Here is a 57,671-nt window from a genome sequence, read left to right on the forward strand (position 1 = left end):
AAGAAGAAGTCCACCTTCAAAAAAGGAAGCCTTACCGTGATAGCGGCACTGCTTGCCGGCATGCTGGCCGCCTGCGGCGGGGATCCGGAGGGCGGCGCGGCGCAGGATGGAGGGAAGGGCAGTCCGGTGACGCTTAAGATCGAGCTGTTCGACCGCGGGAATACACCTCCGGGGGCTCCCCCTCTGACGGAGAGCTTCTTCGTGAAGTACATGCAGGAGAAGTTCGGTGACCCGAATAACATCAAGCTGGAATTCGTGACGGTGCCGCGGACCGAGGAAGTGCCGAAGCTGAACGTCCTGATGGCGGCGAACGAGGCGCCGGATCTCATCTTCACCTACAGCGAGCCTGCGGTCCAGAACTGGGTGAAGCAGGGGGGATTGACGGAGCTCGGGGACCTGCTGAACGAGCACGGCCCCAATGTGAAGAAATACCTGGGAGACGAGCTGCTGAACTACGGCAGATTCAGCGGCAAGCAGTACACGATTCCGGCCAAGCGCATCATCCTGGCTTCCCAGACCCCGATCATCCGGAAGGACTGGCTGGACAAGCTGGGGCTGCAGCCGCCGGCAACGACGGACGAGCTGTATGCGGTGCTGAAGGCGTTCAAGGAGAAAGACCCGGGGGGAACCGGGGGCAAGGTCATCCCTTACGGAATCAAGTACAACAACAACCTGGATCCGCTCGTACGCACGTTCTGGACGAAGATGACGGAGGAGGAGTATTACTCGCTGCCCGACCTGATGAAGCCGGGCAATAAAGAAGCCTACCGCTTCCTGAACAAGCTGTATAACGAAGGGCTGATCAGCCCGGACTTCGCGCTGGACAAGGACGGCAAGAAGTTCCAGGCCGACCTGGTCAACGGCAAAGTCGGCTTCACCGTCACGAATACCAACGAACCGGTGTATATGGCGTATTACTCTACGCTGCAGAAGAACGTGCCAGGCGCTACCCTGCTGCCTGTCGATCCGTTCACCAACTATGAGGGCAAGCATGTCAAAGCCACCTACCACAAGCTCTCCGCCCACATTATGATTCCGAAGTCGAGCAAGCGCGCGGTGGAAGCGGTCAAGTTCCTGAACTGGATGGCCGACTACAAGGTCATCTTCGATCTCCAGAACGGAACCGAGGGCGTGACCTACAAGCTTGGCGAGGACGGGATTCCGGTCATCCTGGACACGGAAGAGGCCAAGCGGGTCATGTACAACTATCTCGATTACAGCATGCTCATCAACGGCAAGGATATGGGCGACCCCGACAAAACGCTGAAAGCCAATGCGGCCGACCCGAGGTACAAGGATTTCACCATGGACAGCATCAGGATCGGCGAGACGGACGGGCAGCTGCCGCCGCGCTTTGACCGGCCGATCGAAGCCCAGATCAAGTACAATCAGACGCTGGCCGATAAAGGGGTCGAGATCCTGGTCAAAACCGTGACGGCGAAGCCGGCCGACTTCGACAAGCTGTATGACGACATGGTGGCGGAGTACATGAAGATCGGCGGCAGGGAGGTCATGGAAGAGCAGAAGAAGGCCTACCAGGAAATGAAAGCTAAAAAATAGCGGGGATCACGACAAAGGGAGCTGCGGCGGCAGCTCCCTTTCGGTGTGGTGTGGGGACATTCCCTTTTTTGAAAACAGGATAACCCGCGGTTTAGCTCAGTGACCTTACGATGTCCATTCCAGCAGCATGACCCCATACGCCGGCATTTGCACGGCTCCGCTGATCCGCTTACCAGTGAGCAGGTCCTGCCGAGGCTCGTGCAGCACAAGGTCAGCCGGCTGATCCCCGTAGTTCAGCAGGAATACATAGCGGCCGCGGGCTCCCTCGCGGATGCCGATTTCGACCTGCCGGGGCGCTTCCAGCCAATCTCCGACGGGGGACCGGAGCTTCAGATGACCGATCAGCGCACCGACTACCGCTTCATTGAAGGCCGCCCCATAATACCAGGCTTCTCCACGGCCGACCCTGCGCCTTGTCAGGGCCGGTTCTCCCGCATAGTAGCTGGACGCATACTCCGCCATCACTTCCACATCCGCGTCCTCCACCTGCAGAATGTCATTGAACGCTTCCGCCGCAGCAGCAGCGAACTTCTCATCCTTCCAGCGCAGCGCAGGGGCCGGCACCGTTCCTTTGATCCGCGTGAAATCCGACACGGTGATTCCGCACAAGCCCGCGACCGGTCCCGGGAACGGCTGCATCCGGCAGTGGCCGTCCGGCGTCTTGTATCCCGTCCTCGCACCGAAGATGACGATCCCGCCCGCTTCGGCGTACTCCGTCAGCAGCCTGGCCGTCTCGTCGGTCATGATCGCGGCATGCGGATATACCAGCACCTTGTAGAGCTGCAGCTGTTCCAGGTTCACCGCGTCACGGAGGTACACAATGTCCGCCGGGATATGATGGTATTGCAGCTGCTTGTACCAGGCATTCGTGCTCTTCTCCGTCAGGGGACCATGCCAGACATCGAACTCTCCGTCCCATTCGTTATCATAGTCCCGGAGTATGGCCGCGTGGGCGGTATATTGGCTACCGGCCAGGCTTGCGCCGATGGCGGCAAATTCACGTCCTACCTCGGCCGCTTCCCGGACCCGGCGCTTCGGCCGGTTATGGTAATCGTTCAGGCCGTGCCAGTAGATTTCGGTGCCGAAGGCAGCCGTCCGCCAGCGGAAATAGACAACCAAATCGGCCCCGTGCAGCACCGATTGGTACGTCCACAGCCGCATCTGTCCGGGCTGCGGGGAAGGCATGTCCATCCGGTTGACCCAGCCGCCGGGACCCGCCTGCTGCTCCATGATGCAGAAGTTCGGCGATATATCGCGGACTGCGCTGAGATTCTGGCTCCACTTCCGGTCCAGCAGCGGCTCATCTTCATCGGTGGGGATGATCGTCGAGAACTGCGGGTAGGAATCGTACGAGAAAAAGTCGAGCAGCGAATCGGTCAGGGCGTGGTTATCCAGATGACCGAACCTGCCGTTGGTCGTTACCCAATGATGAGGCACCACCTCGCGGAGAATGTCCGCCTGAACCTTAGCGAACGCAATTGTGTTCTGCGAAATGAACCGCTTCTCGTCGAGCACCAGATGAGGGTTCGGTGAATCGGAGGTCGTGGGCTGCGGCAGGTGAATCTGCTCCCAGTCCGTATAGGTCTGGCTCCAGAAGACAGTTCCCCAGGCTCTATTAAGCGCTTCCAGGGTGCCGTATTTTTCTTTGACCCAAGCCCGAAACGCCGCATGATCGGCCTCCGAGTAAAACACGCTGATCTCACAGTTCAGCTCATTGTCGATCTGCCAGCCGACGACAGCGGGGTGATCTTTATAATGCAGAGCCATCTCGCGTGTGATTCGGGCACAGAGCTCTCTGTATTTGGAGCTGCTGTAGTTATAGTGGCGGCGCATCCCGTGACGGTAGGCTATCCCTTCCTTGGATACGTTCAGCACTTCGGGGTACTTGTGCGTTAACCAGGCCGGCGGCGTGGCGGTCGGCGTGCCCATGATGATCTTCAAGCCGTATTGATGCGCCAGATCAAGCACCCGGTCAAAGAGTCCGAATTCGAAGACGCCTTCCTCCGGTTCGAAGATCGTCCATGCAAACTCCGCTACCCGGACGTAAGAGATGTTCATGGCCTTCATGCGCTGAAAGTCGTCTTCCCAGAGCGTCTCGGGCCATTGTTCAGGATAGTAGCAGACGCCCAGCTGCAGGGCGTCCAATGGAATGGATTTTTCCACGTGCATTCCCTCCGTTTTGTCTCGAATGATACCCCTATTGTAGTTGGACATCGCTTCACCGTATATAACGAGTTCTTGCCTTCATATCAAATTTTTGCGGTTGGAGTGAGATTTTGAATGATCCTTTCTTTATAATATAGAGTAAGCATATCAATATTTTCTCTTTGGAGGGTCTGTGCAGTGCAGGAACAGGAACATCTCTTCTTTCCCCAGCCAGCGTTTCCCCATTATCCTTGCTACCCCGACTATATCGGCGGCTTCAGCGGCATTCCAAGCCATGTCGTTCAGCGTCCGGCCCGGACAACGGACCTCCGGCTGGATCAGCTCTACAATCTTCACTTCGTTCTCGGCGGCAGGGGGTACGTGGACTGGCGTGACCAGCGGTACGAGCTGGGCATCGGTGACGGTTTTCTCTATGGACCGGGTCTTCCGCAGCGATACGGAGCGGACCGGGACAGCCCCTGGGATATCCGGTGGGTCCACTTTGCCACGAACGGCTTGGAGTCCATGCTCGGGACCCGGGGGATGGGCGAGGTATGGATATTTCATATGAAAGAGATCTCGAAGCTCCATCGCTGCATGGAGGAGCTGCTTGCCTTGGGCAGGGCGTTCGACCTCGAACAGGAGGCCCGGGCTTCCGTTCTTCTGTATGAACTGCTGGTGCATCTGATGAAGGAGGCTGCGCCGATTGCCCTTCCAAGAGTAACGGCCGTCTCTTCCATCCACAGGGCGGCCGATTACATCCGGGCGAACTGCACCGAAGCGCTCACGCTGGCTGATATGGCCGAGTATGCGGGCTACAGTGTCCCGTACTTCAGCAGGAAGTTTCATGGGATTATCGGCAAAACGCCCACTGCCTATCTGCTCGAGTCCCGGGTCCTGCTCGCCAAGCAGATGCTGGTGTCCACCCCTTGGACCGTCAAAGAGATCGCCTCGGCTGCCGGCTTTGCCCAGAGCAGCTACTTCATTCACTGCTTCAAAAGGCTGGTTCATATGACGCCGGAGCAGTTCCGGAGTCACTTTAAGCCTTGAGGAGCCGGACTATCCAACCTTCCCGGAGCAGGCTGTGCCAAAAATATGTCCATATCCCCCAAAGCGGCGTCATGGTCCCCCGGAGGGCGGCAGGATAAGATAAGAGCAGATCAAGGGGTACCGCCAAGCTCCCCCCAGATGCACCGGGAAGGAAGCAAGGCCTTCTTCGGTGCACAGCCACTGCGGCAGGGGAGCGGCGAACCGCCTGTTCATCAGAGACAACGATCCGGGAGGTCTGCACGATGTCCAAATCACGTCCGTTCACCACACGCCGCTTCATTCCCGCTGCGAGCCTGATGCTCGCCGCTTCGCTGGCCCTGTCCGCCTGCGCCAAGACGGATCCTGCGCCGGCTGCCGGTACAGGGGCGGCCCCGGCCCAAGGGGGCACCGCCGCTTCGGCCAAGGTCAAGCTGAACTACTGGACTCCGTTCAGCGGAGGCGACGGCGACTTCATGAACGAGATGGTCAAGAAGTTCAACGAGGAGAGCAAGGACACGCAGGTGGAGATCCTGAACTCCAAGTCGGAGGATTACTACACGAAGCTGCAGACGGCGGTCGCTTCCGACCAGGCGCCGGACGTCGCGGTCATGCACTCGGCCCGGCTGCCGCAGTTCGTGCCGGCGGGCACCTTAAGCCCGCTCGACGAGCACGCATCAAGCGCGGGCGTGAACTGGGGCGATTTTAACAAGAACATCCTCGACTCCACCGTCTATGACGGCAGGCATTATTCGATCCCGCTCGATACCCACGCCCTGGTCATGTACTACAATACGAAGTTCCTCGATCAGGCCGGCGTGCTGAAGGACGGCAGGCCCGTGTTCGAGAAATCGCCGGAAGGCTTCACGGCCTTCCTGCAGAAGATCAAGGACAGCGTGCCGAAGGATGTGGCGCCGCTGGCCCAGCCGAATGTGCGGATCGACGCCTACTGGATGTTCTGGGGCTTCTACAACCAGCTCAAGGACGGCGGCAAATTCTACGGGGAGGACGGGAAGAAGGGCGCGCTTAACAATCCGGCCGCACTCCAAGCCCTCGAGTATGTGAACTCCCTCTACACAAAGGAGCTCATCCCGCCGAACATCAACGACGCGTTCAAGCTGTTCCTCGAAGGCAAAGCGGCGGTTCTCGTGACGGGCGTGTGGGGAACGGGCGCGTTCGAGAATGCGAAGGGACTGGAGTTCGGCGTCGTGCCGATGCCGCAGATCTACGACCAGCCGGCGACCTGGGGGGATTCCCATACGCTCGTGCTGCCGAAGCACAGCAAGGAAGACCCGGCGAAGCAGAAGGCCGCGGTCGCCTTCTCGAACTGGCTGGCGCAGCATGGGGCGATGTGGGCCAAGGCGGGACATGTGCCGGCCGTCACCAAAGTGACGCAGAGCGACGAGTTCAAGGCGCTGAAGTACCGCGCCGAATACGTGGAGTCGGCGAACTATGTGAAGTACTGGCCGCGTAACGGCAAGCAGGGCCAGATTAACGATGAGATCATCAAGGAATTCGAGAAGATGATGTTCAAGAAGCAGGATCCGGCGGCCACGCTGAAGAATGCGGACGCCATTATCGACAAGCTGAACAAGTAGCAGACGGCCGGATGGATGGGTGGAGCCGGGCTTTCCGATTGGACGGGGGAGCTCCGCTCCCATTCCTCCTGCCCGTCACAGAGAGAAGAAGGAAGGAGACGGAGACGGAATGACCTACTCGCAGAAAAGCGCCTGGACCGGATTTTGGATGGTTGTGCCTTATCTGTTGTTTTTCGCGGCATTTTCACTGATTCCCATCCTCTACGGTCTGCGCATCAGCTTCTATCAATGGGCGCTGATCGGCGAGCGGAAGTTCGTCGGCCTGCAGAATTACCTGGACCTGTTCTCGGATGCGGAGTTTCTGACGAATACGTGGCACACGGTGATCTTCGTCCTCGTGTCGGTGCCGCTGCTGACGGCGGCCGGCCTGCTGCTCGCGCTGCTGGCGAACGGACTCGTCCGGGGACGTACACTGTTTCGGGCGGCGGTGTTCCTGCCCATGCTGCTGTCGGTGTCGGTGATCTCCAGCATCTGGGTGATTTTCCTGCAGCCTTATACGGGGCTGATGAGCCAGGTGCTTGGCGCACTCGGAGCCTCCCGGGAGGTGTACTGGCTCTCGGACCCGCTGCTCGCCTGGGTATCGATCGTGATGTCCACGCTGTGGTGGACGGCCGGGTTCGTCTTCATTCTCTACCTGGCGGGCCTGCAGGATATTCCGCAGACACATTATGAGGCGGCGCGAATCGAGGGCGCGGGCCGGTGGGACAGCTTCCGGCTGATTACATGGCCCTCCCTCTCGAGAGTGACGGTGCTGGTCGTGGTGCTGCAGACGATCTCGTCGTTCAAGATCTTTGGACAGTCGAAGCTCATTACGGGAGGCGGGCCTGCCGGTTCGACGAAGACGATCGTGTTCTCGATCTACGAAAAAGGCTTCCAGCATTTCGAGCTCGGCTACGCCTCGGCGATCTCGTTCATTCTGCTGCTTATCATTCTGCTGATCTCGCTGCTGCAGTTCCGGCTGCTGCGGGAGAACTAAGGGGGGACCCCTATGATGGACCGGATCTGGCAGGTGGGTATCCGCCTCCTGTCCGTTGTGACTGCCGTGGTGTTCCTTACCCCGGTAGTCTGGATGCTGGCCCTCTCGGTCAAGCCGGAGGGGGGAAGCCTCCTCGAGCTGTCCGGGGGCCTGCGCCTCGGCTGGACGCTTGCCAATTACCGCAAGGTGCTGGGGGAAGCGCCGATCTTCGGCTGGATGGGCAATTCGCTCATCGTCGCGGTGTGCACCACCGTGCTGATTCTGCTGCTGAGCTCGATGGCGGCCTATGCCTTCTCCAGGCTCCCGTTCCGGGGCAGCCGAATGCTCTTCGTGCTCTTCCTGTCGGGGATGATGATCCCCTCCGAAGCGACGCTCATCCCGCTCTACCTGATCATGAAGGAGTACGGCCTGCTCGGCAGCCTGACCTCGCTGATCCTGCCGGCGGTCGCCGCCCCGCTCGGGATCTTCGTGATGAAGCAGTTCTTCGACGGCCTGCCGAAGGAGCTGGAGGAGGCGGCGCGGATCGACGGTGCAGGGCCGCTGAGGATCTGGCTGTCGCTCTTCCTTCCGCTGTCCCGGCCGGCGATGGGGGCGCTCGGAATCTTCACCTTCATCGGCTCGTGGAACGACTTTGTCTGGCCGCTGATCTCCATCTCGGACAAAGCTTACATGACGATTACGCTGGGGCTTCCGGCGTTCCAGAGCTCCTATGTGCAGCAGTACGCCCTCCCGATGACAGCTAACGCGCTGGCGACGCTGCCGGTACTGCTTGTCTTCATTTTCTTCCAGAAGCAGATCATCCAGGGCATTGCATTCACGGGGGGAAAAGAGGGCTAGGGCCTCCGTACAAACAAAAGCAACCTGCTGCGGACAGTAGGTTGCTTTTGTTTGAGGTATGGGCCATATTCAGGCCGCCTGGCCGGCCATTCAGTAGAACAGGAACAAGCCTCCCAAAGCGGCAATCCAGATCACAGGGGCCAGATTGACTGCAACCGCCGTACGCTGCCGCCGCTTCCGAAGCATCCACGCTGCGATCGAGCAGCCGAGGACAGCGACGGGATAAGCGCTGATGCTGAGGAAGAACAGGGTATTCCACAGAGCGATGCCTTGGTCGAACACCATGAAGGACATCCCCCAGACCGGAAACCACGCCATCAGAGATACCGCATAAAGACACTGGCTGACTAGAAGATAAGTTCTCATTACACGCCTCCCGTACCCATTATACAAGTAAAGGGTGCAGGGCGGCATGGATATTTTAGCGGAGCACCTTGACCAGGGCGGCGAGCTCTTCATCCCCGTACCCGGCATCCGCCCCTTTTTGGAACAATCCCAGGGCAAAGCTCGGGAACTCGGCGTTGATACCGGCTTCCTGGGCCTGCTTCATGAACAAACGGGCCGTCGACAGGCAGGTGTTGAGGGTGCTTTGGGGCTGATCGTAGGTGGAGGACTGGATTACTTCGCCTTCGTGCCGGACCATCTCTCCGATGGCCGGTGAGATCCCGGCGATCATGGCACCGAACTGGTCTACGCGAAGACCGTCGGACTCCAGGATGCGCGCCGCATGAAAAAAGCCGATCATGGAGCCGAACAAGTACGAAAGGAAGGCGAGGTCTGTGGAGGAAGCGTGGCTTACGTTCTCCCCGAGATAAGGGACGTGGCCGGCCAGAGCCTTGAGCATCGGTTCGCTTCGCCGGTATGCGGTCTCGGAGCCTGACGTAAAGATAGTGGTATCGGCTCTTCCCATCTGCGGCGGTGTTGCGGCAATAGCTCCGTCGAGATAATCGGCACCGTGAGCCTGGGCCCATGCTGCATTGTCCCGCGCCTGGCCGGGACTGCCGGTGCTGAGCTGGACGAAGACGCGGCCGTTCAGCGCGGAGACGGATTCAGGTTCGCCAAGAATGCGGTAGGAGCTGTCATAATCGGCGACGCAGACGATCACGACGGGACTTGCCTTCACGGCGTCGGCCGCACTGGCAGCGAGCACCGCTCCTCTCTGAACCAAGGGCTCCGCCTTGGCTGCCGTTCGGTTCCAGACCGTAACCGCGAAGCCCTTCTCCAGCAGAATCCCCGCAATAACGGCCCCCATAGGCCCCAGTCCGATCACAGTAACTTCACTCATGTTTCCCAATCCCTCCTTGAGCTGTGGTCAGCCACCCGGTCATTTCGCTCTGGCTGCTGCTTTCTGGTACGGATGTGCCACCATTCGGAAACTAAACAGTTTTGTTTCGTTTCATGCTGAAATCATAAAGCATGGGTCCGCCGGACGTCAAGAAGAATTTTCCATTCAATCAAAATTCCATTAATCCAAATTCCCTGCGGAATCGCGAGAGGGCAGGGCTGAATGCCTAGGGGCGAGCGGGGAAGAATTACGGATTTTCTCCGCTTTGATCGGGAGGGAGGCTGTTCAGCACACATAGCTGCTGAATGCCAAGCTGAAGCGACGGGCCTTCCCCGCATGGGTCGCGAGGAAGACGCTCTGCGCTCAAGCCTGGCACTCCGTCTTCCCGATATGCAGGTCGATCAGGTACCGTGCGACGGTAGTCAGCTCAGCCGCCGGACCGGAGAGACCATATACGGGAACGGAAGCCAGCGCTCCGTTGATGACCAGCATGAGCTGGTCCGTGAGCCGCTCATCCTGTACACCGGCCTTCTGGCTCAGACGGGAGATCCGCAGCCGCAGCGCCCGGTTATATTCCACCGCGAGCAGGTGGACCGGATGATCCTCTTCCGAGAATTCGGCGAGGGCGTTCAAAAAGGCGCAGCCCCGGTGATAGCCGGGTTCAAGCAGCTCGATGGTGGCGTCGATCAAGGCCAGAAGCTGCTCTTTGGGGCATCCTTCATGCTTCGCCACGGCCTCGTCAAAATGCACCCAGTTGATGTGGTCCTGGGCTTCCAGATAGGCGATGATCAAATCGTCCTTGGTCGGAAAATGGCGGTACAGCGTTGCCTTGCTGACTTCCGAGCGCTCGACGATCGTATCGACACCGACGGAACGGATGCCTTCGCGGTAGAACAGTTCCGATGCGACATTCAATATATGCTGACGAACGGATAGACGTGGAGCCATGAGCGTCACCTGACCTGTCTTGGAGGGTTGTGTTATATCTTTTAGGAACGGCAATCGGCTTATTTCCCCAGTGTAGCATGCAGGTTTCCATGCGGCAATGGCACGGCTGCAGACAGTACACTCTCTTCCGCCACAAGCTGAAAATATGTCCTGAAGAACCGGGGAAATGTCCTTTTTTTACAAGGGGGAATGGTCTAGGATGACCATGTAAGCAGTTACATTGTGGAAGGGGGCAGTCGGCAGACCTGAAGGTTCCGCAGGATTCGTAAGGTATAGACGAAAGGAGAAATGAACGATGAAGCGTATCAATGTGTGGCTGGCTGCCCTTCTGCTGCTGGCCCTTCTGCCGGTACAGGGCGCGTTCGCAGCGGGAACCTATATTATGGACGGTGCGGATCCCAGCATCATCAGGGAAGGAAGCATGTATTATTCCGTTCAATCCGACAACAACGGGATTCACCTCCGGAAGGCAGGCTCGCTTACGGGACTCGGCGACTTTGCGACCCAGACTACGGTGTGGTGGAAGCCGGCGGATCTGCAGCAGATTTGGGCTCCGGAGCTTGTGAAGATTAACAGCGAATACTGGATCTTCTTCGCGGCTTCGCCGGGACAGGCGTCCGAGTCCTTCGAGGTGCTGAATGCGCGCCACCGGACGTATGCGCTCAAGAGCTCCAATCCCGGCGGCCCCTACACCTTCATGGGCAAGGTGCCGCTGCCGGACGACCGGTGGTCGATCGACGCCACGGTGGTATCCTACGACTTTAAGCATTACATCGTCTGGTCCGGATGGGCGGGAACGACGGACGGCGAGCAGAACCTGTACATCGCCCAGGTGGATCTCAACAACCCCATGCGGATGCTTACCGGGCGGCATATCGTATCCCAGCCCCGAGAACCTTGGGAGCGCAAGGATGTAAATCCGTCCACCTACGTGAACGAGGGGCCCCAGCCGATCGTCAGGGACGGACGCCTGCTTATCGCATTCTCGGCCAATGGCAGCTGGGGAAGCAACTACTGCCTCGGGTATGTCAGGCTCAAGGCCGGCGGCGATCCGCTGAATGTCACGCATTATGCCAAGTCGGATTCCTGCAAGTTTCAGACAAGCAGCACGATCGTCGGTCCGGGGCATCACAGCTGGATTCTCGAGGGGCTCTACGGGAGCGGGCTGATGGCGTATCACGGCGTTCCCGCAAGCCAGGCGAACACCGGCGGGGACTGGTGGGCGAAGCGGGACATTCTGTACAAGAGCATCTCCTGGACCACAGGGAACATGTGGCACTCCTGGGAGAACCGCAATGATTCCGGACCGATCCCTGTTCTTGGGGAGCCGTAAAGCGATCAGCAGTGTGTGAGAGCGGTTGGGTAGGCCCTACAGCGGGCGGGACAGGGATCGCCCGGGTAGACGGCGGGAAGATAGCTGGATAGATAGCTGGAAAGCGGAGCCTCGTTTCAGGCTCCGTTTTTTGGATTCTGCTGGAGCGCAACCGGTCTATGAACATAGCGGAAGTACGATGCGCTATTTCCACTTTTCGATGCTTCGCACCGGAAATAAAGGAACTCAGGAGTCACTTTCATAATTCAAAACCCATGCCGTAACTGGCTTTCAGGGCAGAAAAAAAAAGGAGTACCTACCCAAGTTATTGAATGTATGGTTACCACACCACACTCAAACGAAGGAGGTACTCTTTTGTATACTATTCGTCAAGAAGAGCTGTTTTCCCTGCAAGAGCTTATGGAAATGGCACCAGAAAATAAATACAGCATCGTTTTCAAAACGCTTGACCTCTTACCTGCACTGCGCGTGCTCAACAAGAGAACGCACAGAGGCCGGCCAGAAGAGCTGAACTATGCGGCCATGGTATACGCTATGCTCATTGGGACCATTGAACGTATTCCGACCACAAAAGATTTGCTGAAGCGCTTGCGGACAAATGAAGAGTTCCGCAGGACTTGCCGTTTTCGCGGATCCGACGCTATTCCTAGTGAAGCTTCATTTTCACGGTTGTATACAAAACTCGCCGACTCCGGTGTGCTGTGGGAGCTGCAGCGCCAAGTCATTTCCCTCGCCGCTGCGGCGGGATTCGTCTCTCCCAGTTTTATTAGCTTTGACTCCACCCATGTAGAGGCAGAGGAACGCCAACCGCGTAAAGAACAGGAAGTGGAATCGAAGGCCGAGTCTAACGAACAACCTGTCCTTGAAATGGAACACTCCCCATCCACCAGCGCTAAGCGTCTGGAAGACCCGCGGAAGAAATATAAAAGGGGTGCGCCTACGAAGGCAGAGGCGGAGCGCCGCCGTTTGGAAAGAGAAGCATGGGAAGCTTCTTTGCCCCTGTTCGAACGTAAACTCGAGGATATGCTCCCTTACACATTTGAGCAGCTCAAACCGCTGATTCCTATACATCCAAGTACGAGCAGTAAAAAAGGCTCCAATGGAAAACTCATGTGGTGGCATGGATACAAACTGCATATTCTCGCAGACAGTAAAGGGCATTACATTTTGAGCGCCCTCTTCAGTTCCGCTCACGTAAATGACGGACGGCTGGCGATTCCGCTGCTAAAGAAGTTTCAAACCGATTTTCCTGACTGGAAGGTCAAACACGCCTTGGCTGATGCTGGATATGATGTTATGGCCGTCTACAAACAAGTAAGGAGCTTGGGAGCCTGGCCTCTAATTGACTATAACGAGCGAGCGAAAAAGCCGCCGGAAGGATTGAATGAGAATTTTCACCCGGTGTGTCAGGAAGGGCACTCTTACGTATATGACAGCTTCGATGCCAAGAACAAAAGCTTAAAATTCACTAGGCCCCAAGAGTGCAAAGCATGCCCGCTAGAAAAAAGCGGCAGGTGTCAAAGGGTCTATAAAATCAAGGTAGAGAAGGATCTCAGACGATTTACCGTACCAGCCAGGGGCAGTAAATCTTACAAAAAAATATACAAGAAACGGACAACGGTTGAGCGAATCTTTGCCTATCTGAAGGGTTACTACGGACTGGGGGCGTCTAGGAAGCGCGGTAAAAGAGCTGAGGTTGACGCCGCCCTGAGTGTTCTTAGCTACACGCTTTGTCAATATGCTGTTGATTGCATGCGCCAAAAACAACAAAAACAGGCAGCCTAAAATTTAGCCACCTGTTTTAAAAATAGCGTTTTAGAAATTCTGCCTTTTCGAAGACAGAGTGAAACAATTATGAAATATCCTCCTCAGATGCGCTATTGCAGGAATGGGCGAGGTATCCAGGCCCGTTTTCCCCTTATAAGGCATCTGAGTTCCGCTATTTTTGTGGAAATGCCCGGACATACCTCAATAAGAAACCTCAGTTCCGCTAATTTAAAACGGACCTTCCAACGCCTTGCAGAAACGATCGGTCACCGGCGGCTGAACCGCGTACCTTCCGGCTCGAACCGCAGGTCGCGGAGCGCGGTCCCCGATGGCAAATAGCAGTTCAACTTCACCGCCGCTGTTGAAGCTGTAACCATCCGTCCGGCAGGTGAACTCCCGCACTGCTGTCCCTGTAGGGACCGCGGTAAGGTAGGGACTCTGCCGGATCAGGTCGAAGAACAGCCGGCCCGCCGACTCCCAGCGGTCCCGGTAGAGCAGCTGAACAACATCCTATATATTTTATTATAGTACATCGTCCTAAAAAGGAGTGAGAGAAGAAGCGGGGAATAGGATAAGCAGCCTAACTGATGAAAGGAGGATCTGCCGACCTATGACTTCAGAGAGGATAGACCATTCAGAAGGCGAGATTGCAGAAGCTCTGGGGCAGCGCTTCGGATGGACCGTGAGAGAGATGCGGCCGATCGACCAAGGCTGGCTTAACCACAAGTGGAAGATGAACACGGATCAAGGTCCCCTGTTCGTCAAATGCTATCACCCGGACCGCTACAAACTGCATTCGCGTCCCGAGCGAAGAGCTGCCATCGAGCGTACGCTTCAGCTGCAGGATGAGCTGAGCCGGTCGGGCGCCGCCTGCCCGCAGGTCTATCGCAGCGGCGGACCGTATCTCCAGGAAACCCCCTCAGGGCTGCACTATACGGTGCAGGAATGGACAGACGGATATACGGCCCAGGCGGGAGAGTTAAATGCGGCGCAAATGTTCGGGCTCGGGGAAGAGGCGGGGCGAATGCACCGGTGGCTGCAGTCCGTACCGCCGCTCGACAAGCCGGCCTGGAAGCCGGACAAGGCCGGCTATTTGGCGCAGTGGCAGAGGAATGGGAGCAGGCGAATCAAGCCGGCGATGAGATTGTATTGGAGTGGCTCAGCCGGTCCCGGACCGTGGTCGAATCGCTGGATTTCAGCCTCTTCGATTCGAGCCGCGAGGGATGGCTCCACTGGGATTTGTGGGTGGACAACATCGTGCTGCAGGAGCAGGGCGTGGCCGGTATCGTTGATTTTGACCGGATGACGATGGCCTACCCGGAGATCGATGCCGCCCGGGCGGTGTTATCCGGTTCCCTGAGGGACGGGAAGCTGCAGACCGGCACGGCACGGGCTTTCCTCGAGGGCTACCACGGGCAGCTGCAAGTTCAGGAAGGCATGCTTGCCCGGGCCATGTATATGCTGTATCTGATCGAATCGATCTGGTGGCTCCGTACGGAGGTTCGGCTGCAAAGCGAGCTGCGCGGCGTGCTGGGGCGGTTTGTCGAGGAGATGCACTGGATCGAGGCGAATTGGAACGCGCTTCCGGAGCTTTTGGGTGCGGTGTGGGAGTGAGGTCATACTGGAGAAGACCGGAGCACAACAAGAGAGGAGCAGTCTGCTGCGGCAGAGACTGCTCCTCCTTTTGCGTAGGACATGGATGGGTATGAATAGGACACGAAGGGCGCCGAACGTTGGCCGCATGCCGGGCAGGAGACGGCTCACACAGCTGCCGGCAGACATGCAGGCGTGGCGCATGCTCTTGATCCCCGCAGGGTTCCCTCTGCCCGCGTACGCGGTGTGCCTAATATCCGCTCTGCTGGAATTTCACGGTCAACGTCCGGCCTTCCGTGCCCGCGGGATTCACTGTGATGCGGATGCACGGGTACGTCTGCGTGACGGTCACGCCGGGATCGGCCGAGATGACGCCGGTGGCAGATTCGTCGAGCTTGAGCTCGATGGGGGCGGTGCCGGCGCGCGTCGGATCGGCGACGGAGACGTTCAGGCCCTCCGGCGTTTCCTTCACAAGGACGGCTGCCACCGTAGAGCTGGAGATGCCGGCGGCAGCCGCCTGCCCGGCGCTCCAGAAGAAGGCTCCGGTCATCCCATGCTTGCGTTCCCGCACAGCCTGAACCGTGGCGGTGTTCGCCAGGACACGGATGTCAGGACGCGCGGCGTAGGCGGAGGTCTGTGCAGCCGTCTTGTTCGGCAGCGTCACGTATTGGTACGATGCCTGCTGCGGGCTCACCCCGTGATCGAACCAGAGCGCCGCGAAATTGCGGGTGAGCGGCGTATCGGGCGTCGGCTTCGTGTTGACGTTGAGGTCACCCCACCGGCCGGTTCTGGCTTGACGCGAAGCGTTCAGCACGGCGTTGTTTCCCGGGAAATAGTAGCCGATGTCCGAGCCGGGCACGTTACCTGCCAGATGGGCCCACGAGACGCCGGTCATGTTCTCCCGGGAGCCGAGCGCAGGCACGCGGGGCGTCCCGTTCACTGTCAGCGCGTTGTCGCCGGCCGCGTTCAGCTTCCGGTTGTCGACGATCGTCTCCACGGTATAGGGCTCGTCAGGGCTCAGTCGGATGTCGGTGCCGAGAGAGACGACTTCATCGTCGAACAGGAACCAGGCCTTCTTGCCGGTGAGCGAGGTGCCCGATGCGCCGGGCGCCGTGAGGCCCATGCCGACCACGCCATACTGACCGTCGGACACGCCGCCGACCCGGCGGTCGGTGTTCACGTAGACGGATTCGGTGACGTTCAAGGTCCGGGGCTTCGTATCAACCGTGGTGCCGGGCAGCTTGTAGTAGTCGACCGTCGCCCAGAACCCGTCGCCGTACTGTTCCCTGTCGGCTGTATAGGTGTAGGTCATGCCCGAGCCGGTGTACCAGCCCCGGCGGAGCTCGAAGTTGTTCTCGAAGTTCGCCACGTTGTTCGAGAACATGCTGATCCCGAAGCCGAAGCCGGGACGCACATGGACGGCGCGGGCCATGCGGGGGAACGTTTTGTTGAACGAAATGTCCCCGCGGGGGACGATAGCCGGATCGTTCACGATGGCTCCTGCGCGGCCGATCATCTCGATCGAAGCGTCCGTATAGAAGCTGGCGTCCCCGCTGACGAGCTCCTTGACGAGGCTTTGGAGCTTCGCTTTCTCGGCGTCCGGCGCGATCAGGGACAGCCGGATGAGGCTGGAGGTCACTTTGTGCCCCGCGGTGCTGTCCTGAAAGTTATAGCGGGCGACCTCCCGCCCCCGCACCATGTCCATCATGACCCCGGTGCGGTAGAGCAGGGGCTCGAAGGAATCCGATACCCACTTCCATACATGGGCGCTCCGCGGATCGGTGACTTCCCAGGGGGTTCCCTGCAGCAGGTACATGACGTCGGAGAGGTCCTTGAGCAGCGAGTTGCCGTACCCGCCGTTATACGCGAACTTGCCGTGCTGGATGAAGGAGCCGTCGGGATAGAAGCCGTCCCCGGTAGTCTCATATGCAAACACGTTGAGATCGCCGCGGCGACCGTCCGTCAGGTCGCTGAGCCCGTCGCGGGCCTGCACCATCTTCTCGGGGGTCTCTCCATTGATGCCGCGCAGCGCGTGCACGATGGAACGCCATACCCGGTTGGCGGCCATGTACTTGTACTCCTCGATCGGGCTGTAGGAGATCGGGGAGTTGTAGTCGATCGCGGCCGTCCAGGCGGCGATCTGCTCCGGGGTCAGCTCGTCGTACAGCATGACCATGATCTCGCCAAGCCGCAGCGGGGCGCCGATCTCCCCGTACCACCACTGGGAGGAGCCGGGGCCGGGCTTGGAGGCGTTGAACCGGTTGGCGTTCAGCCAGTCGAGCGCTTCGAAGATGTCCGTACGCAGGGCGCTGTCGCCCTGGAGCGAGCTGCCATGGGTCGTATAAGCCAAGGTGAGCGCCTTGATCCGGTCATAGCTCTGGAAGATATACGCGCGGTTCGGCAGCTCGGCGGCCGAGACGGGCCACAAGCATTTACAGGCGTCGCGGTCGGCTCCCCGCTTCAGTGTCGCCTGGAAGCCGACGGCCGTACTTTCGATCGCTTGGATCTTCGCCGCAACTTCGGGGACTGACGGGTCGATCGACGGCCCGCCGGTGAGCACATCCTTCCACTTGGCCCGCAGGGCGTCGTAAGGAGCCGCCGCTTCGGCGGCAGGGACTGCAGGCAGGGGCAGTGCGGTTGTCAACAGGGTCAGGGCAAGGCAGAGCGAGAAAAAAAGCCGGATCCGGGAGTGCACAGCAATCATCCTTTCATCATGGGAATGAAACAGAAAGGGACTGGACAATGGACAAGTAAGCGCTTACGAAAAGGAGGGAGAGGGACGGGCAGCACATTACGGGCGGGGGAAACAGGGACAAGGAACGGGAAGCACCATGCCAACGGTAATTTTATGATACCGCTTTCTTCTGCATTCTATTTTCGTGGCGAATTTGTGAATCCCTGCAACTTTAGAAAAACTTTGTAAAGAGAGGAGCATCGGAATGATCGCAGCCAAGAATCCTAACAAGACTTCCGAGTTAAACACACTCTCGCAGAGGGGGATAGGGTTGATGTACACTCTCATGTAAGGCAAGTCAAGATGACTCGGGTGCCAGGCGGAATATTTCAGATCAACCCGATCCGAAGAAGGAGGCGGCATGATGATTACTTGTTCAACCGAGGTAGAGATTGAGGCGCCGATCGAACTATGCTTCGATAGGGCACGATGCATCGAGCTTCATACCCAGACCGTATGGAAGCATACGAGAGAACGGGCCGTAGAAGGAAGAACCGCCGGGATGATCGGGGCAGGGGAAACGGTCACCTTTCAGGCGAGGCACTTTCTTGTCACCCAGAGGCTGACGTCCCGAATCGTGGAATATGACAGACCAAGAAGATTTGTCGATGAGATGCTTAGCGGCGCCTTCAAAAGCATGAGGCATGAGCATACATTCGCGCAGCTTGGCCCGCATACCACTTTGATGAGGGACACGCTGGTATTCTCAGCCCCCTTCGGCGCGCTCGGCTGGATCGTAGAGAGAGTGATTCTGAGAAGATACATGCTTTCCTTCCTGAAGTATCGAAACCGGCAGCTCAAATCCAGGATCGAAGAAGAGTGGGGGAATGCCTGAGCGGTTTCCCCGGCCCTCATTTTCATTTTCAACAATTCATATCAAATGAAAAGCAATATCGGTTAAGTCGAACCAATTTGAGCATGATATATTTTGAGTGAAAAACATCACTGCCTGCTGTGAATGCTTGCTGTTGAAAGGAGGCCCCTCTTGGTCATTCATACGCCCACCAATCTGGCTCTACAAAAATTAGGCATATACGTAAGGGCGAACGCAGACGATTGGCAGTACAACTGGCCTGTTCATACCCATGAAGGGCTTGAGGTTTATTACTTCATACGCGGGGATGCGAACTATATTATCGGTGATAATATTTTTGATCTGTCGCCGGGAGATATGCTTCTCTTTCGCGGAAGCACGATACATAGGGTCAACCCGACCAAGGATGTTCCCTATATCCGCAGCTATGTCAATTTTACAGAATCTTTTTTGCAAGGGCAGATGCCGGCAGAGATCTTGCAGAAGCTCATGTCTCTGTTCGAAGCCCCGAATGGAATGTTAATTCGCTGGTCCTTGGAAGAGCGGAAAGAGATCGAGACTTACTTTCAGTCCCTTCACCGGGAGAACGAGCGGGAGTCGTTCGGATACGAACTGATTTTGAAAACGCTCTTAACTCAATTGTTGATCGCCGTTTATCGAAAGGCCAAACGATTGCATGAAATTGCGCCTGTGGTACAGCCAACGCACACGCAGGAGAATGTCCGCCGTATTCTGCAATATGTCAATCAGCATTTTACGGAAAACTTCTCGCTTCAGACCTTGTCCGGTGCCCTGCACCTCAACAAATATTATATTTGCCATTGTTTCAAAGAGGTTACCGGCTGCACGGTCAACAACTACATCATCAGCAAAAGGATTGAGGAAGCGAAGAAAATGCTTCGTACGACGGATGAGCCCGTCGGGTTGATCTCAGAGAAGCTGGGGTTCAACACAGCGGTTCATTTCAGCCGTTCGTTCAAGAAGTACGCTGGCATGTCGCCGCAGCATTTTCGCAAAAAAGGCCTTGGGACGTAATGCTTTACCTAATATATTTACTTCATATATTCACCTAAAATAACCCATATTTATCCATTTTATTATAAGCAGAGAGAAGGAGTACAAGGGATGAACACAAAAATGAAAACGATCTCTATTGGTATGGCGATGGTTCTGACGACCCTGATGACCGCTGCATGCGCCCAGAAGGAATCGGGAGGAGGGTCGGCGGCCGGCGGCAAAAAGGCAGCGCTGGACTTTGTCTGGTTCTCGGATGGAAATGAAGGCGCACTCATGAAAGGCATCATTGAGGAATACGAGGCCAAGAACACCAATGTAGACATCAATATGATCGAAGTTCCTTATAAAGACCTGTCCACGAAATTGAAAACGATGATCTCGGGCGGCAAGCCTCCGGCCTTGGCGAGAATCAGTACGTCGGAGCTTGGCGCGTTTGCCAATCAGGCGGTGGACCTGGGTGAGACGAACGGCGGGTTGGACGCCTACACAGGACAATTCGTCGATTCTTTGAAACCGTTTTATGTAGTGAACAACAAAGCGGTAGCCGCTCCGATGGACGTGACCGCGAACGGATTGATTTACAATAAAACCTTGTTTGACAAAGCCGGAGTGAAGGTGCCGACTTCCCCTGATGCGGTCTGGACGTGGGATGAATTCTCCGCTGCCCTGAAGCAGGTGATGGACAAAGGCGGGGCCAAATACGGTCTGGTATGGGACTATACCCCGCAGCGATGGTCTACGCTGCTGTATCAATTCGGGGGAAGCCTCATGAGTGCGGATGGAACCAAAGCGGCCATCAACAACGAAGCAGGGGTACAAGCGGCGGAGTTCTTCAAAAAGCTGCATACCGACGGGATTGCCCCGACATCCGTGTGGCTCGGCGGGGAGAACCCGAACAACTTGTTCCGCAGCGGTACGGTTGCCGCCCATTTGGCAGGGAACTGGATGATCAGCAACTATAAAGATATATCGAACTTCGAATGGGGCGTTACGTACATGCCGAAGGCGAAACAGCGTTCGTCCGTACCGGGCGGCAAATTCGCCATGGCGTTCAAAAAATCCGGCGTGGAGAAGGAAGCCGCCGACTTCATCAACTATATCACCACGAAAGAAGTCAATGCGAAATATACCCGGGAGGCCTTGTTCCTCAGCCCGCGCAAAGACAACGCGAAGCTGGACTATGCTTTTGGCAAAGAGATGATGGAAGTGTTCTCGAACGAGCTGAACAGCACTGCTCCGGCCGCAGCGGAGGATTGGTCCAAGCAGACGATTGTACCTAAATTCAGCAACGATCTGAAGAAGGCGCTTTCAGAGATTGTCGGGGGGAAAACACCGGCACAGGAAGGCCTGGATGAGGTTGCAGGCTTGATTGATAAAGCGATTAGTGAAGACAAGAAATAAAACATGCAGGCTCCCTTCGTGGAAGGATGGGCTGCTGCCGGGCTCGGCCTGCGGCAGCCGTTTCTCCGGGAGACAGGAGCTTTAGAGAGGAGCAGGACGGATGGCTGTACCAGCCTCGGCGTTAAAAGCAAGAAGGGTCCGGAAGCCGGGACAAACGAAGACATGGATACCGTATTTGTTTGTCCTGCCTAACTTGCTGATTTTTACCACCTTTATCGTCATTCCCATGGTCATCGGCTTCATTTATTCTTTCCATGAATATGACGGCTTGAACCCGATGGAGTTTGTAGGTTTCGGCAATTACACAGAGATCTTTGCGAACGACGAATTTTGGAGCGCACTGGCAAGAACCGCTCTGTATGCGCTGATTGTCGTGCCGGCGATTTGCTGCCTGTCTCTCGCCGTAGCGATGATGCTCATCCAGCCCATCCGGTGTAAAGGGTTATTTCGCTCCATATTTTATTGGCCCACGATGATTTCCTATATCATTGTCGGTCTGACATGGAAATGGATTTTCGGCGATTTTGGGGTATTCAATTACTTGATGACCCTGCTTGGCATGGAACCTCTTCATTTCTTATCGGATTCCTTCTATGCCAATGTCTCGGTCATCATCGCAACGATTTGGTCGCGTCTTGGGTTTTACATGGTGATTTTCATGGCCGGTCTCCAGGCGATACCGAACGATTATTATGAGGCGGCCCGATTGGACGGGGCATCCAAGCCCCGCGTATTCTTGACGATTACTCTTCCGCTGCTCAAGCCTACGACCGTGCTCGTCGTGATGCTGACGCTGATTGAAGCCTTCAAAGCGTATCCGCTTTTGTTTGCGCTCACGGGGGGCGGACCCGGCCAGGATACGACCTATATCGTGCAGTATATCTACGAAACCGGATTTGCCAAGCAGGAGCTGGGTATGGCCAGCGCCATGTCCGTCATCTTGTTCGTTCTGATTTCGATGTTCACCGCACTGCAGTTCAAGCTGTCCAAGGGAGGCTCCGATTAACGTGGAATTGAAAGCATCCGCCAGAACGGCACTTTATCTTCTTTTATTTGCCATGGCAGCCTTATGGTTGTTTCCCGTGCTTTGGATTGTGCTCTCGTCCTTCAAGACGAACAATGATTTGTACAGCTTTCCCCCGAGATTCTGGCCGGAGCCCTTCACCTTCGAGCACTTTACGGCGGCGTTTGAGAAGGGCAACTTCGGCCGCTACTTCATCAACAGTGCGATTGTCACGGTCAGCTCAACGATCCTGCTGCTGCTGATCAACTCCATGGCGGGGTTCGCGCTGGCGAAATATCAATTTACAGGGGCTACGGTGCTGCTCGTCGGCTTCGTGTCCACCTTGATGGTTCCCCTGGAAGTTATCATGATCCCTATCTTTAAAGTGCTCAGCGTCCTCGGATTGTTCAACACGCTGCTGGCTCTGATCATTCCGCCGGCGGCCACTCCGACAGGCGTATTTCTGCTGAGGCAGTATTTGCTTACCGTGCCGGAAGAGCTGCTTGAGGCGGCCCGGATGGACGGTGCGTCCGAGTGGCGCATTTATTCGCGGATCATTCTGCCGATCTGCAAGCCGATTCTGGCGGTGCTCGCGATTTTCTCATTCATGTGGCGGTGGGATGACTTCCTGTGGCCGCTGATCGGCATCAGCGATCCGTCTCTGTACACGATTCAGTTGGCCTTGTCCAACTTCATTGGGGAATATAACGTCGACTGGGGCAGCCTGCTGGCGATGTCCGTCATCACGATGATCCCGGTGCTTGTCGTGTTCATCCTGTTCCAGCGTCAATTTGTCAGCGGGATGGTCACCTCGGGGATGAAGTAAGTGCAGATCGAAATCACCGGGGACGATGAGATGTAAAAAAAGCATGCTGCGAGAACATATAAATAACGGGCAGGAACACGGAGGAAAAATCATGAGGGTAAGCCGCAAGTTAGTGCAGACCATACCAGGGGATCGTTATGTGGATCTCGTGACCGATGTATCCAAGTACCGCATCTATCTCATGAATGATCATGTGATTCGGATTCGCTGTACATTCGACGAACAGTTTGCGGAAGAAGCATCGTATACGCTGACCATGACCGCATGGGAGGACAAGATGGATGCGATGATGGAGGACCGCAGGAGAGTGGAGGCTCTCCCGGCTCTCTACGAAGATCGGGGGACCCATCTGCTGCTGCGTACGAATGCACTCCGCGTTCTCATTCATAAAGAGCCTTTTGCTATAGATATCACGGATGCGGATGGCCGAGTGCTTCATGAGGACTTGAAAGAACGTTCATACGTGAAGGATAAGCAGGGCCGATTGTATCACTATTCCACCATGAAGGATGAAGATTACTACTACGGCTTCGGTGAGAAAAGCGGGCATCTGAACAAAAAGAAGAGAAGACTGCGGATGCATAACGTGGATACGATCGGCTACGATTCCGAGCATACGGATCCGCTGTACAAGCACATCCCGTTCTATATCAAGTTTCATGGACCGACGCAGGCCGCGACAGGCTTATTCTATCATAACAGCCATGAGTCCGCCTTCGACATGGGGTGCGAACGAAGCGGATACTGGAACAAATACAGCTATTTTTGCGCGGACGGCGGGGAACTGGATCTCTTCTTCATGTACGGTCCGCAAATCAAAGATGTGGTCCGGTACTACACGGATCTGACGGGTAAAACGATACTGCCGACACAGTATTCGCTGGGCTATATGGGCTCGACCATGTACTACACCGAACTGGACCGGGATTCGGACAAAGCGATTTTGAGCTTTATGGATCGCTGCAGGGCGGAAGGCATCCCCTGCGACGGATTCTTCATGTCTTCAGGCTACACCACGGGGGAGGACGGGAAACGGTATGTCTTTAACTGGAATCATGATCGTTTCCCTGACCCGCAGCGCTTTATCGAACAAATGCGAAGCAAGGGGGCCGCATTGGCTCCCAATATCAAACCGGGCATGCTGCTGACCCACCCGTTGTACCGGTCATTCGACGAGGCGGGTGCTTACATCCGGGATGAGAGCGGGGAGCAGTCCCAGACGGACCGGTATTGGGGAGGGCAAGCTTCTTTCGTGGACTTTACCAATCCCAAGGGCAGACAATTATGGAAAGAGCATCTCATCGCATCGTTTATCGACTTGGGCGTTACTGCCATTTGGAACGACAACAACGAGTATGAAATCAACAATCCGGATGCGTTATGCGACTATGAAGGCGAGAAAAAGCACATCAGCGCCTTACGGCCGCTTCTGCCCAATCTGATGGCCCATACGGCCAAGGAAGCCATCGCCGAGGCTGCGCCGGGTACAAGACCGTATCTCGTGAGCCGTGCCGGATTCGCCGGAATTCAGCGTTATGCCCAAACCTGGGCGGGGGACAACAGCACGAGCTGGCACAGCTTGAAGTTCAATGTTCCCGTCATTCTGGGCATGGGACTGTCCGGTGTGGCGAACCAAGGCTGCGACATCGGCGGCTTCTTCGGTCCCGCTCCGGAACCGGAGCTGTTCGTGCGCTGGGTACAGAACGGGATTTTCCAGCCGAGATTCTCCATTCACTCCTGCAATACCGACAATACCGTTACGGAGCCCTGGATGTATCCTTCCTGCACGCCTTATGTCCGGGAGGCGATCCGGCTTCGGTACCGGCTGGTTCCTTATTTCTATTCCCTGCTGCACGAAGCGTCGGTCGAAGGTTCGCCTGTGATGCGCCCGATGGTATACGAATTCCAGCAGGACCCCGCCACGTGGGAGGAAAGCTTCGATTTCATGCTGGGGCGGTCGCTCCTGGTGGCCAATGTTCTGGAGAAGGGGGCCGAGACGAGAACGGTGTACCTGCCTGAAGGATGCGAATGGATCGACTGGCATACAAGAGAGCGCTATGCCGGAGGACAGACGATCCGGAAGCCGGTTGCTATCCATTCCATTCCCATGTTCATCCGAAGCGGAGCGATTATTCCTCTCGCGCCGCATCTGCAGAACATTCATCAGGACCGGGTGGAAGAGCTGCACCTGCTCATCGAGCCGTCCGAGAATGCAAGCTTCGTGCTGTATGAAGATGATGGGGTAACAAACCGGTATCAGAACGGTGACTATCTGACAACAACGATCTCAGTTGAAACGCAGCGAAATACGGTCATCTCTTTCACGAAAGAAGGAGCTTACCCGAGTACCGTGAAGCGGGTCGTCATGGAACTGGTGTGCAAACACATTGCTCCGGTTGGGGTGATGCTGCAGGGCCGAAAGCTTCCGATGTTTCTTGATCCTTCGAAGTGGGAGGCGGCGGAAGAAGGCTGGTATTACGATCTGGAGCGGACCTCCGCCAAAATCAAATACAAGAACTGCGAATCGGATTATGAAGTAACCGTGAACTTCGATGTGAAGGATCTGATCTCCATCTAAAGAGTGTGGAGTCGGAGGGGGGATAAGCCATCGCGGACTGAAATCATGGGGAAGGGACCTGACTTTAGGTCCCCCTTTTTATTAGGGCGGCAAAGCAGGTTACCTTCTCTTGAGATAAATCGTAAGAAACACTTCATATAAACCGCGGATATGCTTCTTCGAAACGACCCCGATCAGGGGTTTTTCTTATGCTCAGACTGCCATATAACGCAGCACGACCAGAATACTCTCACCCGCACAAACAAACGCTGGCACCGGTTCGGGTGCGGACATCGGAGTACTGCCGTGTGACAGAGGCCATAAGCAGCAGGGGGCGCTGCCTTATTTTGCAATAGAATTCGGACGCGGTTTCCCCTATACTTGAAGCTGACTTGAGACCGGACTGCCGTCACGTCCGGCGGGGTAAGTTGAGGCGTTGAGGGGAAGCGCTGCCTTTTCTGGAGGAAGGTCAGTCTGCGAAGAACAACAGGTCAATGGTCAGGTGCCAAATTGCAGGCAATGGTACTGCTCGCGGAACCGAACGAGTCCTGCAAGCCGCTGAAGCAGCGGGCTATGGACCCTGAGGCTGCTGCATGGACTTGGAGCCGGGTGAGAAACCGGAGGCAGGCTTCAAATAACGGAACTCAGGTATCTTATCTGAGTATTTCCCGGTATTTCCCGACGGATAGCGGAACTCAGATGCCTTATTCCTTCAGAAATCACATTAAACCCCTCTGGCCGGCACCAATAGAGCATCTGAGTTCCGCTATTTGCAAAACGGGACTTTCCAGGCAGGGCATAGCGAATCTGAGTTCCGCTATTTGCAAAACGGGACTCTCCAGACGGGGCATAGCGCGTCTCAGTTCCGCTATTTGCAGAAGGGGTCCTCCCTTGCTGAGCATAACGCAGCAGAGTTCCATGTTACACGGGTCTCGTCACGCCCAGCGATTCGCCAACCGAGCCCGGACCCTGAGTACGTTTACTCGATATCACCCTGATCTCCCCCATACCAAGACCGCAAACACCTGCACGAAAACGGTTCCATCAAGACAGGAGTGTCCGCATCATGAAATCTTGGCTGCGCATGCTGATAGACAAAATCCGGTTTCAAAAGCTCCGCAGGCGGTTCCTCGCCGCCATGATCGGGGTGGCTCTGCCGCCGCTGTTTATTCTGGGCTACGTGTCATTCGATACGGCACGGGACGCCTTGACGGAGACGAATACGCAGACGAATGTGAAGCACCTCGAGACCTCCAGCGAGGTCGCCGACCTGCTGCTGCGCAATCTCGTCAACCTGAACCGCGCGATCGTGGTGAACGACGAAATCCGGGAGGAGCTGATCCGCAGCAGGACCCAGTCCAATTATGAGCAAACGGACACAAGTGAATGGTCCGCCAATCGGCTGCAGAAGGTGATCAGCAACAACCTGTTCGATACCCGGTTCGTGACCTCCATCTGCCTGATGAACCTCGACTATAAGATCATTTGTTCCGGCCGCTCCGATGACGCAGGCCAATACGAAAAAGAAGGCAAGCAGCCGCTTATCGAAACGTCCCCGTGGTACCAAAGTGCCAACCGCGCGCAGGGCCGGGTGGTGTTTCTCGGGTACGACCTGTTCGGCGAAGCCAAAAATACCTTCTCGACGGTGAAGCTCTTCCGGGATGCGGAGAGCCCCGACGGGGAGCCGATCGGCTACCTGATCGTCAACGTGTCGAACCTCATTTTCAGCAGCATCTTCAACGGGGCGGACGACGCGGGCGGATTCATGGCGCTGGCCGAGGCGCAGGACGGGCTGCATACGGTCTACAATGACGCGCTGCCGGGAACGGAGCTCCCGAAGGAGGGGAATGCGAGCGAGGCGCTGAACCGTCTCAAGGAGCAGGGCTATCTCGTCTCCCGCTACGAGAACCAGACAACGGGCTGGACATTCGTGCACCTGATGCCCATGGAGGAGCTGCTCCGCAAGTCGAACAAGATCGGCCTGTACACGGCCGTCCTTGCCTCGCTGATGGCGCTGATCGCGCTCATCGTCTCGGTCATTCTCTCGGGCAGCATCGTCCGGCCGCTGCTGCAGATCAAGAAGATGATGCTGGACTGGACGACCGGCACGCGGCACTTCGTCACCACCTTCGACAACGACGAGGTGGGGGCGATCGGGGAGACGTTCAAGCGGGTCGCCTCCGAGAACAAGGAGCTGGCGGAGCGGGTCGTGCAGTCGGAGCTCAAGGAGCGCGAGGCGGAGTTGCGGGCGCTGCAGGCGCAGATCAAGCCGCATTTTCTGTACAATACGCTCGATTCGATCTACTGGATGGCCGTGCTCCAGAAGAACCACGACATCGCGCAGATGGCCGTGTCGCTGTCCGAGAGCTTCAAGCTCAGCCTGAACAAGGGGCAGGAGACGATTCCGGTGTTCAAAGAGCTGAAGCACATCGAACACTATATGACGATCCAGAACATCCGGTACAACAACCGGTTCCGCTGTGAGATCGAGGTGGAGCCCGCCATCATGGGCATGGAGATCATGAAGCTGCTTCTGCAGCCGCTGGTGGAAAATGCGATCTACCACGGCCTGGAGCCCAAGGTGGGCGAAGGGGCGATCCGGCTGACGGGGGTGAAGGACGGGGAGTATCTGCTGTTCACCGTGGAGGATGACGGGGTAGGCATGGCGGATGTCGGGGTCACCGAACGGGGCTACGGCCTTCGTAATGTGCGGGAACGCCTGCAGCTCTCCTACGGACCGACGAGCTCGCTCACCGTCTACAGCGAAGAGGGCCGGGGAACCCGCATCGAGCTGCGCTTCAGGCCGAAGACGGCCTGACCCGCTCCGGCGGCAGGGAACCGATCCGGAAGACAAGGATAGACAGAGGGGGAACACGTTCATGCTGAAAGCAGCCGTATTTGATGATGAATACATCGTACTTCAGGGACTTCGGGCGATGATCGACTGGACGGGCCTCGGGATTGAGCTGGTCGGCACTGCTGGCGACGGGCTGTCTGCGCTGGCGCTTTTCCGGGAGGAGCGGCCGGACCTCATCTTCACGGACATCCGGATGCCCGGAATGGACGGGCTCCAGCTCATCGAGGAAGTGATGCGGGAAGCGCCGGAGACGTACTGCATCGTGTTCAGCGGGTTCAACGAGTTCGACTACGTGAAGCGGGCGATCAACCTGGGCGTCGTGGATTACCTGGAGAAGCCGATCACCATCGAGAGCATCGAAAAAGCCATTGGCAAGGTGCTGGGACGGGTCAGCGAGCAGCAGGAAATGGATGCGATGAAGCGGAAGGTGGAGGTCAGCTCCCGTGAGCTGCTGGAGAAGGCGGTGCTGGAGCTCCTCATGACCGGAGCGGATGCCGAAGGGAAGTGGCGGGAGACCTTCGGGCCGCATGCCGCGGAGGTGGAAGCCGTCACGGTGCTCGCGGCGGCTTCGGAAGCCTTCGCCCCGCCGGACCATCCCGCCTACCGGGCGGTGCCGGTGAAGATCGGGCAGGAGCGGCTGCATGTGCTCTTTCATTTCCTGCCGCCCGGCCAGGAGCTGTGGGACGAGCTGCTCGGCGAGTCGGAGCAGGCGGGCACAGCGGTCGGCTGCGGGCGGACGTATCCGCGCCCAGCGGAAGCGGCGGAGAGCTACAGGCAAGCGGCGCGTGCGCTGCAGTCGGCCCGCTTCCTCGGGGAGAAGAACCTGGTCCGCTTCGAGGATCTCGGCGAACGGATCACCGCGCCCGAAGGGCTCTCCGAGCGGGAGGAGGCCGTCATCCTCAGCCTGCGGTCCGGGAACCGGGAGGGGCTCATGGAGCAGGCGGAGCGGTTCATCGCGTCGATCCAGTACGGGAAGCTCGGGATTGAAGCGGCCGAGCACGAGATGCTGAGGCTCATCTACCTGGCGGCGGAGGAGTCGAAGAAGAACGCGGGCGACGCCGCGGGCGGGCCGTGGGAGAGCTTCATGCCGCACATCGAATTCCGGGAGATGGCCGCCAATGGGGAAGTGGCCGCCTGGTTCCGCCGGCAGATCGAGAAGATCGCCGACTGGAGCAGCTCGGCTCGCGAGGATACCAAGCATGCGGCCGTCACCCGGGCGAGGCAGTACATCGAAGGCCACGGGACGCGGGATCTGACGCTGCAGGAGGTGGCGGAGCATGTCGGCATGAATCCGACGTACTTCAGCGTGCTGTTCAAAGAGGAGATGGGCGAGTCGTACATCAAGTACCTGACCCGTTACCGGATGGAGCTGGCGAAGTCGCTGCTGCTGCAGGGGCTGAAGGTCCAGGAGGTCAGTGAGAAGGTCGGCTACCACACGTACCGCCATTTCTCCGAGGTTTTCAAGAAATATACCGGTGTCACGCCGGGTCAGTATAAGGAGCTCTCCGGGCTTCCTGCGCCTCCTGCGTAGGAAGCTTCTTTTTTGGCTGCATGCACTCGTATGGACCCTCATCCCCCACTTGAGCCCAGGGGCGCTTTGATCAGATGCTTTGACTTTGACAGGTACTTTGACAAGGTGCTTTAACCGGTACTCTGGGCAGATGCTTTGGTATGAGGTGCTTTTTCTTCAGATGCGAAAATGATAACGCTCCCAAAAAAATCGGACGCCCACCCAAATTATGACCCACTGCCGGATAAACGCAAAGCGGACTACAATAATAAACACAGGGGAACCATCTCCGGTGCAGCGAAAGATGGTTATACACTCAGGAACTGAAGGGGGATCAGCCCATGAGACAGAAGAAAGCGAAAATGATATCGGTACTGTCGGTGACGGCGTTGTTCGCAGGGGTGCTGGCAGGCTGCGGCGGCGCGGCGGAGAAGGAAGAAACGGCTGGAGGAAGCACACCGCAGGGAGAGGGCAAGACGGTCACGATTTCTCTGCTGACCGACAATACGCAGGATGCGGTGAACCAGGCCAAAGGCGTGATCGAGGCCTTCGAAGCCAAATATCCGAACATCCAGGTCGAGCATGAGACGCGTCCGGGCGGGGGCGAGGGCGACAACCTCGTGAAGACGAGGCTGGCTACCGGCGACATGACCGACGTGTTCTGGTACAATGCCGGGTCACTGATGCAAGCGCTTAACCCCGAGCAGAACCTCGTCGACCTGACGAATGAGCCGTTCATGAAGAACGTCGTGGATTCTTTCAAACCGACGGTGATGTTCAAAGACAAGCTGTATGCAGGCCCGCTCGGCTCGACGATGGGCGGGGGCTGGCTGTATAACAAGAAGGTCTACTCGCAGCTGGGGCTGAGCGTACCGAAGACGTGGGCGGAGCTCATGGCGAACAATGAGAAAATCAAGGCTGCGGGGATCACGCCCGTGATCGGCTCCTTCAAGGATGACTGGACCACCCAGATCGTCGTCCTGGCCGACTACTACAATGTTCAGGCGCAGACGCCGAAGTTCGCCGACGACTATACGGCCAACAAGGCGAAGTTCGCGGATACGCCGGCGGCGCTCCGCAGCTTCGAGAAGCTGGAGGAGATCGGGAAGAAGGGCTACTTCAACAAGGACTTCCTGGCAACGACCTACGATGCCGGCCTGAAGATGATCGCCGAAGGCAAGGGCGCCCACTATCCGATGCTGACCTTTGCGATTCCGGCGATCGAGCAGAACTACCCGGACCAGATCGGCGATATCGGCTTCTTCGCCCAGCCGGGCGACAGCCCGGACGTGAACGGCCTGACGGTATGGGTATCGAACGGCGCTTATATTTACAAGAAGAGCGAGCATATTGAGGAAGCCAAAAAATTCGTCGAGTTCACCTCCTCCATCGAGGGCATCGAAGCGCTGACGAAGATGTCGAAGCCGTCAGGCCCGCTGCTCGTCAAGGAGGCGAAGCTGCCGGACAACGTGCCGCAGGTGGTCAAGGATATGATGCCTTACTTTGACACGAACAAAACGGCGCCGGCGCTGGAGTTCGTCTCCCCGATCAAGGGGCCGAGCCTGGCGCAGATTACAACCGAGGTGGGAGCGGGCTTCAAGCCGGCCAAGGAGGGCGCACAGCTCTACGACAAGGATGTGGAGAAGCAGGCGAAGCAGCTGGGCCTTCAGGGCTGGTAACCGCTGCCGATTATGACCGGAAGCGCCGGCCTGGATGCACCCGCTGCACGGGCCGGCCCGCTTCCTGAAAGACTGGAGTGAGAGAGCATGACCACGATATTGAAACGCACGTATTCCTATTATTTTCTGCTGCCTGCCGCCCTGATCTACATTGCGATTTTCCTGGTGCCGACCCTCATGTCGTTCTTCTTCAGCCTCACCCGATGGTCGCTGATCGAATGGAAATTCATCGGACTCGAGAACTTCATCACCTTCTTCGAAGAGCCTTCGCTGCGGATCGGATTCAAGAACACCCTGCTCTACGCCGTCATCACCTGCGTGCTCAAAGTGGTGCTGGGCCTGCTGCTCGGCGTCTTCCTGACATCAAAAATAAGAACCAAGGGTTACCTGCGGTCTGTCATATTCTTCCCTACGCTGGTCAGTACGATCGCGGTCGGTCTGGCCTTCAGCATGATGATGCACCCGACGCAGGGGCTTATCAACACGACGCTGGCGAAGCTTGGCATCGCCGGACCCGACTGGCTGGGCAATCCGGATCTGGCGCTGATCTCCGTGGCGCTCGTGGATGTGTGGAAGGGGGTGGGCTTCGCCACCGTCATCTATATTGCCGGGATTCTCTCGATTCCCGAGGAGTATTATGAAGCGCTGCAGATCGACGGCGGCGGTGCGCTGCACAAGTTCTGGAACATCATCGTGCCGCTGAGCCGGCCGGCCACCAACTCCGTCATCATTCTCTCGTTCATCGGGGGCCTGCGGTCGTTCGACCTCGTATGGGCGATGACCAAGGGGGGGCCGGGCTTTTCGACGGACCTCATCGCATCCATCATCTACAAGCAGTACCAGGGAGGCTTCTACGGACTGGCTACGGCCGGCAACGTGATCTTGTTCCTCGTCGTCACGCTGCTTGCCTTCCCGCTCTATATGTACCTGAACCGGAAGGAGGCCGAACTATGAACAAGGGAGCAAGAAGCTGGGGCGCGGAGATCGCGGCCGTCGGCATGACGGTCATCCTGTTCTGGATTCCGTTCTATTTTATCATCGTCAACGCCATGAAAAATACGAAGGAGTCGTCCCTGCTGAATCTGGCCTGGCCTTCCTCGATTCATCTCTGGGACAATATCAAGCAGGTGGTCGCGGCGAGGGATTACATGCTGCTGCGGGCCTTTTACAACTCGACGGTGCTTACGGTGCTGTCCATCCTCGTGCTCGTGTTCATCTGCGCGATGGCCGGCTATGTCATGCAGAGACGGACCGACAAGGCGACGCCGTGGATCAACTTCCTGGTCCTGTCGGGGCTCATCATTCCCCCGGCGATCGTGCCGACGATCTGGGTGCTCGAAAGTGTCGGCCTGTTCAAGACGATGACGGGCCTCGTGCTGGTCGAGGTGGCGCTCGGATTCCCGTTCTGCGTGCTGCTTTACAAGGGCTTCATGTCCGCCATTCCGCGGGAGATCGACGAAGCGGCCATCGTGGACGGGTGCAGCGGAGTGACGCTGTTCTTCCGGATTATCCTGCCGCTCCTGCAGCCGGTGACGGCAACGATTATCGTGACTTCGTCGGTCGGTATTTTCAACGACTTCACGAACCCGCTGTACTTCTTCCCGGGCTCCAAGAATGCGACCGTGCAGCTCACGCTCTATAACTTCTCCAGCCAGTACGTCACACAGTGGAACCTGCTCTTCACGAACATTCTGCTGATTACGCTTCCGCCGCTGCTGCTCTTTATCTTCTTCAACAAGAAAATCGTGGCAGGAATGACCGCCGGTTCCGTCAAAGGATAGAAGACAGCGGAACAATGAACCTAATCCAAAACAATGGAGTGTGCAAACTATGGGAGCCTTAACCGTTGAACGTGTCACATGCGAGTATCGTACGAATCCGCTCGGCCTCTCCGCCGCACAGCCGAGGCTCAGCTGGCAGCTGCGCTCGGACCGCCGGGGGACGCTCCAGCGCGCCTACCGGATCGTGGTGGCCGCCGGGGAAGACTGCTACGAAGATCCCCTCTGGGACTCGGGCCGCACAGAGTCGGATCAGTCCATTCAGGTGCCGTACGACGGCCCCGGGCTCTCGAGCCGCACCCGTTACTATTACCGGGTGAAGGTATGGGACAACCACGGCCGCGAATCGGAGTGGAGCGAAACCGCGTGGTGGGAGATGGGCCTGCTGGATCATAGCGAGTGGTCAGCGCAGTGGATTACCCCGGAGGCGGGCGCCATCGATCCGCAGGAAGAGGCGGCTTTCCTGCTGCGCCGGGGCTTCGAGCTGCACGGCGGTGCAATCGCTTCCGCCCGGATCTATGCGACGGCGGCCGGAGTGTATGAGCTCTACGTCAACGGCGAGCGGGTCTCGGATGAACTGCTCGTGCCGGGCTGGACCAGCTATCCGAACCGGCTGCAGTACCAGACGTATGACGTCACCGGGCTGCTGCAGACGGGAAGAAACGTGGCGGGCATCCGGCTCGGCGACGGCTGGTACAAGAGCGGCATGGGCTTCGAGGGCAAAAACTTCAAGTACGGCGACCGCCGGGCGGCGCTCCTGCAGCTGCACGTGAGGTACACGGACGGCCGGGAGGAGGTCATCGGGACCGACGGGACTTGGACTGCGGCGACCGGCGGGATCCGGTACTCGACGATCTATCACGGCGAGACCTATGACGCCCGGCTGGAGCCCGCGGGGTGGAGCACGGCGGAGCCTTCCGCCATGGACGGCGGCTGGAAGCCGGTGGAGGTGCTGGACCTGCGGCTCGACACCCTCGTCGCGCAGGAGAATTCGCCTGTGCGGGTGACGGAGCGCCTGCGTCCCGTGTCCGCCTTCGTCACGCCGGCCGGCGACCATGTGCTCGATCTGGGCCAGAACATGGTCGGCCGCATGCGCTTCGAAGTCACGGCGCCGGCCGGCACGCGGATTGTGCTGCGCCATGCCGAGGTGCTCGACAAGGACGGCAACATCTACTTCGGCAATCTGCGCCCGGCGAAGCAGACGGTGGAGTACATATGCCGGGGCGGGGAAGCTGAGAGCTATGCGCCGCACTTTTCGTTCATGGGCTTCCGCTACGTCAAGGTGGAAGGCTTCCCGGGCCAGGAGAACGGGCTGCCGCTGGAGGCGTTCACCGGTGAGGTGATGCACTCGGACATGGAGCCGGCGGGCGAGTTCGACTGCTCGAACGAGCTCGTGAACCAGCTCCAGCGGAACATCCAGTGGGGCCAGCGGGGCAACTTCCTCGACGTGCCGACCGACTGCCCGCAGCGCGACGAGCGTCTCGGCTGGACCGGCGATGCGCAGGTATTCATCGGTACCGCGTTGTTCAACTACCAGGGAGGACCCTTCTTCACGAAGTGGCTTCGTGACCTGAAGGCGGAGCAGCTGCCGGACGGCGGTGTGCCGTTCGTGATCCCCGACGTGGTCGGGGGGGCGAGCTCCGCAGCCTGGGGCGATGCCGCGGTGATCTGCCCGTGGACCGTGTACCGGTATTATGACGACCGCCGTCTGCTGGCCGAGCAGTACGACAGCATGCAGGCCTGGGTCGAGTATATCCGGGCCCAGGGCGAGAACGAATACCTGTGGAACACGGGCTTCCACTTCGGCGACTGGCTCGCGCTCGATGCCAAGGAGAACAGCTACATCGGCGCGACCCCGAAGGAGCTGGTGGCCACGGCTTACTACGCGCATTCGACGCGGCTGCTCCGCGATTCCGCTACGGTCCTCGGGTACGAAGATGATGCCCGCCGGTATGGCGAGCTGCATCAGGGCATCGTCCGCGCGTTCCGCGAGGAATTCGTCACGGCCACAGGCCGGATCGCTTCCCCGACGCAGACGGCGCATGTGCTCGCGCTGATGTTCGATCTCGTCGACGACCGCGTCAAGCCGCGGGTGGCGAAGGATCTGAACGATCTCATCGCGGAGAACGGCTACCACCTGTCGACGGGATTCGTGGGGACGCCGTACCTGTGCTTTGCCCTCTCGAACAGCGGCTATCATGATACCGCGGTGAAGCTGCTCCTGCAGGAAAGCTACCCGGGCTGGCTGTACTCCGTCTCCAAGGGTGCGACGACCATCTGGGAGCACTGGGACAGCATCAAGCCGGACGGCTCGTTCTGGAGCGACGACATGAACTCCTTCAACCACTACGCCTACGGGGCGATCGGGGAGTGGATGTACCGCCGGGTCGCGGGCCTCGACATGGACGACGCCGTGCCGGCGTACAAGCGGGTGCGCATCGAGCCGCTGTTCGGCGGCCGGAAGCTCACGCATGCCAGGGCGGCGCACCGGTCGCTGTACGGCCGGGTGGAAACCGGCTGGCGTATGGACGGGGAGGAGATCGAGGTACACGTCGAGATACCCGCGAATACCACGGCGGAGGTGGTGCTGAAGGGCGCCTCTCTGGCGGCTCTGAAGGAAGGCGGAGCGGATACCGCGGCCTCGGAAGGCGTCGAGTCGGCGGTCGGGACCGAACAGGGCGCGCGGCTCGTCGTGGGCTCGGGCACGTACCGGTTCCGCTACCGTGCAGCGGACCTGTTCCGGGTGACCTACACCCTCGAGACCACCATCCAGGACCTGCTCGAGGACGAAGCGGCCGAGCGGGCGCTGCGCAAGCACATCCCTCACCTGATGGACAGCCCGATGCTGAACTTCGCGAAGAACAACAGCCTCCGGCAGCTGAGCGAAAACGGCATGTCGCGCGTCAAGAAAGAGCAGGTCCTGGCCGTTCTGCAGGAACTGGCGGGTTAGCAGCAAGCCTGGCCGCCTGCCGGGTTGTGAACGCTGCTGTCCTGGCGCGGTCGGTCTGTAGTGACCGATTCCCATGCAGGGATCGATCCTCCATGCTGCGTCCAGGCAGTATGCCTCATATGTCACACTTTACGCCCCTTGACGCGGGGATGCTCCGCTCGCATCCAACGGAACTCGTGCCATGATATCCGACCTAAATAAGCAAAAGAACCTCCACCCGCATTCCTGCGGCACGGAGGTTCTTTTGTGTTTATGGTTAAGGGGAGGTCCGCTGCCCGGCGACGTATTTCGTTTTTGAAAGCGACCTTTATGCGAAGCATAACGGAGCGCAAAAACGAAACTACGAGCCCGCATTCCAGCTGCCTGTACCGCAGGGTTTGCAGTGTGCAACCGCGCGCGGGGACCGTTGAAGCGGTGAATCGATAGGTGTCGAAGAAGGTCAGACAAATAGCGGAACTCAGGTTCTTTATTCGTCGGTTTTCTACGCCCTTACGATGGATAACGGAACTCAGGTATCTTATTGCTGCCAATTTGGACGCCATTGTATAAGTTTGGACTTCTGTCAATAAAGTAGACACAAAAATGAAGGAACCCTTTAACGCTAAGCTGCTCTTTGTTCATGGTACATCTGTTCAAAGCGATGAGGCGTTTTATAACCCAAAGTGGAGTGGCGCCGTGTTCGGTTGTAGTAAAACTCGATGTAATTATAGAGTTCATCGGTTGCTTGTTTACGAGTTTTAAACTTGGTTTGGTACACAAGCTCTTTTTTCAATGTACTGTGAAAAGACTCGATACACGCATTGTCATAGCAGTTCCCTTTTCGACTCATGCTGCCGGTCATGAAGTAGTCTGCCAGCCGTTCTTGGTAATCACTGCTTGCATACTGAGATCCGCGGTCGGAGTGGTGGATCAAGCCAGGGGCCGGTTTCTGACGCTTGTAAGCAAGCTCCAGGGCTTCGATCACGAGCTCCCTAGTCATCCGCGCGCCTGTAGCCCAGCCCACGATTTTACGTGAATATAAGTCCATCACACTGGCTAAGTATAGCCAGCCTTCGCCAGTGGCGACATAAGTAATATCTGTTACCCAGACCTTGTTGGGTGCCTCCACTTTAAACTGCTGATTTAGGATATTGTCATGAACAGGCATGTTGTGGTTGGAATTGGTCGTTGCTTTGTATTTTCCAACCGTAATCGACTTAAGACCCATCTCTTTCATAAGGCGACTGACCGTTTTTGAGGAGACAGCACAACCGTCTTCCTCTCGCAGAATCGCAGTAATCACGGGGCTGCCCGGGCGCTTCTTCAAACGGTAAAAGTGATGCCGGATGCGTTTTTTCAGCCACATCCGGTGCTTTTCCCGTTTACTAGGCTTGTGTTTTACCCACTTGTAATAGCCGCTTCTGGATACTTGTAAAACGGAGCACATCTTCTCGACACGGTACTGGAAGCGGTGTTTATAAATAAACGAAAAAATCAGTCCCGGTCTTTCGTGAAGAAGTGCATTGCCTTTTTTAAGATTTCGTTCTCCTCTTGCAGTTCGCGGTTTTGCTGCTCCAACTTTTTTAGTCGTTCGTAATCCACAAAGACTTGTGATTGTTCCGAAGCTGCACTTTTCCCGTACTGTTTGATCCAGCGGCTTAAGGTACTTTTCGGAATCCCAAGTTCCCGGGCAATCTCAATTGGCTTCTTCCCCTCCTTCTCTATATGTTCCACTGTTTTTTTCTTAAACTCACTGTCGTAACTCTCCCGCTGCTGACTCATGGCACACCTCGACCTTTGTTCGTTTGTCTTTATTATAAAGGTCGTTCCTTAAGTTGTGTCCACCGTTTAGTCTACTTCCAGTTTAGGCCAAATAACGAATCTGAGTTCCGCTATGTCACAAATGAAGCAGCAATCCGCCGCAATAGCGCATCTGAGTTCCTTTATTTGCAGCTACATATTTCTCGAAAGCGCCTTTCCGCTATTCCAACCTGCCCGGCGATGTATTTCATTTTTGGAAGCGACCTTTATGCGAAGCATAACGGAGCGCAAAAATGAAACTACGAGCCAAGCCCTGTACCTGCCCGGCGACGTATTTCATTTTGGGAAGCGACCTTTATGCGAAGCATAACGGAGCGCAAAAATGAAACTACGAGCTCCCGATCCCGCCATAAATAAACTGAAACAGCTCCTTCGGCTGCAGCGGCGCGTCCGAATCCGAACCGTACAGCGCCTCGAAGCAGCGCACGTTCCGGAAAGCGGTCATCGACCCGATGATGAGCTTCATCGTGTGGGCGACCGAGTGGACACGGAAGACGCCCTGGGCTTGTCCGCGCTCGAGGATGCTCCGCAGCAGGTCGGTGATGTTCTGCACGAGCGGGAAGAGGGCCTCTGAGCGGGGACTGTTCATCGACAGCTCCTGCCTCAGGATGTGCGCGATCTCCGGCTCGCCCTGCAGGAACGTGATCATCGTCTCCACAAAATGCAGCAGATCCTCTTTCGGGTCGTCGGTCGTCGGTTGAAACGGGACGGACTTCAAGGGCTCCAGGATCGCCCAATAGACGTTCTCCTTGCCCCCGAAATGGTAGGACACCAGCGGGAGGGAGACGCCGGCCTGGTCGCAGATTTTACGCACGCTGGTCCCCTCATAGCCGAGTTCGGCAAACAGCTTCTTGGCGGCCTCCATAATCTTCTCTTTCACATCAGGCTGTTCGGCTGCGGTCATGGCGGCAGTACCTCCTTTTCTCATGAAACATGCAGGGGATATCGGCTTTGAACGCCCGTTCGATTGGTGTTTGTTCGATTGTAAGGGAGGGCAGCCGCCCAAGTCAATGAATTTTGAAAGGGTTTTCGCGGAAATCCCCAGCCGGGACAGCCATAAGCCCCGGACCGGCTGTCAAAGTTTTCATTTGACGGCCAGGGAAAAGCTGCATATAATTAGTTTAGAACTAAACTAACGGTTGTTAAACCGGAGCTCCTTCGGCATTCGGCGGAACTTGTGCTTCCTCTTGGCCGCTCCACTGAGCCGGGAACCTGCATCCCTTTGGCAGGCAGGCAAGCAAGGGTCCGCCTGTATTGGCCTGGTGCCGTCAACCGTTGCTGACGTTCGGCTTCATACATAACATTACTGCCGGTTAGTGCACGGGCGGAGAGGGGATACGACATCTTGCTGGCCCTGCTGGAACGAATCAAACAACACGCCTGGCTCTCGCGCTCCGAGACGCCGGACGAAGAGCTGCAGCATCTGGTGGAGGAAGCCCTCCTGGAGTTCTTCGTCGAAAAAAAAGATCGGATTTCCCATTAACTTGGACCATTCGTAACCATGAACAAACGAGAGCCGTCCTTGAAGGACGCCGAAGCCGTTCATCCCTGGGCGGCTGCGCCGCATATTCAGTCTGTGAAGCCTTGGGTGACCCCGGCGGCTTCTTCTCATAAGACAGCATAGGTAACAGCATCTTGCCGGGACGGGAGGTGCTGTTCTTTATTGCGTTCAAGTTTGCCGCTGCAAACGTACCATTCATCCCTGAAAGGAAGCTGATCTTATGCCGGATCCATTGTCCGAATCCCACAAACGCCTGCTGCTCGGCCTCTGGCTGCTGCTGTACCTCATCCCGTATTACCTGCTCTTTCACGGCCCCGGAAGGCCGCCGGCCGCTGCGGGGGCGGCACTGCTGCTGCTATTCCTCGCTGCGGCGCTGGGCTCCGCCCTCTCGGGCAGACGCGCGGCGTACTTCTGGACCTTCGTTCAGATCCTGATCTCGGGGGTTGTCAGCGTAGCTTACGGATACGTCTACCTGTCCTTCGGCGTCTCATACTTCATCGGCCGGATCCGCAGGAGACGGGCGTTCTCGGTGTTGTACACGCTGCATCTGCTCCTCTTCTTCGGTGCGGTCAACTACTGCACCCTGACGCAGCATGCCTTCTTCCTGGCCCAGTTTCCCTTCGTCATTCTGACGCTGATCGGAGCGATCCTCATCCCCTTCAACACGTACTTCCGGTACAAACGGATCGAGCTGCAGAAGCTCCTCGTGGAAGCGAACCGCCGCATCGCCGAGCTCGTCATCCAGGAGGAGCGCCAGCGGATCTCCCGGGACCTGCACGATACGCTTGGCCAGAAGCTGTCCCTGATCGGGCTCAAGAGCGAGCTCGCCGACAAGCTGATCGAGAACAAGCCGGCCAAGGCGCAGCTGGAAATCAGGGAAGTGCAGACCGTGGCGCGCTCGACGCTGAAAGAGGTTCAGGAGCTTGTGTCCAAGATGCGCGGGACGACCGTCCGTGAAGAGGTGGCTCACGTGCGCCGGATTCTGGGCGCGGCGGAGATTGAATTCCAGTGCGAGGACGAAGCTTGCCTAAGCGAGGTGTCCCCCCTGATTCAGAACGTGCTCAGCATGTGCATCAAGGAAGCGGTGACCAATGTGGTGAAGCACAGCGGGGCGTCCCGCTGCCGGCTCCGGATGGAGCACCGCTCAGCGGAAACGGTTGTGACTGTAGAGGACAACGGCGGCGGCGGACGACAGCCGTGGGGCCAGGGCAACGGTCTGATCGGCATGAAGGAGCGGCTTGACTTTGTGAACGGGAAGGTCGAGATCGACACCGGGCGCGGGACGACCGTGCGGATGACGGTGCCTCATATTATCAAGCAGGACCCCCATGTGTTCAAACATCAGAAAGGGTAACAGGCTTATGCTCGTTCCTGTCATCTGATCATTTAATCAACACGCATCGTCCGTAAGGGCGCCGAAACCGTTTATCTTAGAAAAGAGGAATGAACCATGACACGTATTGTAATCGCGGAGGATCAGCGCATGCTGCTGGACGCACTGGCTGCGCTGCTGGAGATGCAGGAGGATTTTGAGATTATAGGGAAAGCGGCGAACGGGGAGGAAGCCGTGGCACTCGTCGAGACGCTGCAGCCCGACATCTGTATTCTGGACATCGAGATGCCGGTGATGAGCGGGCTCGACGCGGCCGAGCGGCTCAAGGGGGGCCCCTGTAAGGTGGTCATTCTGACGACGTTCACCCGGGCGGGATATTTCGAACGCGCCGTCAAGGCGGGCGTGAGCGCCTACCTGTCCAAGGACAACTCCAGCGAAGAGCTCGCGGCGGCGATCCGCAGCGTGATGAACGGACGCCGGATCTATACCAAGGAGCTCGTCGAAGACGTCTACGTCGAGGAGAACCCGCTGACCGGCCGCGAGCGGGAGGTGCTGGTGCTTGTGGCGGACGGGAAGTCCACCAAGGAGATCGCAGGAGTGCTCCACCTCTCGGGAGGGACGGTCCGCAATTACATCTCCGGCATTCTGGAGAAGCTCGGGGTGAAGAACCGCATCGAGGCGATCTCCTACTGCCGGGAGCATGGCTGGCTGGAGCCTTTTTGACATAGGTCGTATGCCGATCTCTATCCGCCTTGCTGCTTTTCTCCAAGTTTTCACCGAGTCCCGTTATGCTCTCTTCATGGAAAGGACACCCATGGAACAGGCTGGAGATACGAATCCGTGACAAATGTCATGGGTGACAGGCCCTATAAACCTGACACTTGCTACTAAAAAAGAAGTGTCAATGTAACTACAATAAGGGTATGGAAAGCCTGGTGCACGGGTGCTTAAGCCAAAATTCAGAGAGATAAAAGGATGGAGAAGACCTATGAAAACAAAAAATGGAAAATGGATTGCAGCGACGCTGGCTGCCGCCCTGCTGTGGGGAGGCCTGCCCGCCGTACATAACGCGCCTGTGGCGTATGCAAGCAGCGAGTCCGATGACGAGGACGAGGTGAAAGTACCTTTCGTTTACCGTCTGAACTCGGACCTGAGCAAGATCGTATGGTATGCTTCGGCTTTTATGGATAAAGAATTCGGGGATGTCCGCGATGCCCTGATGAACGGCAATACCCTCGGCGGCATTGCCAACGGCATGCGCGATGACGACTACAGAGGCCGCGAAGAGCTTCGCGAAGACCTGGAGCGTCTGTTCAACGGTTCCGTGAACGCGGCGCTGGCGAACAAGGAGATCACTCCGGAAGACGCAGCGAAGTACCGCACTGAGATTCAGGAGCGGATCTCCAAGGCGATCGACACCATGGGCTACAAGGATACCCTCACGGTGAACACGGAGATTCCTCTGAAAGACCGCTTCTCCCTGGACCTCGGGAACATCGTGAAGTATGCTGCGATCTACCTCGAGATGGATTACGCGGATGTGCTCCGCGAGCTGGAGAACGGCAGAACCCTGAGCGATCTCTCCCGTACGGAGCTGGAGAGCAGCGGCGAGCTGTACCAGGGACTGAAAAATATGTACACCACGAACGTGACGGATGCGGTATACGCAGGCAAGATCACGCAGGAAGAAGCGGACGGACTGAACTCCGAGGCGGCGAAGCGTCTGGCGGATGCCCTGTCGAAAGCCGGCTATAAGGACTCCGCTGTGGATACGTCCATTCCTGTCGAGCAGCGCTATCAGGCGGACCTGACGGACATCGTACGGGTGGCTGCGATCTACCTGGATCTCGAAGAATACGAGCTGAATGATCTGCTGAAAGTCGGTCAATCCATCAACCAGGTAGCTGACTATCAGAACAACGAGGATGCGGTAGAGGACCGTTACGAGCTGTACAATGCGATGAAAGCTTACTATGGCAACCGTGTTGACACGGCTGTAGGCGCAGGTCAGCTGACGGCGGAAGAAGCGGCCGAGATCCGTTCCGCTAACGAGAAGACCCTGTCCGACGCCCTGAACCAAGCCGGTTACGAAGACAAGGCTGTGCTGGAGAACCCGTCGCTGAAGCTCGAGGAGCGCTTTAACCTGAACCTTGATGATATTGTGCTTAACGCATCCATCTATATCGATATCGAACTGCAGGACCTGCTCGATGCGCTGGCTCAAGGCGATTCCCTGCTGACCGTAGCGGACCGTGAGCGGAACGACGATTTTGCCGGCCGTTCCGAGCTGGTGGAGCGCCTGGAGTACCTGTACCAGAGCCGGATCGACCGCGCGGTGTACGCCCACCAGATTACCAAGGACGAAGCGGCTGAGCTGTCCAAGGAACTGAGAAGCAAGATTATGGAAAAGGTGAGCGGAACGAATGAAGCCCTGTAGACGGTAGTACCGCAAGATGAGATAGAACGAGGGGCCGGGGACCGCAGGGTTCCCGGCTTTTCGCTGCCGTCGGCGAAACCGACGGATATTCCGGCTCCCAGGCTTTCCTTTGCCCGACTGTCGGAGTCTCACCTTACATTAGGAAAACCCTGCGGCACAGCGCCGCAGGGTTTTCTGTATGGTGGGAAGTCGCAATTATTTAAGTCGCCGATCGACTACCAGGCTGTGCCTTCGGTGATCAGGACGCCTGCTTAGTCATTTTACAAGATTCCAGCACCTTGCGAAGAAATGCAAATCGTTTTCTTCTCAGAAGAGAGAACATGGCAAACCAACCTTTCGGAAAGCATAGTGACCTATCTTTTCCTCCTGCTTGATTATAATTACCACTTCCCACTACCTTCTATTACCCGGTAGCCTGGGCGCCGAAACATCAGGGCGGGGAAAAGGTGAGCTGAACGGGGCGGTATTCGTTTTGGTTATGCCCCGGGATGCCCAGGCGGAATTTTATAGATCGGCTCTTCCGGTGTAAGCTTACTCTATAGCTTCAGAGAGAGAACGTGGGGAGATGCTGCCGGATGAAAGGAAATCTGCTGCTCAAAGCATCGCCGCTCAGCGGCGATCACAGCGATAAAACGGTGCTTCGCAATGCACTGCTGATTATGTTCGGATTCCAGATGATGCTCAACATGTCAAGGCCGGTAATCACCTTGTTCGCCTCGGGACTCGGGGCCGGCACGCTGCAGATCGGGGCCCTGACCTCGTCGTACGCGCTGCTGCCGCTGCTGCTCGCCATCCATGCAGGCAAGCTGGCCGACCGGGTCGGGGACCGCATCCCCATCCTGCTCGGCAGCGTGGGCTGCGCCGCCGGGATGGCGATGCCGTTCCTGTTCCCGTCGCTGTGGGCGCTGTATGTCTCGCAGCTGGCGGTCGGCGTGTCGCATGTCTTCATCGCGATCTGCCTGCAGAACGTGCTGGGCCATGCCGCGAAGACCAAGGACCAGCGGGACGCCTACTTCAGCATGCTGAGCATGAGCGTGGCCCTGGCGGGGTTCATCGGCCCGGTGGCGCAGGGCTATCTTGCAGAGCATGTCTCGTATTCGGCGGTGTTCCTGATCGCCATGATCTGCTGTGTGCTCCCGCTCGGGGTGGCCCGGTACATTCCCGTCCTGAAGCGAGGCGGCAGCAAGGCAGCGGAGGCTGGCGGGGAAACGCCGGAGGAGGAGGCCTCCGGGCCGTCCGCCCTCGGGCTGTTGCGGCTTCCTCTGCTGCGCAACGCGCTCATGACCAGCGCTCTCGTACTCTACTCGCGGGACATCTTCGTCGCCTACTTCCCGCTGTACGGGTCCCGGCTCGGGATCTCCGAGTCGAGCATCGGCTGGATCATCGCCCTGCAGGGCCTCGCGATGGTGTTCGTCCGCTTCTTTCTGCCCGCGCTGACGAAGCTGCTCGGACGCGAGCGGGTGCTGCTCGGGTCGATCCTCACGGCCGGACTCGCGTTTGTGCTGATTCCATACGCTTCGAGCGTCTATCTGCTGCTGCTGACCAGCGTGCTGATGGGCATCGGGCTTGGCTGCGGCCAGCCGCTGTCGATGTCGACGACGTACAACGCCTCGCCGAAGAACAAGACCGGCGAGGTGCTGGGGCTGCGCCTGGCGACCAACCGGCTGTCCCAGCTCGTGGCGCCGCTCTTCTTCGGCGTGGTCGGCACGTGGGTCGGCCTCGTCTCCGTCTTCTACGTCAGCGGCGTCTTCCTGATCGGGGGCGCGCTGCTGATGAAGTCCAAACCCGAACAAAAAACGGCTTCCGTCTCATGACGGGAGCCGTTTTTGTGCAAGGATCAGGAAGGTCAGCCCGCATGAGGTCAATCCTGGCTCAGCTCCATATCCTCCAGGTCGGTATGCTCAATGAACTCGACGAATGCATTCACCACGCGGTTCTCCCGGGCCTCCGGATGGTAGAACATCCAGGTCTCACGGATGAGCGGTTCCCCGTTCTTGTCCTTCATCTCGGCGGTATGGACGTCGCCCATGTCCTTCAGGAATCTCGTGGGCAGGAAGCTGTACCCGAGCCCGTTCTTCACCATCTCGCGGCAGGTGTCGGCCCGGTCCACCTTCATGGCGACCGACGCGGCCTTCGTGTAGTGGTCGGCCCACCACCGGTCGATCATCGTCTTGAAGAGCGGATCAGTGAAGTAATCGATGCGCGGCGCCTGCGGCAGACCCTCGAGATCGATCTCGTCCTTGGAGACGATCCATACCTTTTCCCGGAACAGAAGACGTTTCTCCCCGGGCCAGCTGTAGTCCCCCCGCACGAATCCGATGTGAATGTCGTGGTTGTACACCATCGTGAAGACATCCTTGCTGAACGCGGTCTCGAGCTGGTAATCCACGCGCGGGTACTGCTCGCGGAACAGCTTCAGCAGGGGAGGCAGTTCATACTTGCCGAAATAATTCGAAACGCCAAGCCGCAGCGTCCCGGCAATGTCCTGGTTCAGATTCGTCACGTTCTCCCGGATCTCCCGGAAGGCCGCCAGCAGCTCCTCCGCCCGCTTCGCCAAATATTCGCCCTGAGGCGTGAAGTGGACGCCGCGGATGCCCCGGTTGACGATTTTGACCCCGAACTCCTGCTCGATGTGCATCAGCCGTTTGGTCAGGGCCGGCTGCGACAGATAGAGGAGCTGCGCGGTCTTGGTGATGTTCTTGTGTTCGTGGAGCAGATGCAGTATGGTCCAGTCCCGTTCGTCCATGCCTGTTAGGTTCCCCCGTACGATCGTAGTCTGTCTCTAGTGTACTCCTGGAGGAGCGTCAGCGCAAAAGTTCGGTGTAGCAGGGCGGCAGTTTTCGGCGGAGGGATGAAGTGTGGAGAGGAAGGTGATGAGTATAGGGGATGAGTATGTCCGGCCCTTTTGTGGTTATATATAGGTAGTATGCCTTCATGGGCAGCAGGAAGAGAACGAAGGGAAAGAGAGGATTCTTGCCATGAGAGAAACGGTACGGGAAGGAAACGGATTCTACTTGCGGGACAACGGCGAGGTGCTGGCCGAAGTGACGTTCGCACCGGTGGGACCGGATACCCTGGTACTTGATCATACGTATGTGGCTCCGGAGCTGCGGGGACAAAAGGTAGCGGAGGATCTCGTGCGGCGGGTGGTGGAGCATGCGCGGGAGACCGGCAAAAAGATCGTGCCGGCGTGCTCGTATGCCCACGCGCAGTTCCGCAGGCATAAGGAGTATGCGGATATTTGGCAGCAGGAGGAGAGATAGACGCCGCGCGGGAGCCGCGACTGGGCCGTTTTGAATAAAGGCCTCCGCATTTCAGCCCGCCTTATGCTGAGTCTGTTGTGATGAATAAACAGCCGGCATCCTGCCCTATGCGGGACCGCCGGCTGTTTGGCGTGCCTTGGAACGGACGCTGCCTGCGGGTTTCGTCTGCCGCCCTTTTTTACTCGGAACATCCCTCCGGATGCTGTTATAATAGGGGAATGCGATTGTTCAGGCATGAAGACGGAAGGAGAGGGGCGAGCTGCATCTGTTGGCCAAGGAAATCAGCAAGTACAGCGAGATTGCCGTCTATGAGGCGGCCCAGCTATACGGCGAGACGGGACGGTTCCGGTTCCTGCAGTTCGGGGAAGACGCCGTTCAAGGGGCCGTGGACCTGAGACGGCCGGAGCGGATCGTGCTGGAATACCCGAGGGCGATCATGGCGCTGATGGAACACGGCAGCCCGGCGTTCCGGGACGTGTTCATCATCGGTCACGGCATCGGGACGCTGGCGGCCCATTACCCGGAGAAGCGGTTCGTTACAGCGGAGCTTGACGACAAGGTGGTGGAGCTGAGCCGTGCGTTTTTCGGATATGCCGGGGATAACGTGATCGTCGGCGACGGACGGAAGGTGCTGGAACAGCAGGTGTCCGGTTCGCTGGATTATATCGTGCTCGATGCGTTCACGAAGGAGGGAACACCGCCGCATTTGACCACTCTGGAATTCTTCGCTGCGGTACGGGAGAAGCTCCGGCCCCGCGGGGCCGTCATCCTGAATCTCATGGGCAGGCCTGCGGGGGACAAGCGCATCGGTCCGGTCTATACCACCCTCCGGGAGGTGTTTCCGTATGCCAGGGCGTTCTATCTGCCGGACCGGGACGCTGCGGAGGCGTCCGGGCTGCGGAATATCCTCCTTGTGGGCAGCGGCTGCGGGATCGAGACGCCGGGCAGCAGGAATATGGCGGGATTTGTAGAACTGGAAATAGAACCGGGCTATATCCTGAGGGACAGGAGACCGCGGGGGCAGGCAGAGGACACCGGGATATAATGACCAGTCTGACCACTGACCTTGGCAGGAGGATGATGACCGTGTACAGCATCAAATCACCCGGCGGCTCCCTGTTTCCTTATTACTATAAAGGCGGGGAGATTCACTGCCTGAAGTACGGCAGCTTCTACTCGGACCATGACGGCCTGCTGTCGCTGATGAAGTTAGAGGAGGCGTTCGTGGCGGAAAGCCGGCGGCGGCTGGAGATCTGGGTGGATTTATATCAAACGGACCTGCCGGACCGCGTCCTTGACGAGTTCACCGCGAGCGTCGGCCGGATGAGTCCGCACATCGCCAAGCTGGCCATTGCCGGCTGTTCTATCGCCGTGAAGTGGAAGCTGGCAGGAAGGCTGAAGCGCACGGAAGGCGTCTCGGCACTGCCGCTCCGGTTCTTCAGTGACCCGGAGGAGGCCAAGACCTGGCTGGTCGGCGAGCGGCGGTAGCAGGCTTCCGGGGATCTTATAGAGGCATGGAATACGGAGGACTATCCGTCTGAAAGGAGATGGGGTATGAGCACTTATGACATCACAGTAGAACAGCGGGATGCGGTCTATGCATCCTTAAGCCCCGAGCAGCGCCAGTTCCTCAGTGAGGGCATGCTACGGGGAAGGCGGACGGCGTTCGCCATGACCTTGGCCCGGACCAAGGGAGCCGTCATTCCGAATGAAGCGACCTATGAGGAGATCGAGCACCTCCTGGAGGATTGGGTGTACACCGGCTATACGGATGCCGGCCGGATTTCTGCGGAGCATTCGTGCCTGTGCGGCCGTCCGCTCCGCTACCAGCACCGCGTGCAGCACAAGGTGACCGGACAGGTGCTCCACTTCGGGATTGAGCACTTGAAGCAGCACCTGGGGATGGATGCGAAGACCGTCGCAGCAATCCTGAAGGGCTTCGAGGTGCTGGATGCGGAGCGCGATGAACTGCTGTCCAAGGTCCACAGCGGCTGGACGCTCGAGAGCCAGGTCGCCGTGCCCGACGGCCTCAAGCTCCCGGCGGATATTCAGGCGCATCTGGACCTGGGGCTCCCGCTGCTCGACAAGCAGCTGGCCCGCCTGAAATCCAAGATCCGCCAGCTGCTGGAGCCCCTGGAGCTGCAGCACCGCCGCAGGTCTGCGGTCCGGGATGCTCCCGCAGCGGAGACCGCCGCAGCACCGCCGCCGGCCGAGCCGGAAGAGGAATGGCAGCTGGCGTTCGACCTCTTCGGGGGCGAGGCCGCTCCGGCCGCAGCCGCTGCAGCGCATCCGGCATCCTCGGCTGCAGGTGCAGGCCCGGATCGGGGCGCGAATCCGCTCACTCTGCCGGAACGGCTGAAGCCTGTCGTAATCGAGCTGCTGAGCGAGGGGGTCGGCAGCGTCCGCGTGATGTGCGAGGTGCTCATCCAGAAGCACCGCGGGGACGGCTCGCGGTCCTCGACGGGCAAGCCGGTCAATCTGTATATGCAGGTGTGCCTGTACATCGATGACGAGCTCGTCCGCAGCGGGCGGTGCCGGCTTCTCGAGCGGTCCAACGAAGACCGGGTGTATGCTTGGGCGGGGTGAATTCCGCCGGAGAAAAGCAAGTCACGTTCCGGACACAGTGGAGTCCGGGGAAACGTGATTTGCTTTTTATGGCAGGCTGTGCTATTATTGTTTTACAAGCAAATTTAAACCTTAAAGTCACATATGGAAAAGGTTCTCATTTGTCGGATGGATCCTTTTCCATATGTGATTTTTTGTTTTTGTTTGTGCGAAATGCGAACACCATTATATATGGGTTTATCTTAAGGAGGAAATTGTACATGGAAACAGGAACAGTGAAATGGTTTAACGCAGAGAAGGGCTTCGGCTTTATCGAAAGAGAAGGCGGAAATGACGTATTCGTTCATTTCTCCGCGATCCAGGGTGAAGGCTTCAAATCCCTCGACGAAGGCCAGCGCGTGGAGTTCAACGTGGTTCAAGGCAACCGCGGACCGCAAGCGGAGAACGTTGTTAAAGTATACTAATTCCTAAGATCCGATCCGTGGAATCGATAAGCTGCTCTTAACCTGTGTTGGGAGCGGCTTTTTATTTTATTATAGAGAAGGGGAGGTACACCATGTACAACAAGCGAATTCCGATCGAGGACCTGCCTCATGCCGAAACCAAGGTTTGGACCTGCTCCGATGCGGGCTGCAAAGGATGGACCCGTGACAACTTCACGTTCGAGCAGGCGCCAACGTGCCATCTCTGCCGCTCTGCCATGGTCAGCAGCATAAGAATGCTGCCGCTCATCCCGAACTCGAACAAAGAGATGAAAACCAGAAATCAAGGCGTGCTGATCAACGAAGGATAAAAGAGGAACGGAAACTTGAGCGCTGCTCCCGTGGGGGCTGCGTTTTTTTGTTATGCATTGGGATTAAACGGAAACGGTAATCCTTGGGTACAGCAACGAGCAGGCCGCGGAGGTCTGCTCGTTCGTTTGTTGGATCGTTACGCGATCCTGGGGGTATCAACTCACGGCGCAGAGCACTGAGATCAGGTTCAACGCCCGGCTGCCGAAGCCGACGTGCCATGCACCGGAGGTGATCCCGACGTCCGGAAGCGAACCGGCCTCCGGCGGCTGCAGAGCCGGACACGGCTGAAAACCGGCCTCGGACAGCCTGGCAATCCAGTTCACCGTCGCTTCATGGCGCTCACAGCGAAGCGTCTCGGGGGCGGAGAGAATATCTTCGATCTCTCTTCCGAAGAAGAGCTTCAGTCCGCGCGAATGCTCCACGGGCAGCTGCACGGAATCGATGAGCTCGAACAACGCGCTGAAATGGTTCCAGCAGTTGCGCATCCGCTGCTCGATCTGCGGGTGATGATGATCGGAGTCCGGCTCGCAGAGGACGACCAGCGATGGATTCAGGAGACGGATCTGCCGGAGAACCTCGTCTTTGTTCTCCAGGCCCAGCCGGATCCAGCGAATGTGGTGCAGGGCAAAGGACGCATTCACGAGCAGCCCGGGCTGCCGGGGGATAAGACGCTGCCAATCGGCATCCGTCAGCTGTTCGATCTCCGCATGGATAGGATGGAAGATGACGGGGAAGTCCAGTCCTTCGGCGGCCTTGCCCACGTTATCCATCGCTTCCTGCAGGCAGCTGAAGTTCGGCTCGATGGCGTGGATCGTGAAGGAAGCGGGGGATTTGCCGAGCTCCTTCAGCTGGTGCAGCAGGCCGACGATCTGGCGTCCGGTTCCGATGCCGATCTCCAGCAGCCGGACATGCTGCCCTGTCTCCATGGCCTGCAGAAGCATGGCGTTCGCCAGCCGGGTCACATCATTCATCAGCGGGAACTTGGAGGCGAGCAGGTTGAACAGGGTGATCTGCGGGACATCGTACTGCTTAAAATACAGATTCATCTGCTCATGGCTGGCCGGATCGAGGCGCTTGACGAGCGCTTTGGCGAACAGGTAGGGGAGCATATGGGACGCTTCCTCATCGATGCGGAGCGACTCTGCGAAGCGGACCAGTTCGCTCTGGGTGCGGGCGGCCGCATCCGGGGCCAGCGTGCGGGCAAGGAAGGTTTGAAGCTGTCCGAAGTGATCGGCAGCGGAAGGAGCGGCATAGGGAGAGTACATGATTAATCATCCTTTCTATTGTGAGGGGGTGCTGCGGGGCGGCTGGTGCCGGGGATAAAGGGAATCTGTCGTGGTTTAAAGATGGAATCTTCGTTCATTAGCAGAAAGTATAGCTCGCTAAGTAGGCGTTTATCTCGGGGGAGGGGCTGGCGGCTGTTCCGCTCCGCTTGATGAACACATTATCGCACGGAAGCCGGCGGCATTTCTGTATGGGATGACACGAAATGATTGTATGATTCCATACAAAATGGAAGCGTAGCCCCACACCCCCTCCAATTCGTCCAGTGAATGTGCGGAATCGTCCACCTGCAGCGCCGCGCTAATGGTTATTCATATGCACGCGGTAATAGGCCTCCCGGTATTCGGTCGGCGTCATATTCTCGTACTTTTTGAAGAGGCGCATGAAGTACTTCTCGTCCTGGAAACCGACCCCCTCGGCGATGACCTTGATGCTCCGGGTGCTGCGGGTAAGCAGGTCCTTGGCCTTGGAGATCTTGAGCAGGTGGATGTATTCCTGCAGGTTGTAGCCGGTTTTTTTCTTGAAAAAGCGGGAGAGGTAGTTCTTGTTGTACGCGAACTTGTCGGCCACGTCGGTGACCGAGATGTTCTCCCGCATGTGGATGCGGATCCACTCGATAATCTCACTGATGCTTTTGTCCCCCTGCGTCATCCGGCTGGAGCTGTAATAATCCGAGATCATCTGCTCGGAGAGCTCAATAAGCAAGGAGGTCGACAGGTAGTGCGCGGCTGACCGCGTATAGTAATTGGAGCTGGCGATATGCTGCAGCTGCTGGAACAGGATGTTCACCCGTTCGATCCTCGGGTTAGTATAGTAAAGCGGGAAGCAGACCTGGGAGAAGGTCCGGCAGAAGTCGGGGTCGTTCAAGTGGGCGAGCTCCTCGGAGAGAGCCGATTCATCGAGCAGTTCGTACGGGCCGGCGGGGAGAAAATGAAACCAGTAAAAGGAGATGCCCTCTTCGCATTCCCGGTAGCCCTCATGGATCTGCCCCGGCGGGAGCAGCAGGACCTCGCCCGGCTTCACCTCATACCGGGTGCCCCCTTGGGCGATGTAGAGGCGCTTGCTCACGCCGATAATAATCTCGAACGAATCGACGATCCGGTTCGCATGGGTCCACGGAACATCCGAGACGAACAGCCCGCAGGAGAGGAATTCGACCGGCCGTTCAATTCCGGTTTTGAAATAGTGCATCGGGGAGGTCACTCCTTTCTCTTGAAACATCAGAAAGCTTGTCTACCTTTGTCGCATATTGACAACGCTTACATTAAAGTCACTTTTGTCCACCTAATGTGGTCCCCCGGCTACTTACAAGAGGGCCGCCCCCTGCTAAGATGGGGTTACAGCCGCCGGTTCAAAGCGCAGGTGAACCGGAAGGCGGCAGCCGATGCCTGCTTCCTGCAGCGGTTCTTGTTCACGTAACGCTTGGTGATTCCCGTAACCCAGATTGATTTAGGAGGGTCAGAGATGAGAAAGCTGCATACCGTTTCGACCGTACTGCTGTGCTCGGTATTTACGGCCGCCTGCTCCGGCGGAGGGAGCCCCGCTGGTGGTCCCGGAAGTGCCGGCGATAAGGGCGGAGGGACTGCCGGAGGCGTCGTTACCCTGAAGTTCATGGGGTGGGAGGCCAGCCCGCTCGAGACGAAGTCGGTCAAGAAGGGCCTCGAAGCATTCATGGCCAAGCATCCGAACATCAAGGTGGAGTACCAGCCCGTTCCGAACACCCAGTATTCCCAGAAGCTGCTGACGATGCTGGCCGGCGGGGCGGCGCCCGACGTGTTCTTCCTCGGTTCAACCGATTACCGCGCTTTCCAGAAACGCGATGTGCTGCTGGATCTCACCTCGATGTTCAAGGCGGACATGTCGCTCGATGACTTCATTCCTTCCTCGGCCCAGATCATGGACATTGGCGGCAAAATCTACGGGGTCAGCTCCTGCACCGTTTCCCCTGTACTGTATTATAACAAGGCCGTTTTTGACAAGGCGAAAGTTCCGTACCCGCCGAGCGATCCGGCCAAGGCGTGGACCTGGGAGGAGTTCCTGGATGCGGCCAAGAAGCTGACGGTCAAGGAGGGCGACAAGGTCGTCCAGTACGGGGCCTTCGGGCTTGAGAATTTCTATATGACCTCAGCCCAAATTCTTTCGAACGGAGGCCAGCTCTTCAGTTCCGACGTCACGAAGATGGCTATCAATACGCCGGAGGCGCAGGAGGTGCTGCAGAGCATCTACGACCTGCGTGTCAAGCACGGGGCGGCCCCGACGGCCAAGACGCTCGAGAGCATCGGCATGAAGGCGAACCAGATGCTGCAGACGGGCAAGGTGGCGATGGCGGTCGACGGCTCGTGGGCGCTGCAGGAGCTGGCGACGATGGGCTTCCCGGTCGGCGTAGCCGCCCTGCCGAAGTTCAAGGAGGCGGTAACCCACGGCCAGGCGCATGTCCACGCCGCTGCAGCCAAGACGAAGCATCCGAAGGAGGCCTGGGAGCTCGTGAAGTTCCTCTCCTCCGAGGAATACCAGATCGACAACATCAAGGAAGGGCTGTGGATGCCCAACCGCAAGTCGCTGTATACCGAGGAGGGCGTGAAGAAGTGGTATAACGCTTCCGTCCATCCGGAAGGCTTCCAGAGCCTGGTGCCTTATTTCAAGGAAGCACGCGCCTTCCCGTTCCCGCTCATCACTCAGAATAAAGTCAACGACATCATCACGGAGGAGACGGACAAACTGTGGTACTCCGGGCAGAGTGTCGCCGATACGCTCAAGAATATCGAGAGCCGGTCCAATGTGGAGCTGGCCAAATAAACCGCAGGAAGCATCCGCATCTGCTATGCGCTTCTTGTACACGGAGGTGATGCTGTATGAATGCTGAGGGCCGTCTGGGCAAATCCGGAGCCGCTTCCCTGCACACGGAGAAACCGGGGGGAGCCGCTTCGGCGGTCAAAAGATGGTTTCATAAGGACGGCACGTGGGCCATCCTGCTTCTGCTGCCCAATATCATCGGGTTCCTTGCTTTTACCCTGATCCCTGTAATTGCATCCTTCCTGCTCAGCTTTACGTCGTGGGATATGCTATCGCCGATCCGGTGGGTGGGCTTCGAGAATTATGCGGCACTGCTCAAGGACGAGACGTTCATCAAAGTATTCTGGAACACGATTTATTTTGCAGGGGTATCCGTGCCGGTCGGCATCGTCTGCTCGCTGTTCCTCGCCGTAGCGCTGGACCAGGGGATTGCGTTCAAGAAGTTCTACCGGGCGGCGTACTTCCTGCCTGTCGTCTCCTCGATGGTGGCGGTGGCCGTCGTCTGGCAGTTCATCTACAACCCCGAGTACGGGCTGCTGAATTACGCGCTCAGCCTCATCGGGATCAAGGGACCGAACTGGCTCACAAGTACGGTCTGGGCGATGCCGGCCGTGATCCTCACGAGCGTATGGAAGAATGTCGGGTTCAACATGCTGATCTTCCTGGCGGGCCTGCAGGGGATTGCCGACAGCTATTATGAGGCGGCGGAGCTGGACGGGGCGCGGTGGCACCAGAAGTTCTGGTATGTGACGGTACCGCTGCTGTCGCCGACCACCTTTTTCGTGACGGTCATGTCGTTCATCGGCTCCTTCCAGGTCTTCGATACCGTCTTCCTGATGACGCAGGGCGGACCCGCGCGGTCGACGTCCGTGATCGTTCATTACCTGTATGAGAACGCCTTCAAATACTTCAATATGGGGTATGCGAGCGCTATGGCCTACGTGCTGTTCTTCATGGTGTTCCTGATCACGCTGTTCCAGCTCTGGCGTCAGAAAAAATGGGGGGCCTACGGAGGATGAGACGATGAAAAATCACGCAGCTTTGAGAGCCGCCGCCCACCTGGTGCTGCTGGCCGGCGCCGTTACGATGATCCTGCCGTTCCTCTGGACGGTCAGCACCTCGCTCAAGCAGCTCAGCGAAGTGTTCGTGTTCCCGCCGAAGCCTTTCGGCGCCGAGCTCCAGTGGGGCAACTACCTGCGCATCTCCGAGCGGTTTCCGTTTGATACGTATTTTTTCAACTCAGTAAAAATCACCCTGATCGTCGTCGCCGCCCAGCTCGTGACGAGCTCCATGGCCGGCTTCGTCTTCGCCCGCCTGCGCTTTCGCGGCCGTGATCTGCTCTTCGGCCTCTACCTGGCCACGATGATGGTGCCCGCCCAGGTGACGATGATCCCGAATTTCATCGTGATGCGCTCCTACAACCTTGTCGACACGCATTGGGCGCTGATCCTGCCGGCCCTTGTCTCCGCCTTCGGCACCTTTCTGCTGCGCCAGTTCTTCGTGACGATCCCGGAATCGCTCGAAGACGCCGCCAAGATCGACGGCTGCACCCCCTTCGGCATCTATTGGCGCATCTTCATCCCGCTCTCCAAACCGGCCATGGCCACGCTCGGCGTGTTCGTGTTCATGGGGACGTGGAATGATTTTATCGCTCCGCTCGTGTACATCAATTCCGTTGACCTGATGACGCTGCCGCTCGGACTGGCTTCCATGCAGGGGATGTACTCGACGGACTGGCCGGTGCTCATGGCCGGCACGGTGATCTGCATTCTGCCGCTGATCGTCATTTTCCTGCTCGCCCAGGATTTCTTCATTAAGGGAGTCACGCTGTCGGGCCTGAAGGGCGAGTAAAATCGAGTTAGCCTGGAGTGAACCCCAAGGGGAACCTGGAGTGAACCTCGAGTGAACCTCGAGTGAACCTTGGGGGAACCCTGAGGGAGCCTATATACCATCCAAAGGAGAGTATGCCGCAATGTCTACCATCGAAAACAGGCTTGGCAAGACCCTTACCCCCGTCCCGCTCCGTCAGGTCACGATTCAGGACCCGTTCTGGTCGGCGAGGGAGCGCAATGTGATCGACACCGTCATCCCTTACCAATGGGATGCCCTTAATGATGCGATTCCCGGGGCGGAGCCGAGCCACACGATCGAGAACTTCCGTCTGGCCGCAGGAGAGGCGGCGGGCGATTACTACGGGATGGTGTTCCAGGACAGCGACCTCGGCAAGTGGCTGGAGACCGTGGGTTTTGCCTTGTCGAAGGAGCGCAGCCCCGAGCTCGAGAAGATCGCCGACGACGTGATCGACCTGCTGGAGCGGGCCCAGGGGCCGGACGGCTATCTCAACACGTACTACACGGTGAAGGAGCCGGGGGCGCGCTGGACGAACCTGCGCGACAACCATGAGCTCTATTGTGCCGGCCACCTGATGGAGGCGGCCGTGGCTTACTACGACGCGACCGGCAAGCGCAAGCTGCTCGACATCATGTGCCGGTATGCCGATTATATCGGCGAAGTGTTCGGCAGGGAGCCGGGGCAGAAGCGGGGCTACGACGGCCACCCGGAGGTGGAGCTGGCGCTGGTGAAGCTGTATCAGGCGTCGGGCAACCGTGCATATCTCGAGCTCAGCCGATACTTCGTCGAGGAGCGCGGCCAACTTCCGCATTTCTTCGATACGGAGGATCAGGAGCGGGCGGCGGCGCAGGGGGACGGCGGTGCGGCCCGGAAGCGCAAGCGGGGCTACGACTATTTCCAGGCGCACCTGCCCGTAAGGGATCAGAAGACGGCGGAAGGGCATTCGGTCCGTGCCGTCTACCTGTACAGCGCCATGGCGGACCTGGCGATGCAGTACCGGGACGCGGGGCTGCGAGAGGCGTGCCGTGAGCTGTGGAACGATGTCGTCGAGCGTAAAATGTACGTCACGGGCGGCATCGGCTCCTCGGCTTATGAGGAGCGGTTCACCGTGCCGTACGACCTGCCGAACGACCGGGCGTATACGGAGACCTGCGCGGCGATCGGGCTCATGTTCTGGGCCCAGCGGATGCTGCAGATGGAGCAGGACCGCCGGTACGCCGACGTCATGGAGCTCGCGCTGTACAACGGGGTGCTGAGCGGGATCTCGCTCGACGGCAAAAGCTACTTTTACGTCAATCCGCTCGAAGTATGGCCGGACACCGCGAACTTCCGGGATGACATGCGCACGGTCAAAGGCACCCGGCAGCCCTGGTTCGGCTGCGCCTGCTGCCCGCCGAATATTGCCAGGCTGATCGCCTCCCTCGGGCAGTACATCTACTCCGTGAACGAGGAGCAGAGGGAGCTGCACGTGCACCTGTATGCGGGCAGCCGGGCGGAGGTGGTGCTGGGCGGGCAGCCGGTTACGCTGACGCAGACTACGGAGTATCCGTGGAACGGCCAGGCGGCGCTGGAGATCGGGCTGGCCCAGCCGGCGGAGTTCACGGTATGCGTACGGATCCCGGGCTGGTGCCGCAAGGCGGCGGTGACCGTCAACGGGGCGGGGACGGATACCGGCCAGCTCGAAAAGGGCTACGTGCGGATCACCCGGACCTGGAGTGACGGCGACCGGATCGAGCTGTCGTTTGACATGCCGGTGGAGATCGTCCGGGCCCATCCGAACGTGCGGGCGGCTGCCGGACGGATCGCTCTCCAGCGCGGTCCGGTGGTCTACTGCCTCGAGGAGGCCGACAACGGGC

General features: G+C 58.0%; 43 protein-coding genes and 2 pseudogenes (2 of these 45 running past the window's edge). 35 read left to right on the plus strand and 10 right to left on the minus strand.

Translation table 11 applies throughout. The features are described 5' to 3' along the window. On the plus strand, positions 1 to 1,560 hold the 3' portion of the coding sequence (locus PM3016_RS12615) for an extracellular solute-binding protein (protein WP_013915971.1). 6 nt of this gene lie to the left of the window's left edge; only the last 1,560 of its 1,566 coding nucleotides appear in the window; its start codon lies beyond the left edge, outside the window; the stop codon is at positions 1,558 to 1,560. A 105-nt stretch (positions 1,561 to 1,665) separates the two neighbouring features. Here the strand turns inward: PM3016_RS12615 and PM3016_RS12620 are convergent, their stop codons facing one another. After that, a complete protein-coding gene (locus PM3016_RS12620; RefSeq protein WP_014369733.1) occupies positions 1,666 to 3,723 on the minus strand; it encodes a beta-galactosidase in 2,058 nt (685 codons plus the stop codon). A gap of 180 nt (positions 3,724 to 3,903) precedes the next feature. Between PM3016_RS12620 and PM3016_RS12625 the strand changes: the two genes are divergently transcribed. From PM3016_RS12625 to PM3016_RS12640, 4 genes are all read left to right on the plus strand, one after another. Continuing rightward, on the plus strand, positions 3,904 to 4,755 hold the full coding sequence (locus PM3016_RS12625) for an AraC family transcriptional regulator (RefSeq protein ID WP_014369734.1): 852 nt from the start codon (positions 3,904 to 3,906) through the stop codon (positions 4,753 to 4,755). 242 nt (positions 4,756 to 4,997) lie between these two features. After that, the gene (locus PM3016_RS12630) at positions 4,998 to 6,329 is read left to right on the plus strand and encodes an ABC transporter substrate-binding protein (protein WP_014369735.1); all 1,332 of its coding nucleotides are present in this window, start codon (positions 4,998 to 5,000) and stop codon (positions 6,327 to 6,329) included. 109 nt (positions 6,330 to 6,438) lie between these two features. Next, positions 6,439 to 7,305, plus strand: coding sequence for a carbohydrate ABC transporter permease (locus tag PM3016_RS12635; protein ID WP_014369736.1), 867 nt, complete (start codon positions 6,439 to 6,441; stop codon positions 7,303 to 7,305). 12 nt (positions 7,306 to 7,317) lie between these two features. Further along, the gene (locus tag PM3016_RS12640; protein ID WP_014650515.1) at positions 7,318 to 8,142 is read left to right on the plus strand and encodes a carbohydrate ABC transporter permease; all 825 of its coding nucleotides are present in this window, start codon (positions 7,318 to 7,320) and stop codon (positions 8,140 to 8,142) included. A 90-nt stretch (positions 8,143 to 8,232) separates the two neighbouring features. On the opposite strand, the gene PM3016_RS12645 is transcribed toward PM3016_RS12640, so the two are convergent. The 3 genes from PM3016_RS12645 to PM3016_RS12655 form a co-directional block, all read right to left on the minus strand. After that, positions 8,233 to 8,508: a hypothetical protein gene (locus tag PM3016_RS12645; protein WP_014369738.1), complete on the minus strand. Its 276-nt coding sequence runs from the start codon at positions 8,506 to 8,508 to the stop codon at positions 8,233 to 8,235. Between the two features lie 55 nt (positions 8,509 to 8,563). Beyond that, positions 8,564 to 9,427, minus strand: a complete 864-nt coding sequence (locus PM3016_RS12650; RefSeq protein ID WP_013915980.1) for an NAD(P)-dependent oxidoreductase — start codon at positions 9,425 to 9,427, stop codon at positions 8,564 to 8,566. 363 nt (positions 9,428 to 9,790) lie between these two features. Further along, positions 9,791 to 10,375 carry a TetR/AcrR family transcriptional regulator gene (locus tag PM3016_RS12655; protein ID WP_013915981.1) on the minus strand — a complete coding sequence of 195 codons (585 nt, stop codon included), beginning with the start codon at positions 10,373 to 10,375 and terminating at the stop codon, positions 9,791 to 9,793. Positions 10,376 to 10,670: 295 nt separating this feature from the next. On the opposite strand from PM3016_RS12655, the gene PM3016_RS12660 reads away from it, so the two are divergent. From PM3016_RS12660 to PM3016_RS39605, 3 genes and pseudogenes are all read left to right on the plus strand, one after another. Then, positions 10,671 to 11,708 (plus strand): glycoside hydrolase family 43 protein, encoded by a 1,038-nt coding sequence (locus PM3016_RS12660; protein ID WP_014369739.1) that lies wholly within the window; start codon positions 10,671 to 10,673, stop codon positions 11,706 to 11,708. 354 nt (positions 11,709 to 12,062) lie between these two features. Next, entirely contained in the window at positions 12,063 to 13,493 is a 1,431-nt protein-coding gene (locus PM3016_RS12665) for a transposase (protein ID WP_014368491.1), read from the plus strand. Positions 13,494 to 14,208: 715 nt separating this feature from the next. Then, positions 14,209 to 15,089 (plus strand): annotated as a pseudogene (locus tag PM3016_RS39605) (phosphotransferase enzyme family protein). A gap of 229 nt (positions 15,090 to 15,318) precedes the next feature. Here PM3016_RS39605 and PM3016_RS12675 read toward each other — a convergent pair. After that, complete coding sequence (locus PM3016_RS12675; RefSeq protein ID WP_014369740.1) at positions 15,319 to 17,763, minus strand: polysaccharide lyase 8 family protein; 2,445 nt, start codon at positions 17,761 to 17,763, stop codon at positions 15,319 to 15,321. 403 nt (positions 17,764 to 18,166) lie between these two features. Between PM3016_RS12675 and PM3016_RS12680 the strand changes: the two genes are divergently transcribed. From PM3016_RS12680 to PM3016_RS12735, 12 genes are all read left to right on the plus strand, one after another. Next, positions 18,167 to 18,637 carry an SRPBCC family protein gene (locus PM3016_RS12680; protein WP_014369741.1) on the plus strand — a complete coding sequence of 157 codons (471 nt, stop codon included), beginning with the start codon at positions 18,167 to 18,169 and terminating at the stop codon, positions 18,635 to 18,637. A gap of 150 nt (positions 18,638 to 18,787) precedes the next feature. Continuing rightward, on the plus strand, positions 18,788 to 19,651 hold the full coding sequence (locus PM3016_RS12685; protein ID WP_014369742.1) for a helix-turn-helix domain-containing protein: 864 nt from the start codon (positions 18,788 to 18,790) through the stop codon (positions 19,649 to 19,651). Between the two features lie 90 nt (positions 19,652 to 19,741). Continuing rightward, entirely contained in the window at positions 19,742 to 21,034 is a 1,293-nt protein-coding gene (locus PM3016_RS12690) for an ABC transporter substrate-binding protein (RefSeq protein WP_014369743.1), read from the plus strand. A 100-nt stretch (positions 21,035 to 21,134) separates the two neighbouring features. After that, the gene (locus tag PM3016_RS12695; RefSeq protein WP_013915989.1) at positions 21,135 to 22,040 is read left to right on the plus strand and encodes a carbohydrate ABC transporter permease; all 906 of its coding nucleotides are present in this window, start codon (positions 21,135 to 21,137) and stop codon (positions 22,038 to 22,040) included. Position 22,041: 1 nt separating this feature from the next. Continuing rightward, positions 22,042 to 22,863, plus strand: coding sequence for a carbohydrate ABC transporter permease (locus PM3016_RS12700; protein WP_013915990.1), 822 nt, complete (start codon positions 22,042 to 22,044; stop codon positions 22,861 to 22,863). Positions 22,864 to 22,954: 91 nt separating this feature from the next. Continuing rightward, a complete protein-coding gene (locus PM3016_RS12705) occupies positions 22,955 to 25,441 on the plus strand; it encodes a glycoside hydrolase family 31 protein (protein ID WP_014369744.1) in 2,487 nt (828 codons plus the stop codon). A gap of 1,045 nt (positions 25,442 to 26,486) precedes the next feature. Next, entirely contained in the window at positions 26,487 to 28,238 is a 1,752-nt protein-coding gene (locus PM3016_RS12710; RefSeq protein ID WP_014369745.1) for a cache domain-containing sensor histidine kinase, read from the plus strand. Positions 28,239 to 28,299: 61 nt separating this feature from the next. Then, positions 28,300 to 29,808, plus strand: a complete 1,509-nt coding sequence (locus tag PM3016_RS12715) for a response regulator (protein WP_014369746.1) — start codon at positions 28,300 to 28,302, stop codon at positions 29,806 to 29,808. A 320-nt stretch (positions 29,809 to 30,128) separates the two neighbouring features. Then, positions 30,129 to 31,466, plus strand: a complete 1,338-nt coding sequence (locus PM3016_RS12720; RefSeq protein ID WP_014369747.1) for an ABC transporter substrate-binding protein — start codon at positions 30,129 to 30,131, stop codon at positions 31,464 to 31,466. Between the two features lie 87 nt (positions 31,467 to 31,553). Next, on the plus strand, positions 31,554 to 32,420 hold the full coding sequence (locus PM3016_RS12725) for a carbohydrate ABC transporter permease (protein WP_014369748.1): 867 nt from the start codon (positions 31,554 to 31,556) through the stop codon (positions 32,418 to 32,420). Next, complete coding sequence (locus tag PM3016_RS12730; RefSeq protein ID WP_014369749.1) at positions 32,417 to 33,247, plus strand: carbohydrate ABC transporter permease; 831 nt, start codon at positions 32,417 to 32,419, stop codon at positions 33,245 to 33,247. Before PM3016_RS12725 ends, PM3016_RS12730 begins: the two co-directional genes overlap by 4 nt. 49 nt (positions 33,248 to 33,296) lie before the next feature. After that, a complete protein-coding gene (locus PM3016_RS12735) occupies positions 33,297 to 36,194 on the plus strand; it encodes an alpha-L-rhamnosidase (protein ID WP_014369750.1) in 2,898 nt (965 codons plus the stop codon). 601 nt (positions 36,195 to 36,795) lie between these two features. Here the strand turns inward: PM3016_RS12735 and PM3016_RS39115 are convergent. Then, positions 36,796 to 37,955, minus strand: a pseudogene (locus tag PM3016_RS39115) (IS3 family transposase). A gap of 367 nt (positions 37,956 to 38,322) precedes the next feature. Continuing rightward, positions 38,323 to 38,898, minus strand: coding sequence for a TetR/AcrR family transcriptional regulator (locus tag PM3016_RS12750; RefSeq protein WP_013915998.1), 576 nt, complete (start codon positions 38,896 to 38,898; stop codon positions 38,323 to 38,325). Between the two features lie 441 nt (positions 38,899 to 39,339). On the opposite strand from PM3016_RS12750, the gene PM3016_RS38595 reads away from it, so the two are divergent. The 5 genes from PM3016_RS38595 (at position 39,340) to PM3016_RS12770 (ending at position 45,079) form a co-directional block, all read left to right on the plus strand. After that, on the plus strand, positions 39,340 to 39,477 hold the full coding sequence (locus tag PM3016_RS38595) for a hypothetical protein (RefSeq protein WP_187298012.1): 138 nt from the start codon (positions 39,340 to 39,342) through the stop codon (positions 39,475 to 39,477). 238 nt (positions 39,478 to 39,715) lie between these two features. Next, a complete protein-coding gene (locus tag PM3016_RS12755) occupies positions 39,716 to 40,849 on the plus strand; it encodes a sensor histidine kinase (RefSeq protein WP_014369753.1) in 1,134 nt (377 codons plus the stop codon). A gap of 96 nt (positions 40,850 to 40,945) precedes the next feature. Further along, positions 40,946 to 41,551, plus strand: a complete 606-nt coding sequence (locus PM3016_RS12760) for a response regulator transcription factor (RefSeq protein ID WP_014650532.1) — start codon at positions 40,946 to 40,948, stop codon at positions 41,549 to 41,551. 265 nt (positions 41,552 to 41,816) lie between these two features. Then, complete coding sequence (locus PM3016_RS12765) at positions 41,817 to 43,265, plus strand: hypothetical protein (RefSeq protein WP_014369754.1); 1,449 nt, start codon at positions 41,817 to 41,819, stop codon at positions 43,263 to 43,265. Positions 43,266 to 43,840: 575 nt separating this feature from the next. Beyond that, on the plus strand, positions 43,841 to 45,079 hold the full coding sequence (locus tag PM3016_RS12770) for an MFS transporter (protein ID WP_014369755.1): 1,239 nt from the start codon (positions 43,841 to 43,843) through the stop codon (positions 45,077 to 45,079). Between the two features lie 47 nt (positions 45,080 to 45,126). Here PM3016_RS12770 and PM3016_RS12775 read toward each other — a convergent pair whose 3' ends face one another. Further along, positions 45,127 to 46,011 carry a LysR family transcriptional regulator gene (locus tag PM3016_RS12775; RefSeq protein ID WP_014369756.1) on the minus strand — a complete coding sequence of 295 codons (885 nt, stop codon included), beginning with the start codon at positions 46,009 to 46,011 and terminating at the stop codon, positions 45,127 to 45,129. Between the two features lie 232 nt (positions 46,012 to 46,243). Between PM3016_RS12775 and PM3016_RS12780 the strand changes: the two genes are divergently transcribed. From PM3016_RS12780 to PM3016_RS12805, 6 genes are all read left to right on the plus strand, one after another. Continuing rightward, positions 46,244 to 46,528 (plus strand): GNAT family N-acetyltransferase, encoded by a 285-nt coding sequence (locus tag PM3016_RS12780; protein WP_013916007.1) that lies wholly within the window; start codon positions 46,244 to 46,246, stop codon positions 46,526 to 46,528. Between the two features lie 268 nt (positions 46,529 to 46,796). Next, the gene (locus PM3016_RS12785) at positions 46,797 to 47,573 is read left to right on the plus strand and encodes a spermidine synthase (RefSeq protein ID WP_013916008.1); all 777 of its coding nucleotides are present in this window, start codon (positions 46,797 to 46,799) and stop codon (positions 47,571 to 47,573) included. A 35-nt stretch (positions 47,574 to 47,608) separates the two neighbouring features. Then, complete coding sequence (locus PM3016_RS12790; protein WP_013916009.1) at positions 47,609 to 48,016, plus strand: hypothetical protein; 408 nt, start codon at positions 47,609 to 47,611, stop codon at positions 48,014 to 48,016. A 66-nt stretch (positions 48,017 to 48,082) separates the two neighbouring features. Next, a complete protein-coding gene (locus PM3016_RS12795) occupies positions 48,083 to 49,114 on the plus strand; it encodes a hypothetical protein (RefSeq protein WP_013916010.1) in 1,032 nt (343 codons plus the stop codon). Positions 49,115 to 49,353: 239 nt separating this feature from the next. Further along, a complete protein-coding gene (locus PM3016_RS12800; protein WP_013916011.1) occupies positions 49,354 to 49,557 on the plus strand; it encodes a cold-shock protein in 204 nt (67 codons plus the stop codon). Positions 49,558 to 49,649: 92 nt separating this feature from the next. Next, positions 49,650 to 49,886, plus strand: a complete 237-nt coding sequence (locus tag PM3016_RS12805; RefSeq protein ID WP_013916012.1) for a cold-shock protein — start codon at positions 49,650 to 49,652, stop codon at positions 49,884 to 49,886. A gap of 156 nt (positions 49,887 to 50,042) precedes the next feature. Here the strand turns inward: PM3016_RS12805 and PM3016_RS12810 are convergent, their stop codons facing one another. After that, entirely contained in the window at positions 50,043 to 51,152 is a 1,110-nt protein-coding gene (locus tag PM3016_RS12810; RefSeq protein WP_014369758.1) for a GRAS family protein, read from the minus strand. A gap of 319 nt (positions 51,153 to 51,471) precedes the next feature. Further along, entirely contained in the window at positions 51,472 to 52,362 is an 891-nt protein-coding gene (locus tag PM3016_RS12815; protein ID WP_014369759.1) for an AraC family transcriptional regulator, read from the minus strand. A gap of 273 nt (positions 52,363 to 52,635) precedes the next feature. Between PM3016_RS12815 and PM3016_RS12825 the strand changes: the two genes are divergently transcribed. The 4 genes from PM3016_RS12825 to PM3016_RS12840 all read left to right on the plus strand — a co-directional run. Next, positions 52,636 to 53,967: an ABC transporter substrate-binding protein gene (locus tag PM3016_RS12825; protein WP_014369760.1), complete on the plus strand. Its 1,332-nt coding sequence runs from the start codon at positions 52,636 to 52,638 to the stop codon at positions 53,965 to 53,967. 56 nt (positions 53,968 to 54,023) lie between these two features. Then, positions 54,024 to 54,983: a carbohydrate ABC transporter permease gene (locus tag PM3016_RS12830; protein ID WP_014369761.1), complete on the plus strand. Its 960-nt coding sequence runs from the start codon at positions 54,024 to 54,026 to the stop codon at positions 54,981 to 54,983. Positions 54,984 to 54,987: 4 nt separating this feature from the next. Further along, positions 54,988 to 55,815, plus strand: coding sequence for a carbohydrate ABC transporter permease (locus tag PM3016_RS12835; RefSeq protein WP_013916018.1), 828 nt, complete (start codon positions 54,988 to 54,990; stop codon positions 55,813 to 55,815). Between the two features lie 121 nt (positions 55,816 to 55,936). Next, positions 55,937 to 57,671 carry the 5' portion of a glycoside hydrolase family 127 protein gene (locus tag PM3016_RS12840; protein WP_013916019.1) on the plus strand. 248 nt of this gene lie beyond the right edge of the window, so the window shows 1,735 of its 1,983 coding nt (coding positions 1–1,735); its start codon is at positions 55,937 to 55,939; the stop codon falls past the right edge of the window.

It is taken from the genome of Paenibacillus mucilaginosus 3016, assembly GCF_000250655.1.
In the GTDB taxonomy this organism is placed as follows: Bacteria; Bacillota; Bacilli; order Paenibacillales; family NBRC-103111; genus Paenibacillus_G; species Paenibacillus_G mucilaginosus.

Excerpts from the sequence above, each read along its gene's own strand:
- PM3016_RS12630 (WP_014369735.1), top strand. The coding sequence starts at position 4,998 with ATGTCCAAATCACGTCCGTTCACCACACGCCGCTTCATTCCCGCTGCG.
- PM3016_RS12635 (WP_014369736.1), top strand. The coding sequence starts at position 6,439 with ATGACCTACTCGCAGAAAAGCGCCTGGACCGGATTTTGGATGGTTGTG.
- PM3016_RS12640 (WP_014650515.1), top strand. The coding sequence starts at position 7,318 with ATGATGGACCGGATCTGGCAGGTGGGTATCCGCCTCCTGTCCGTTGTG.
- PM3016_RS12645 (WP_014369738.1), bottom strand. The coding sequence starts at position 8,508 with ATGAGAACTTATCTTCTAGTCAGCCAGTGTCTTTATGCGGTATCTCTG.
- PM3016_RS12650 (WP_013915980.1), bottom strand. The coding sequence starts at position 9,427 with ATGAGTGAAGTTACTGTGATCGGACTGGGGCCTATGGGGGCCGTTATT.
- PM3016_RS12655 (WP_013915981.1), bottom strand. The coding sequence starts at position 10,375 with ATGGCTCCACGTCTATCCGTTCGTCAGCATATATTGAATGTCGCATCG.
- PM3016_RS12660 (WP_014369739.1), top strand. The coding sequence starts at position 10,671 with ATGAAGCGTATCAATGTGTGGCTGGCTGCCCTTCTGCTGCTGGCCCTT.
- PM3016_RS12680 (WP_014369741.1), top strand. The coding sequence starts at position 18,167 with ATGATTACTTGTTCAACCGAGGTAGAGATTGAGGCGCCGATCGAACTA.
- PM3016_RS12690 (WP_014369743.1), top strand. The coding sequence starts at position 19,742 with ATGAACACAAAAATGAAAACGATCTCTATTGGTATGGCGATGGTTCTG.
- PM3016_RS12695 (WP_013915989.1), top strand. The coding sequence starts at position 21,135 with ATGGCTGTACCAGCCTCGGCGTTAAAAGCAAGAAGGGTCCGGAAGCCG.
- PM3016_RS12705 (WP_014369744.1), top strand. The coding sequence starts at position 22,955 with ATGAGGGTAAGCCGCAAGTTAGTGCAGACCATACCAGGGGATCGTTAT.
- PM3016_RS12710 (WP_014369745.1), top strand. The coding sequence starts at position 26,487 with ATGAAATCTTGGCTGCGCATGCTGATAGACAAAATCCGGTTTCAAAAG.
- PM3016_RS12715 (WP_014369746.1), top strand. The coding sequence starts at position 28,300 with ATGCTGAAAGCAGCCGTATTTGATGATGAATACATCGTACTTCAGGGA.
- PM3016_RS12720 (WP_014369747.1), top strand. The coding sequence starts at position 30,129 with ATGAGACAGAAGAAAGCGAAAATGATATCGGTACTGTCGGTGACGGCG.
- PM3016_RS12725 (WP_014369748.1), top strand. The coding sequence starts at position 31,554 with ATGACCACGATATTGAAACGCACGTATTCCTATTATTTTCTGCTGCCT.
- PM3016_RS12730 (WP_014369749.1), top strand. The coding sequence starts at position 32,417 with ATGAACAAGGGAGCAAGAAGCTGGGGCGCGGAGATCGCGGCCGTCGGC.
- PM3016_RS12735 (WP_014369750.1), top strand. The coding sequence starts at position 33,297 with ATGGGAGCCTTAACCGTTGAACGTGTCACATGCGAGTATCGTACGAAT.
- PM3016_RS12750 (WP_013915998.1), bottom strand. The coding sequence starts at position 38,898 with ATGACCGCAGCCGAACAGCCTGATGTGAAAGAGAAGATTATGGAGGCC.
- PM3016_RS12755 (WP_014369753.1), top strand. The coding sequence starts at position 39,716 with ATGCCGGATCCATTGTCCGAATCCCACAAACGCCTGCTGCTCGGCCTC.
- PM3016_RS12760 (WP_014650532.1), top strand. The coding sequence starts at position 40,946 with ATGACACGTATTGTAATCGCGGAGGATCAGCGCATGCTGCTGGACGCA.
- PM3016_RS12765 (WP_014369754.1), top strand. The coding sequence starts at position 41,817 with ATGAAAACAAAAAATGGAAAATGGATTGCAGCGACGCTGGCTGCCGCC.
- PM3016_RS12770 (WP_014369755.1), top strand. The coding sequence starts at position 43,841 with ATGAAAGGAAATCTGCTGCTCAAAGCATCGCCGCTCAGCGGCGATCAC.
- PM3016_RS12775 (WP_014369756.1), bottom strand. The coding sequence starts at position 46,011 with ATGGACGAACGGGACTGGACCATACTGCATCTGCTCCACGAACACAAG.
- PM3016_RS12780 (WP_013916007.1), top strand. The coding sequence starts at position 46,244 with ATGAGAGAAACGGTACGGGAAGGAAACGGATTCTACTTGCGGGACAAC.
- PM3016_RS12790 (WP_013916009.1), top strand. The coding sequence starts at position 47,609 with ATGACCGTGTACAGCATCAAATCACCCGGCGGCTCCCTGTTTCCTTAT.
- PM3016_RS12795 (WP_013916010.1), top strand. The coding sequence starts at position 48,083 with ATGAGCACTTATGACATCACAGTAGAACAGCGGGATGCGGTCTATGCA.
- PM3016_RS12800 (WP_013916011.1), top strand. The coding sequence starts at position 49,354 with ATGGAAACAGGAACAGTGAAATGGTTTAACGCAGAGAAGGGCTTCGGC.
- PM3016_RS12805 (WP_013916012.1), top strand. The coding sequence starts at position 49,650 with ATGTACAACAAGCGAATTCCGATCGAGGACCTGCCTCATGCCGAAACC.
- PM3016_RS12810 (WP_014369758.1), bottom strand. The coding sequence starts at position 51,152 with ATGTACTCTCCCTATGCCGCTCCTTCCGCTGCCGATCACTTCGGACAG.
- PM3016_RS12815 (WP_014369759.1), bottom strand. The coding sequence starts at position 52,362 with ATGCACTATTTCAAAACCGGAATTGAACGGCCGGTCGAATTCCTCTCC.
- PM3016_RS12825 (WP_014369760.1), top strand. The coding sequence starts at position 52,636 with ATGAGAAAGCTGCATACCGTTTCGACCGTACTGCTGTGCTCGGTATTT.
- PM3016_RS12830 (WP_014369761.1), top strand. The coding sequence starts at position 54,024 with ATGAATGCTGAGGGCCGTCTGGGCAAATCCGGAGCCGCTTCCCTGCAC.
- PM3016_RS12835 (WP_013916018.1), top strand. The coding sequence starts at position 54,988 with ATGAAAAATCACGCAGCTTTGAGAGCCGCCGCCCACCTGGTGCTGCTG.